Origin of the sequence: Fibrobacter sp. UWB5 (assembly GCF_002210295.1) — a bacterium.
GTDB lineage: Bacteria > Fibrobacterota > Fibrobacteria > Fibrobacterales > Fibrobacteraceae > Fibrobacter.
The window spans coordinates 1-57,671 of record NZ_MWQH01000003.1 but is presented as its reverse complement, the minus strand read 5'-3'; the positions used below and the strand labels follow the sequence as shown (position 1 = coordinate 57,671).

The following is a 57,671-nucleotide window of genomic DNA, read 5'->3' as shown; positions in this document are numbered from 1 at the left end:
TCCGTCTGCAGAAAGCAGTTCCAGTTGATTGTCTACCGATAACCTGCTTATTTCAGCCTCACTTGCCACATGGAAGTTTTCCGGACAAATCCCGGAAAGACTCCTTACTGCGGTACCACTGTAATAGCGACCGTAAATATCGCATTCGCCGTCATCCTCTTCCGTATAGCACCAACTACTTTCCGTGGGGACATAGCGCAGGTTTTCGGCAAACCAAATCTTACCTTCAATAATCAACGTCTTGTAGAATCTTCCGTCACGCTCATCCTTGATACACCCATATTCGACATCCGGATTCAGGTAATTCCAGTTTTCCCGGCGGGTCTCATCACACCCCGGCGCAATCGTCAGCGTATCCGGACCATCTACCGTTTCCGTACTGTCGTTCACGAGGCAACGCGCATAAGCCGTTCTGCCAACGTTCATCTTTATGAGAGTCATCCCCGTACTCTTGCCATAATGCAAGCTCCACACACCCAGCGTTTTCGAATTCGGATCCGCCTTCTCTGAAAGTTCACCCCCCATGAGCACAAAGCTGTCCTCTGCACCATGGTAACCCATAAGGGCGACGTCGTCGCCATCGTCATCGTAGTATTTCTCGTCGTCCGGAAAACCATCACCGTAAACACCGCCGAGTTGATTCGTGAGTTTCAGCACCTCATCGGGATGTTCTTCAAGGAAGGCCATAAGTTCCTCGAGTTCCGCCTTTGTGGGAAGGTGGGTGCCGTTCGGGCACGCGCCTTTAACCGGATTGCTTATGAGCAACGGTCCGTCGTAGCCATTGAACCAGCGCCAGGTATTCGTGAAAACCGTCCAAGACGCCAAGGTGCCATACTTGTCACACATTTCATCTTTGCTGTTATAGCACTTCAAATACGCCCTGTCGATACCAGAGGTAATCTTGATATTCTTTTCCATCCATGACTGGTCCCCTATCTTCACGAAATCAATACCATCTTTCGTAAAATAGTCATCACCGAAAAGGGCCCTGTTATCGCTACTGGCAGGAGCCGATTCGGAAGAACTGGATGATGCCACCCATTCTTCCATGGAACTAGATGAAAAAACAATCTCTTTCTCTTCCGAAGAACTAGAAATGTCCTCCTCAAAAAAATCTCCTGACGAAGAGCAGGAAACGAATTCAACAACCCCTCCTTCTGACGAAGAACTCTCAAGTTCTTTTTCGGCAACAGGCCCTCTCGTCAGTTCGTTATCGCTGTCTCCGCAACTAGACAAGCCCCCACAAAATACAATCAGCAATCCAAAGAAAGCTCTAAATGAATATTTATCAAAGAAATGCATAGTTTACCTGTAAGCCAAATATATCATTTATTTACAAACACCTACATATGGGGCACACCAAATAAAATGTACTCTAGCCAAAAAATCTTTTTTTATCTATATTTATGCATATATTAAAATATTTGCATAGACTTAGGGTGCCGGTTCGACCCGCCCACGGAGAGATTATGAAGATTGTTGACATTCTGAAGCAAGACAAGATGAGCCTTTCGTTCGAAGTGTTCCCTCCTAAAAAAGAGACGAGCTTCGAAAGCGTAAAGGCCGCCACCGAATCGATTGCAGCCCTTGGCCCCGCCTTCATGAGCGTGACTTACGGTGCTGGCGGCGGCGTAAGCCACTTTACTCTTGATATTGCCAAGAACCTCAAGCAAAAGTTCGGCATCCCGATGCTCGCCCACCTTACCTGCGTTTCCAGCAGCAAGGAAACGGTGCACCAGCGCATCGAAGACATGAAGGCCGCAGGCATCAAGAACGTGATGGCACTCCGCGGTGACTTGACCCCGGAACTTATTGAAAAGGGCCGCGACAATTGCGACTACCACTATGCCGTCGAGCTCATCCGTGAACTCAAGGCCTCTGATGCCGACTTCTGCATTGGTGCCGCCTGCTACCCTGAAAAGCACCCCGAAAGTGCAAACCAAGCCGAAGACATCAAGCACCTTAAGGAAAAGGTCGATGCCGGCGCAGACTTTTTGACCACGCAGATGGTGTTCGACAACAACCTGTTCTTCAGCTTCCTCTACAAGCTGCGCGACGCAGGCGTCAACTGCCCGGTGCTCCCCGGCATTATGCCCATCACGAACGCGAACCAGGTGGAACGCGCCATCAAGCTTTCCGGTTCGTTCATGCCGCAGCGCTTTAAGTCGCTGGTCGACAAGTTCGGCAGCGATCCCGAAGCCATGAAGCAGGCCGGCATCATTTACGCAAGCGACCAGATTATTGACCTGTACGCCAACGGCATCACGAACGTTCACGTGTATTCCATGAACAAGCCTGACGTTGCAGAAGGCATTCTCAAGAACGTCACTGCAATTCTCGGAAAGAATTTCGCTGGTTAAAAACTCCGTCAATTATAACGAATGATTCTTTTATAAGAAAAGCCCCTGGTAAAAACCAGGGGCTTTAATTTTCAGCAATTAATCATTCCAATCATAGTAGAACTTGAATTTCCAACCGGCACGCGGTTCATCGCCACAACCGGACCCACAATGATCATCATAAGAAACACCACCCTTTCCATAGGTATAAACCGATTCTACCCAGCCATTCTTAGGTGCGTTTCCATCCTTTCCTGTAAGAGCCAATTCTCCATTGAGAGCCTTGACCATGTTGGCATAAGACCACGAAATTTTCTGTCTTGGCCGTCCCTTGTCAGCACCCCAACAATCTGAATTATTCGCCAGATAAAGAGTCACTCCATCCTTGCTCACCTCTTTCGAATAGGTTTTGGTATTTATACTGACAGCATCGTTATCAGAATTATCATTATCCGCTTTGGTTTCCCAAATAATATCTCCACTAAGAGTTTTTCCTGCTGATTTAATGAAATAATTGTATCGGGCTTTATCTGGATCATTCGAATCAAAATCCGCAAATAATCTCATATCAGCTACGCAACCCGAAAGATAATACTCCGTTCCGAATTCAACGGCCTTGTACTGGAACAAGATGTGCCCAACGCGCTTCGTCTTCGCAACAGTCATCTTGTAAGAGTAAACATCTTTGCCGTTGATATTTTCCTTGACGTAAGCCACGACACGATATGTATAATAGGGAGAAGGAACAGAGACGTTATCTATGTAAGTCGCCAACGTCGTTCCATCACTTTCCCACGTATAATCCTTTAATGACACATCATTCAGTTCCTTTACAATCGTAACACCGTTCGGAAGCTGATCCTTGAGAGCCTTGTCGCTTGATAAGGAAAGATTTTCAAGAGCGCTGTTATTCGTACTTGAGGACGCTTCGGCCCTTAGAATCACATAGCCGGTAATACGACTGTCTTTCATCGACGGTGCAAAATTCACTTCTATCGACTGATGATCAGAAGTAGACAAACTTAAGGCATCATAAGCGATAAATCCGGAAGGAAGTTTATAGGTATAGTTAATTTTTTTCTTTGCTTCGGAAACAACCAACACCGAAACATCCTTTTCTTCTTCTGCAACCTTAAGAGGCGGTATCTTGAACGTGAAATGTTGCGCATCGACACCCTGAGTCACGACAACCGGAGTCCCATTGAAGGAGGCTTCGATGGCATAAACAGGTTCTTCCGTCACAACCTCAACTGTCAACGAATCCCTTGAATACGAACTCATTCCAGCAGCGGTTCCCACCTTTTCATTCTTTGCATTATAAAAAGAGACTTCCTTGATAGCGACGCTTTTGTGAGTGAACTTGTTCGGATCGGAGCCAATAACGAAAAGTTCGTCCACATCAGTATAACCATCGTTATCGGAATCCAATTCATCGTCCATATCAAAAAAATCAATGGACTTAACATCTTTCAGGGGAATGACATTGTCCCCCTCATTAACCGCATTCTTGATTACCGATACCGTCAGGGATTCGTTGTATTCAGGAACAGTCTCAAACGTAATGTTCTTGATCCACGACAAAACAAAGAGAGGATACGTTTCAAAAACGCCTTTGCCGTACATTGCCCAAAGCAGGGAATCCTTATAGTCGCCACTTGCACCGACCAAAAACTTGACCGAATCCAACTTCGTCAAGTGTTCCTTAGGCGATATCGAAGCAGAGCCATAGTCAACATCAATTGCAATCTGACCTGCAAAAGCGGAGCTAGCCAAAGCAAGGGATACAAATAATTTCTTGAACATTTTAACAATCCTCCTTACTTTGCGCTACCGATAGCGATGACATTTTGAGAACGTTTGCCACCCAAGTCAACATGCAACACATACTTTCCGTTTGCAAGATTCATGTTCGACAAAGAGAACCCGTTGAATCCGCTAACGACCGCAAAATTCAGACGTCCAAGACGAATTCCATGAATGTCGAAAATGGTCACGCGAGCATTCGCCTCTCTTTCAGAATACAGGAGAAGGGTCTGCTGACGGGCATCCCAAATCACGTTCGATTTGAAATCGGCAGTAACAATACCTGTTGAATGTTCCTCTTCGCTGGAACTGGATTCCACTGTTACACTGGAGCTAGATGCCACGCTAGAGCTGGATGTCTTGGTCGCGCTGGAGCTAGACGCCACGCTAGAACTGGATTTCTCGGTCGCGCTGGAGCTAGACGCCACGCTAGAACTGGATTTCTCGGTCGCGCTGGAACTGGACGCCACGCTAGAGCTGGATTCCTTGATCGTGCTGGAGCTAGACGCCACGCTAGAACTAGATTCCACAATCGCACTAGAGCTGCTAATATCCTGGTCCGTCGCCGTAAACGTAATCTTAGAGATGTAGTTTACCAAGAACTGCTTGGTCGAACCATCATTCATGGTCACCCGAAGTATTCGAGCCGAACCGGCATAGGCAGAAACCGCCATTATAACGGCAAAAAATAGGGCTGCCGCCCAAAGGGGACTTTTCATTTTTTCTCCTTTCCTTGAAAAGTAAAATTTTATACAAATTTATAAAATTTTACACAAACTTTCTATAAAAAAGTCAGACTTCGATAGTCTTTAGCCATTCACGCATTTCGTAAACATTGACTTTCGCCTGCAAGGACTTGTGGGCGATTCTTGCACCCGGCATCGTCGCCATTTTTTTTGGATTGAGCTCGAAGCCTACGCGGCCGAGGTCTAGGCGGTCAGCGTCGTAGCAGGTGTTGATGGTCGGATCATCAGTCTGATGTTCCTTGGTGTGGTAAAAGCAGGCGTGATAAAGTTGGTCGAACTGTTCCTGCGTGATTTCGAGAAGGCCCTTTTCGAAGCATTCCTTGGCAAAGGCCGCTCCGCGCTCGCCGTGTTCGCCATCGTAGCCGTCATCTTCGCGCTTGCAGTCGTGAAAGAGTGCGAACAGTCGCACGACTGTCACGTCGGCACCTGTAATAGGCGCAAGGAGCAAGCCATTGAATTCCACCTGCCGCCAATGAGAAAGTCCATGAATCGTTGAATCTACGATTCGATTGCTATAGACAAACTCTTGTAAGGCGGCAAAATCGATCATTTCCCGTAATGTTCCTTCAAGTCCATCAGGCATTGGAGCGCCTGCATCGGAGTCATTTCTTCGGGTTTTAAGCGGCGGATTTCTTCCTTAAGGAGCTGCGTAGATTCGTCGGGAGGGGCGAACAAATCGACCTGCGGCTTTTCCATGAGCTTCTTGTGGGTAGCACCATCACTCGGGTCAATCTTCTGCTTTTCGAGGCGCAAAAGAATCTTGCGGGCACGACGCAGCACATTGTTCGGAAGGCCCGCCATTTCGGCCACGTGAATACCGTAGCTGGAGTCGCAAGCACCTTCAAGAATCTTGTGCAAGAAGATGAGCTTGTCGCCCTTTTCCTGGACACCCACCTGGAAGTTTCCGGCGTGTTCAAGGCTTTCCACAAGGCCAGTAAGTTCGTGGTAGTGCGTTGCAAACAGCGTGATGGCGGCACGGGCCGGTTCATCATGCAGAGTTTCCACAATCGCCCACGCAATCGAGAGGCCGTCAAAGGTACTGGTTCCGCGACCGATTTCGTCGAGGAGCACCAAGCTGTGCGAAGTTGCATTGCGCAAGATGTTCGCGGTTTCAATCATTTCGACCATGAACGTCGAAAGACCACGGCTCAAGCGGTCGCTTGCACCCACGCGCGTAAAGATGCGGTCCACCACGCCGATGCGGGCACTTTCTGCCGGCACGAAGCAGCCGATTTGCGCCATGAGCACAATGAGTCCCGTCTGGCGCAGGTAAGTCGATTTACCGGCCATGTTAGGGCCCGTAATGAGCATGAGGCGCGTGGCTTCGGGCGAAAGGTTCACATCGTTCGGGATAAAGTCAAGGTCCGAATTGACCGCGACAATCACCGGATGGAAACCGCCCTTGATTTCGATACCCGAGCCTTCGAAGACTTCGGGGCAAACGTAATTGTACTTGCGAGCGGCGCGGGCAAAGCTATAAAGCGTATCTACATGGGCAATCGCATTCGCGATTTCCTGGAGTTCGGCACGCCAGCTGTTTACGCGTTCGCGGAGTTCGCAGAAAATCTTGTATTCCAGCGCATGAATGTTGACTTCGGCGTTGCTAATGATGGATTCGCATTCCTTCATCTCGGGCGTAATATAGCGTTCGCCGTTCACCGTCGTCTGCTTGCGAATGTATTCGTCAGGAATCGGGGCAGTCGCCTTCGCCATCTGCGCCTTGGTAATTTCGATATAGTAACCGAAGACACGGTTGTAGCCGACCTTAAGGCTCGGGATGCCGAGGCGTTCACGTTCACGGACTTCCAAGGAGGCAATCCATTCGCGGCGTTCCTTGATGTCTTCGTTCATGGCATCGAGTTCCGCGTTTGCACCCGCGCGAATCATGCCGCCCTCGCGAACGGTCAGCGGCAAGTCATCGTTAAACTGCGAGAGGAGTTCTTCGCCACGGCCTCGGGCGGCAATGAGGGCCGCTCGCATCGGTTCAAAAATCGGCGAGTTCAATCCTTCAAGCACATCGGCCACCTTGGAGGCCTGCGAAAGCGAACGGCCCATGCCCGCCAAGTCGCGGGCATTCGCGCGTCCGGACCCCACACGGCCCATCAGGCGTTCCATATCGAGAATCGAAGTCAGCGATTCCTTAAGCTCATCGAGAGCGACCGGATTATTGACGAGTTCCTCGACTGCGTCTTCACGTTCCTTAATGCGGTCCACCGAAATCAGCGGGTGGCTCACCCACTCCTTCAGATTGCGCCCGCCCATGGCAGTCACCGTAAAGTCGAGCACGTAGCAAAGCGTACTGCTAATGTCGTCAGCATTCAGCGGGCGCACCAGTTCCAAGTTACGCAGCGTACTCGGATCGAGCGTCATGTAGTCGTCGAGATTCAGAATCTCGAGCGTCGTAAAATGCGAAAGTTCGGACTTCTTCTGGTCCATCAGGTACTGGAGAAGCACTCCCGTCACCTGGGTTTCGACCACTCGCCCGTCCAGACCGAGACCGTCCAAAGCCTCGACCTTAAAGTGCGTAAACAGCACATCCTTCGCGGAATCTTCGCCGAACAGGAATGCCGGAAGTTCCGTCACCAGAATGTTTTCGGAACGAATCAAGTCCATCACACCGCTTGGAATCGAAGTTCCTTCGGGCACCACGACTTCCTTGGGCATACGGCGGCAGAATTCACATTCAAAAGCCTGCACCGAACTCTTGCAAGCGGCCAAGTAGCCCGTCGTCACGTCGGCAATCGCAAACGAAACCGAATCCTTTTCGGGAATAAACGCGCAAAGGTAATTCGCCTCTTTCGCATTCAGGTTCGATTCGTCCATCGCAGTGCCGGCACTGATGATTTCTACAATGTCGCGCTTGACGATTCCCTTTGCAAGCTTCGGGTCTTCTACCTGTTCGCAAATGGCAATGCGGTAGCCCGCCGCCACCATCTTGGGCACGTAACGGTCTGCTGCATGGTGCGGGAACCCGCACAAGGGCGTTGCTCCCGAGGCGCCGTTGTTGCGGCTCGTGAGCGTGAGTCCTAAAATCTTCGAGGCAACCACGGCATCGTCTTCGAAAAGTTCGAAGAAGTCGCCCATTCTAAAAAACAAGATGCAGCCGGGATTCTGTTTCTTGATCTCGTAATACTGCTGCATTAACGGGGTTACAGCCATTAGGCATCTCCCATCGACAATTCAACCTGGTCCGGATTTTCTTCGGGCTGCACCGGTTCTTCGGGGCTCACCGATTCGGGTTTCGCATACTGCGGCACCAAGGCGCCCGCTTCCAGAAGTTCACTGAATTCGCGGAGTCTCGGCAAGTCTTCCGGGATGCGGTTGATGCCAAAATACTTCATGAATTCCTGCGTGGTCACGTAGGTATAGGGGTTTCCCACCGTATCGGCACGACTACCCAATGCAATAAAGCCCTTGTCGAGCAAGTTACGAATCGGGCCATCCACCGACGACACGCCACGCACCTGTTCAATCGCCGCCTTGGTTATCGGCTGCTGGTAAGCAATCACCGCCAAAGTTTCAAGCGCCGCCTGACTGAGCCTACGGGCGTTTGCTTCGGGGAACAGCTTGCGCACCCACGGGTAGTACTTGGCTCGCGTTCTAAAGCGGTAACCGCCCGCCTGTTCCACGATTTCGAACGGGGAATTAATCTTGTTCAGCGAATCGTTCGCCGCAATCAGCGCATCGGACACCAAGCGCGCATCCAAAAAATCACCCAGAATTTCGCGCAGCTTTTTAAGCGTCACAATGTCAGGAGACGCAAACACGAGCGCCTGGATAATGCGGGCCAAATCCTCTTGGCTCTCGACTTTCGGGAGTTCCGCCGATTCTTCGGCCAAATCGTCCAAATTCTGATTTTCTTCCATACGCTTACCAAGATACAAATTTTCAGTTCAAGATCTACCAATAGATCCCGGCTCGGGGGCCGGGATGACATTCTAAGCTAGAACACGACCAAGTCGTTCTTATGAATCAGTTCGTCGGGAACATCCTTGCCCAGAATCTCATGAACCTGAGCAGTTTTCTTGCGCAACACGAGCTTGAGTGTTTCGCTGTCAAAGCCGGCCACGCCGCGCGCGACCGCATCACCCGACGGGCTCAAGACTTCAATCAAGTCGCCCTTGTCAAAGTGTTTCTTAACGGCGCACACGCCCACGGGGAGCAAGCTAGAATGTTTTTCGCGCAAAGCCTTCACGCCACCTTCGTCAACCACCACGGCACCGCGCGGAGTCGTCACGAAGCTGAGCCAGCGCTGACGGCTATTGAGCTTTTTCTTGGAGCCCACAAAGAGCGTGCCTTCGGCATTTTCAAAAATCACTTGGTGCGGCAACACCTTCATGCCACTGGCGAGGAACGCATTGCAACCGCTCTTGGTCACGTTACGGATGGCTTCCAGCTTGCTGCGCATACCGCCGGTACTCACGGCGGAGCCCGTTTCACCGGGCTTACCCGCAAGGGCCAATACAGCAGGCGTAATTTCCGGCACAAAACGGAGCAAACGGGCGTTCGGGTTCTTCTTCGGATTGTCATCGAAGAGTCCATCTTCGTCCGTGAAAATCAAAAGCAAGTCCGCATCAAGGAAGAGTGCCACGTCGCTCGAAAGCTTGTCGTTATCGCCCACCTTGATTTCAGCGACGGCGAGAGAGTCGTTTTCGTTGATAATCGGGACAATCTTACGGGCAAGCATCGCCTTGATGGTGTTCTGCAAATTCTTGTAGCGGTTGCGGTCGCGGAAGTCTTCGGCAGACAAAAGAATCTGACCCACAGAAAGTTGCATCCAGCGGAACATTTCGCGGTAGGCGTACATCAAGTCAATCTGGCCCACGGCAGCGCAGGCCTGCTTTTCGGCAAGCACCGTCGGCTTTTCCTTGTAACCGAGCTGGCTCATGCCTGTTCCCACGGCACCACTTGTGACAATCACAACTTCCTTGCCCGCTTCCATGAGGCGAGCGACGGAATCGGCGAGTTTCTGGATATAACGGGTGCGAACGCCGCCCCTTTCGGAGTCGACCAAAATACGGGACCCGATCTTTACGACAATGCGACGGGATTCATCGAGAATATTCTTTCTTAATTCACTCATAGATTACCTACACACCAAAAGCCTGATTGCATCGAGGCGGAGTTGCGGGTTCGAAATTACTTTTTTCCATTCCTGGGCATTCTTGCGGAGCTGTTGCAGCTGGGTGTTGTTACCCGCCTTGCCACGCATGCTAAGCAAATGGTTCATACGCTGGTATTCCTGCTCGGCGCGGGCTTCGACTGCGGCAGCGGCCACTTCAGCAATTTCCTTCGCCTTGGCAGACACAATGCGGCGAGCGATGGCGAGGCCTTCTTTACCGAAATACTTGAGCGTCATGTTCACAGCGGCATTGCCCTGCGGAACAGGCACATCCTTGAAGCTTGCGGCTTTCAGTTCCGGAACCTTTTCGGTCAAGTCTTCACCTGTCGGGTTCACAAGCACGCTAATGTAGCGCGGGCCCGCAAGGTCAGACACGCCCCATTCTTCGGAGACCGAGAAGTCCACCGCAAAGTTGTACTGCATCACAAGGCCGCGCATTCCGGAATTCTGCCAGATGTTGCAAGCCACAGCACCGTTGTCCAGTGAGGTTTCAAAGTCAATCACGCCCTGCGAAAGCGGGTGTTCCAAGCTCACAAAGTCCACTTCGTCGTGCACCATGGCCACGTTGCGGTCAAAGGTCACAGTCAAGCTAGACGTATCGCAGAAGCGAGCATCTTCGTCGCCACCGCCCGAGCTTTCTTCAAAATTACCCACGGCCTGCGTCACGCGGCCACCGCCACCGGCGCCAGCCATGCCAACGCTTTCGGGCATGCCAGGAATCGAACCCGATTCCACCTGCGTACCCATGCTAATGATGTAGCAGCCCTTAATCTTGCTCTTTTCGATTTCAAGACCGCGGTCCATCAGCGACGAGAACACCAGCGTTTCCAAATCCTTGTCAGCGTCAATCTTCAAGATGGCATCGGTAATTTCTTTAGCCTTCGCCGGATTGCGGGAGTTGAATTCCAGCAAGCGGTCGCGGCCCTTTTCAATATTCTTGCGCATGGTGTCGCAGTCTTTCTTGACCTGCGGAATCACCGTATCCACAAAGTTCTGGAGCAATGCCTGCGGTTCGGCCAAAGCGGCAATCAGTTCGTCGGTGTACTTGAGGAACAGTTCGCCACCGCTCATCATCGGAGTACCGAAGGCGTTCAAGCCGTTGTGGTACCAGCGGAACATGACTTCCTGACCGGAGCCCTTCACATACGGCACGTGAATAATGATGTTTTCGGTCTGACCGATACGGTCCAAGCGGCCAATACGCTGTTCCACCAAGGCGGCATCGAGGGGCAAGTCAAACAGAATCAAATGGTGGGCAAACTGGAAGTTGCGGCCTTCGGAACCGATTTCAGATGCAATCAACAAGTTCGCGCCGTTTTCTCTGCTGAAGTTTGCAGCTGCCTTATCGCGGGCCATAATCGTCATGTTCTCATGGAACATCGAGAAGGCGCCCTCGCCCATGTATTCGTTCAAAAGCGTTTCAAGAGCCTGAACCACCTGGATGGATTCACAAATCAGGAGCACCTTGTCGTTGGCATGTTCCTTCAAGAATCCCTTAAGCCACACGTAGCGTTCGTCGAGCGCCCAGGCATCGGAATAGCTCGTGCAAAGCAGGCCGTTTTCCTGAATGTCGGTGGACATGTCCAAATCGTTTTCGGCAGCCACGTTCACCATGTCGCGGTAATTCTTGTTCGGTTCCAGCGGGATTTCGTCGAGCACGCGCTTCGGGAATCCGCCCACGCCCTTACGGGTATTGCGGAACACCACCGAACCTGTACCCACGGCATCCACAATGCGGCGGATCCATTCGTCGGCAGGCATGCTCTTTGCGCTTTCCTGTTCAAGCCACGGACGGATAATCGATTTCTTCGGCACACATTCGTTCAAGTCGTCCCAGCTCATGGTCTGGCCAGGGTCCGTCGGCAACTTCGAAAGTTCGTTCACCAGTTTGCGGTAGGCATCCTGGTCCTTGATAAAGCTGTTGTAGTCCGCAAAGCGCACGGGGTCGAGCATCTTCAAACGGTTGAACTGCGATTCCGGGTGGAACTGCAGCGGCGTACCCGTCAAAAGGAGCACGCCCTTCGAGCGCTGAATCACGGCGTTAGCCAACAAATATTCGTGGCTCGTGAATCCGTCTTCGCAAACCAAGTGATGCGCTTCGTCGATAATCACCATGTCCCAAGTCGTCTTGAGCAAGTCTTCGATCAACGCGGGTTGCTTGATCAAGAAGTCGATGGAGCAAATAATATCGTTTGCAATCGTGAACGGATTCGGGCGGTCATCGTCGTCGTTCACGAACAGGCCCTTGATGTAGCCTTCATCCACCAGCGTGAACAAGTGGTTAAAGCGGCGTTTCATCTCCACAAGCCACTGGTGCTTCAGCGTTTCGGGCACAATAATCAAAGTACGGGTCAAGCGACCGCGGGCCTTGAGCGCATGCCAAATCATGCCGGCTTCAATCGTCTTACCGAGGCCCACTTCGTCAGAGAGCATCAGGCGCGGGAGCGTCGAACTGTCGCAGGCGCGCTGGCACAAATAATACTGGTGCGGAATCATCGAGGTACGCGGGCCAATCATGCCACGCACCGGCGAAGAAATCCACTTGCAAGAAAGTTCCATGGCCGATTCGCGGCGACCGAACTGCACACTGTTCGACACGCGATTTTCCATGAGGGCCTTGAACAAGTCCGCAGGACGCGCAATCGAAATCTTGCCGCTCAGTTCAGATTCCTTCATCTGTCTGCCGGCGCGGCCCGTATAAACCAACAAGCCGTCCACCTCTTTCACCGATTCCACGGTAAAAGACATTCCCTTTTCGCTCTTGGCGGTATCGCCCACCGAAAGTTCAAAGCGATCCACAGGGGCACCCATGGAACGGTAGCAACGGACATCACTTACAGCGGGGAAAGAAATCTTAACAATACGGTCTTGCACCTCGGTGACTATACCAAGCCCGAGAGTAGGTTCCGATTGACTTACATAGCGTTGGCCAATCTTGAAATTCATCATACCTCCAAAATGTAGCTTTTTTTCTAAATTATGGCTCATCATGATTTGGTACTACATAGATGAAACCGTAACAGACGGTGAACGACGCAAAGGTCCCTTTAATATCGACGAAATCAGGGACTTTGTAAAAGATGGCGTCATCAAAGACGAAACTTTAGTGTGGCATTCGGGCATGGAAGCCTGGGTCGCCTGGAAAGATACCGAAGAATCCAAGGAAGTCCCGCTTTCCGAAGAAGAACAGATCAAGGCTGCCCTCGAAGCTATCATCGCCGAACACAACAAGGGCAAGCATTACGCCGGATTCTTTGTCCGCGCTATCGCCTACTTTATCGACAACGTTATTTTGTCTGCAACAGGCGTCTTGATTCTGATGATCATGAGCGCCGTTCAGGCAATAGACTTGAACGTCCTTGGCGATGCCATGAACGCCTACATTAGCAATCCCACCTCCGAAGAGGCTTTGAACAAGGTGATTGACGTTCCCGGCACGCACCTGTTCCTGATTATCTGGGGCATCGTGCAAGCCATTTACTTTATCGCATTTACAGCCATCAAGTCGGCGACTCCCGGCAAAATGCTCGTGAAGATCCATGTCGAAGTCGCCCACGGTGAGCCCATGAGCTGGGTGAGCGCCGCACTTCGCTTTATTGCAAGCCTGATTACGCAATGCACGCTCATGTTCTACGGCCTTGGCTACCTGATTGTATTCATCGACCCCAAGCGCCGCGCCCTCCACGACCACATCGCCCGCACAAGAGTTGTGCACGATATGATTAAACGAGAGACGAAAGACGAGAGAAAAAAGAATAATTAAAAGGGAGAGGTCTCTCCCTCGTTCAAACCCCGGCTGCACACAGCCGGGTTTTTCTCTACCCTCTCTCCTAGGGGCACGCCCCTAAAACCCGGTACTTTTACTATCTTATAAATGCAAAAAATTTAAGTCTAATTTTACTATGTACCAGTTTATTGTACCTCAGGTTAAAAAGCCGCTCGACGGCGAAGTTGAAATTTCCGGCGCCAAGAACGCAGTCCTTGCCGTAATGGCAGCAGCCCTCTTGGCCGACGGCGTCTCCGAAATCACGAACGTTCCGCACCTCAAAGACATGAAGACTATGTCCGATGTGCTGCGCGTGATCGGTTGCCACATCGGTGGCGAAGCCCACACCTTAAGAATCGACACCCGTGGTGCCGACCATCTGGAAGCCCCTTACGAACTCGTGAAGACCATGCGCGCAAGCTTCTATGTGCTCGGTCCTCTGGTAGCTCGCTTTGGCCGCTGCCGCGTGTCTCTCCCGGGCGGTTGCGCTTGGGGCCCGCGCCCTGTGGACTTGCACCTGAAAGGCCTCGAAGCCTTGGGCGCCAAGATTACCGTGACTCACGGCTACGTAGAAGCCACTTGCGACGGACGCCTCCCCGGCGGTACATTCCATTTCCCGATTTCCAGCGTGGGCGCCACGGTGAACGTACTGATGGCCGCAACGCTTGCCAAGGGCACCAGCGTGTTGCAGAATGCTGCCCTCGAACCTGAAATCGATAACCTCGTCGATTACCTCATCGGCATGGGCGCCAAGATTCAAGGGCGCGGCACGCGCACCCTTACGGTGCAGGGCGTAGAAGCTCTACGCCCGGGTAATGGCGTCACCATTCCCGACCGTATCGAAGCAGGCACCTACCTTTGTGGTGCCGCCATTACGCGTGGCCGCGTCAAGGTCACCAAGATTATTCCCGAACACATCGCCTCGACACTCGATGCCTTCCGCGACATGAACTGCAAGGTATCCGTCGGCCCTGACTGGGCCGAAGTCGACGCCCGCAACGTGGAACTCAAGCCGATTACGATTCAGACGCTCCCGTTCCCGGGCTACCCCACCGACATGCAGGCACCGCTTATGGCAACGCTCCTCTCGGTTCCGGGCAACAGCGTGATTCAAGATACCGTCTATAACGACCGATTCAAGCACGTGGCCGAAATGGAACGCCTGGGCGCAAGCATTACGCTCAGCGGCAACACCGCCACCATCAAGGGCGGCCTCCCGCTGGAAGGTGCCGACGTGATGGGCTCCGACCTCCGCGCCTCCGCAGCACTTGTGCTCGCCGCGTTAATCGCCGAAGGCGAAACCAAGATTAGCCGCATTTACCACCTCGACCGCGGTTACGAAGATTTCGAAGCCAAGATGGCTAAGCTCGGCGCCGAAGTCAAGCGCGTCATCATCGACGCCGACGAACCGTAGACTAGACGAGAGAACGCCGCTACGCGGCTACAGACGAGAGACTAAAGAAAAAACTCCGGCGAAGCTATCGTCGGAGTTTTCGTTTTGAAAGATTTTTGAACTATTACAGGGCGGCTTCCGTAGATTCAGCCGTTGCGCTGGCAGTCGGTTCCGAGGCCTTGTCTTCTGCGGGCTTTACGCGAGAAGTCGGGGCAACCGGTTCACGCACCACAGGTACGCAACGTTCCACAGGTTCACCGGCAGATTTCTTGTCTTCTTTTTCCAAGATTTCCTGCAACATTTCGGCCGCCTGTTCAAATTCGGCAGACTTTTCGCAAGACTTGGTAGAAAGAATCTTCTGCAGGTACTGCTTCTGCATGTTGATGTCGCATTCTTCGCCATAAAGGCCCGAAAGCTTGAACAATGCGGGGCAGGTCTTCTGGCCGTCGGGGAAGGCTTCCGACATGCGGGCAAAGACCTTTTTCGCCTTGTCAATCTGGTTGACATCAATCAAGCAAAGAGCCATCCAGTAAAGCGAATTCTCGGCGAGTTCGCCTTCTTTCATTTGTTCGTAAACCTGCTTGAAACCGCTGTAGGCCAGCTTGAATTCACCGCGGTGGTAATCGGAGCGGGCCGTATTGAACATCGCTTCGGCTTCCACGAGCTTTTCGGCTTCGCGTTCCAGGCTATCCATAGACACGGGCGCAGCAGGCGCTCCGCTCACGACCACCTTCTTCGCCAAGATCTTGTCGGACTTGCCGAGCAACATGTCCAGGCGGTAGATGATTTCTTCTTGCCTAGAATCGTTACGTTCGGATTCGTCGGCCACGCGACGCGAAAGCATGGTGATTTCGGCCTGCATGCGCTTTTGCGCAAGCGCAGCCGCATCCAGCTCAGCACGCAGAGAGTCGTTTTGAGCCTGAAGCTGAGCCGACACAGAATCAAGGTTGGCCTGAACTTCAGCGCCGACAGCCTTCATTTCCTGTGTACGGAGAACCGTCATCTGGCTACAACCCGTCAGGGCTGCGACCATAAGCAAGGGAAATACGATGTTCAATTTTTTGTTTTTCATATAACAGGTTCTTTTTAATTATCCGCAAAATTCCTCGCCTGCAACAACAGGCAAGACGATGACGAAATTTAAAGAATCTTATTCCTTGATGTTCACGCGGAAGTTGGCGCGACGGTTCTGGGAGTAGGCTTCTTCGGTTGCACCTTCAACCTTCGGAGCTTCCTTACCGTAGCTGACCGATTCCATGCGCTTGGCGTCAATGCCGTAAGCAACGAGGAATTCCTTCACCTTCATGGCACGCTTTGCACCGAGAGTGAAGTTGTAGTCTTCAGTACCGCGAGCGTCGGTGTGGCCTTCGATCGTAATCGTGAAGCGTTCTTCCTTGATCAGGAGTTCGCCCACCTGAGCCAAGAGTTCCTTAGCCTTTTCGGTGAGTTCAGAACGGTCAAAGTCAAAGTACACGTCTTCGCTCATGATCTGGTTGATCAAGGCTTCGAGACGGGCGCGTTCAGCTTCCAAGCGGGCGCGTTCGGCAGCCAGGCGTTCAGCTTCGAGGCGAGCCTGTTCAGCAGCCAGGGAATCTGCATTAGGTTCTGCAGCCGGAGCGACAGCGGCAGGAGCCGGAGCGGCTTCCGGTTCGGTCTGGGGCTGCTGTTTCTTGGCGCAAGCGACAAGGCAGAGGGCTGCGGCAGATGCCACTACAGCGAGTTTAACGAAGTTCTTCATTTTTTACCTTCCTTTTTTGGTTGTTTAAAATCGTCATAGAAGAAAGACCAAGTGGGCGAAGTGTTTTCACCGGAATTGGTGATTCGCGTAACGTTGGAGCCGTCTTTTCTCATAATGTAAATCTGGTACGAACCGCTACGGTTGCTAGCGAAGGCAATCAGCTTGCCATCGGGCGACCAAGTCGGGTGTTCGTTGTTACCGGCATTGCTCGTGAGCTGCACAATGTCAGAACCGTCGAGCGCGCAGGTGTAAATATTCATGTGACCCGCATCCATCGAGGTGTAGGCGATGCGGTCCCCTTCGGGCGACCAGGCGGCGCGTTCGTTATAGCGACCCATAAAAGTCACGCGGCGCAAATCGGAACCATCCTTGCCCATCGCAAAAATCTGCGGGCCACCGCCACGGTCACTCGTAAAGAGCACTTCCGAGGCATACGGGCTCCAGGCCGGACTCGTCTGGTTGGACTTGAGGTAAGCAAACTTTTTAGCCCTACCCGTAGAAGGATCACCGATATACAAATCCGTCTTGCCGTCCACCGTGCTCGAGAACAAGAGCTCACCGGTCTTCGGGTTCACAGCCGGGCTGTAAGTCTGTTCCAACTGCGGGAACACCGACTTTTCCACGCCACCAAAAGTCTTGGAATAAAGCTTCGGACGGTGCGTCTTGAAATTCACATAATAAAGACCGGCATTGCCCTTCATCCAAACAGGCATCATGCTAATAGTCGTGTCGCGGGTAATCTGGCTGCGATGGAATCCGTCATAGTCGGACACCACCACCTGCTTGACGCCGTCCATCTTGGACACGTAGGCAAGCTTGGTCGAGGCCACACCGCGTTCGCCCCAGAGGCGGTAAATCACCTGATCAAAGAACTGGTGCAAGGCACGGCGCATGTCCTTCTGTTCCACCGTGTAAGATTCACCGAGCATCACATCCTTGGTCTGCGAAGCATACAAGAAGCATTCCACCTTCAGCATCTTGCCGACAGGCGTTACCTTACCCGTAATGTAATGCTTGGCATGGGCCTTACTGAATTTCGGCAAGTCAAACTTGTCCGAAGAAATCACGTCGAAGCGGCCAGAAAGGTTTGCATCGCGAGTCACGATCAAGTGTGGTTTTTCTTCGATCCAGTCAATGGACTTCTTTTCTGCAAAGGGAACAACGCCAATGGGCATCGTCTTGAAGACAGAAATACCCACATCCACGGCAATCGTATCGATGGTCGCATGCGATGTCACCGGCAGCATGGCCAGTGCAAAGGCTGCAACGCTTACAAGAAATCTCATTTTTTCCATTCTAATCCACTCGTTTGTTCAATATAATACAATTTTTCGCTACCCCAGACCACAATCACCTTAATTCGGTGTGAAATTAAAGTGAAGCACCAGCGAGGGGGCTCTAAAATTGGGCGGAAGTTCCGGAACCTTCGAAATCTGCACAGCACGCACCGACAAGTGGTCCCAAGTTTTGTTACCGGAACTGCGCTTGAGGGTAATCGCCGTAATGCCACCAAAGCGGTCCACCGTAAACTGCACCGTGGTCTTTACGTCGCGACGCACGTTCAGGTTCGAGGGCGGATTGAAATTGCTCATGATAATTTGTTTTAAACGTTCCAAATAAACTTGCATCAGCGGGTCCATGTCTACAGACCCGACCGGGTTCAGGCTCGGGGCCTCCACCGATGTCGGCAGATCCAGGTCGTCTACTTCAAAATCATCCTGCGGTTCCGGTTCAGGTTCCGGCTGCGGTTCTTCCACCGGCTCCGGTTCGGGCGGTTTTTCTTCGACCTTGGGTTCGGGCGGCAGCTGCGGGTCAACCTTCGGTTTAGGTTCCGGCTTGGGCTTAGGCTCGAGCGGCTTGGGTTCAGGCGGTTTCGGTTCTACCGGCTTGGGGCGCGGCGGCTGCGGACGCGGTTGTACCGCCTGCTGCACCTGCACCATTTCAAACACCGGAATCGGTTCCTGTTCATGCTTGAAATTCACAAAATGGAAGGCAACACAAATACCGATCACCAGCAAATGGAACACCACCGCACAAACGATGATCTTCGTCGTCATTCCATCGTCTTGCGACGAGAAGTATTGGATGTTTCTTTCTTCGCTCACCTACTTCCCCGGTTTTTCCTTGGGATTCATCGTCAGGAATCCGAGCTTGGTCACCCCGAGCTTTTGCACCTGGGTCACCACTTTCATCACAAGGCCATAGTTCACCGACTCGTCGGCATTGATGACCACCGCCATCTCGCCGTTCCAGAGCGACTTGAACACGTTGTTGAAACTCGCGAAGTCGACCATCATGTCGGCAATGTAGAGTTCCTCGTTTTTGGTGATTGAAACCTTCAAGAGTTTCTCTTGTTCCATGGTCGGGGCTTCTGCCTTAGGCAGGTCCACCTTGACACCCTGGCTCATGAGAGGCGCAGAAATAATGAACACAATCAGAATCGCGAACACGATATCGATCATGTTCGTGAGGTTCATTTCCTGCTTAAGTTCTTTACCGCGACTGCGCTTCACAAAGCCTCCTAGCCAGCCACTTCTTCAAGGGCGAGCAAGTCTCCGCGCTTAAAGAGACTGAGCACCTGGGAGCCGAAGTTGAAGTACGAGATTTCGTTCTGACCGTTGCGGGCGGTAAAATAGTTGTATCCGGCAGAGGCGGGAATTGCGACCACAAGGCCTGCAACCGTGGTAATCAAAGCCATAGCGATACCCGGAGCGACCACGGTAAGGTCAGCCGAGCCATGCTGACCGATCTGGAAGAAGGCGACCATGATTCCCCACACCGTACCCAAAAGTCCGAAGAACGGGGCGAGGTTGGAGCACGTGGCCAAGAAGCCGAGGTAGCGGTCTTCAGTCAGGCGCAAGCCTTCGATCGAGCGCTGGATGGTATCTTCCAGGAGCGAGGCGCGGTGCTGGATGGAGTCGTAACTCACGAAGTTACTGAACTTGGAGGCTTCCTTGAGCACCTCGGAGGTAAGACTGCGGAGCGCACTGTCATCGGCGGTTTCGCAGAGGCCCTGCAATTCCACGAACTGGCGCACGTTAATGAATTCGCGGAAGAACACGACGTTTGCGCGCTGGTTCTTGCGATTCACGATGTACTTTACAATGATAATGCCCCACGAACCGAGCGACATGACCGCCAAGATGCCCAAAATCACGATTGTCGCGATGTCGGACTGCGAAAGCATTTGGAGTAAAGGTACCGAATTGTTCAAAATCACCTCCCGTTAGCCGGAAAAAGACTCGTATCTTGTTGTTTGACAACAATATAGCAAAAGACCACGGAAAAAATTCCGGGGTCCTAGGTAAAATTTGCAACAATATCGTAAGAAACAAAAGTTTACAAAAACAGGCCTACAGATCAAGCTCCGTCTGTAAACTCTTGGGGTGAAAGCTTTTACGATGTTCCGCAGTCATGCCGAGACGGCGGATTGCGTCAAGGTGAGCCTTGGTTCCGTAACCGGCATGCTTGTCAAAACCGTAGCCGGGGAACTTCTTTTCGAGGTCGTCCATGTAGCGGTCACGGAATACTTTTGCCAAAATCGAGGCTGCCGAGATGCTTGCAATGCGGCCATCGCCCTTGACCACGGGAATCTGCATTTCTTCGGGAATCCCGTGAATTTTGAGATTGCCGTCGACGGCGATGAGCAACGAGCCCTGGGCCTTGAGCGGCGAGCCGAGAACCTCGGCAAAGGAGCCTTTCTGGAATACCGGGATTTGAGGGGCGGATTCATGCAAGCCGGGCATGCCCAGGGCCTGCAGGGCGCGGCGCATGGCCAGAAAGTCCGCTTCCAGAATGTTCATGCGGTCAATTTCTTCGACCGAGGCGCTTGCCACGGCAAAGCAGGCACAGGCATCTTGCACATCCTGGTACATGGCTTCGCGCTTGGGGCGAGTGAGCTTCTTGGAGTCGTTGAGCGTCAGGAGCGCATCGGGCGCCTTCAGGACGGCTGCACACGCCACCACCGGGCCTGCCAGCGGGCCACGACCGACTTCGTCGATACCGACCACGATCGCGTTCTCCCCCGCTTGCGCGGCGAACTTGCGCATGGCGATTTCGCCATCGACAGGGGCTTCAATGCCTTCGAGAAATGCCGGAACCTTGAATTTCATGGGTTACAAGCCTAATTGAGCGGCGTAATCCTTAATCGTCTTCCAGTAGAGGGCGTGTTCCTGCACCAGCACGCGGGCTGCCAAGACCTCGGGAGTGTCGTCTGCGAGCACCGGAACCTTCGTCTGCGCCAAGATTCGGCCCTGGTCGATTTCTTCGCTGACCAAGTGAACCGTCGGGCCCGATTCCTTTTCGTGGGCAGCAACCACGGCCTCATGCACGTGAATTCCCCAGAAGCCCTTGCCGCCATACTTGGGCAAAAGCGAGGGGTGAATGTTCAGAATGCGATCCGGAAGCCTTTTGATGAGGCTTGCCGGCAAGGCCTTCATATAGCCCGCCAAAATCAACAAATCAATATCGTAGCGATCGATGACTTCTAAAAGAGCGGCTTCGTAAGCAGCCCTATCGGAATGCGTTTTGCCCGAAATATGGAAAACGGGAATCCCGTAAGATTCCGCGTGAGAAACAGCCCCGCAACCACCATTGTTGGTGATCAGGAACTTGCATTGGGCCTCGAGGTCGCCCTCGCCAATGCGGTCAATGATTGCTTTAAAGTTGCTTCCACCACCGGAAGCCATCACGCCTATTTTAAACATGGCGCCAAAGATAGAAAAATAATCTAGGATTGTTTGATGCTAGCAGATATTCATCAGGATCAATCCAACCGCCCAGAAGGCAAGCAGATAGTTCACGATGAAGTGCCAAAAGATGTGCGTCCTTTCAGAACTCGTCATAGCATGTCTCTTAACCATGCCCCCAATTTAGATATAACATAACTAAAATTAAAGAGACGGGAATCACACTGCGATTCCCGTCACAAACTTAAGAAAACCTTACAAAGATTACTTTGTTTTTTCTTCGATTTTCACGACCGGTTCGTCGAGCATGCGTTCGGCAATGACTTCCGGCGTTTCTTCAGCCACAGCGGCGTTGGATTCTTCCGGCATCCAAGGCTTGTCGAGGCTCTTTTCCCAAGACACCGTAGGAGCAGGCTGAGCTTCGTGCGAGGTATCCACAATCGGGAGGCCCAAGAGTTCGCGGGCACGGTTGAGGGCGGCATCGATGTTACCGAGGGCGTTTTCTTCGCCGAGCTGTTTGAGCACGCCGGCGCGAGTCAAGGCCACCACCGGCTGGGCATGCACGCCCGAGAGCAACAGCTGAGTGCCTTCGCGGTTGCAACGGTTGAGCAAGTCTTCGATCATCTGGATACCGGCGGCATCGATGCTAGACACGCTACGCATGCGCAGGATAAGGATCTTCGGCTTGTCCGAAATGCGAGCCATGGTATCCTTGAACTTGTCCACCGCACCAAAGAACAGAGAACCGGCCAGTTCGTAAACCACCACACCCTTCGGCACCTGACGGCTGAGGTCGTTGTGGGCGGCTTCTTCGTCATCTTCCTTGAGAGCTTCGGTCACCGTTTCCATTTCAGAAACATCGCTCATGCGCTTGATGAAGAGCACTGCAGCAAGGAGCACGCCGACTTCGATAGCGACCGTCAGGTCGATAATCACGGTCAGGAAGAAGGCCACGAGCATCACAATCACGTCGCTCTTGGGAGCCTTGAACATCTTGATAAAGCTGCGGTAGCCGCACATGTTGAATGCCACCTGGAAAAGCACAGCGGCAAGGGCTGCCATCGGGATCATTTCGGCATACTTACCAAGCACCAGCATAATGAGGAGCAAGACAATCGCATGCACCAAGCCAGAAATCGGGCTCACGGCACCATTACGAATGTTCGTTGCCGTACGGGCAATAGCACCCGTAGCCGGAATACCGCCAAACATCGGAGACAGCACATTGGCAACGCCCTGACCGAAAAGTTCGGTATTGGAACGGTGCTTGGTCGAGGTCATACCGTCGGCCACCACGGCAGACAAAAGGGATTCAATAGCACCGAGAATGGCAATCGTCAAAGCCGGCTGGAACACCTTCTGCATCATTTCGAGGCTAATGTTCGGCAAATGCGGAACCGGGAAACCGCTCGGAATATGGTTTTTCATGCCAATGGTCACCACGCCGTGGCCCGTAATCGGATCATCCCAGCCCAAGACCTTCACCAGCACGGTAGCCACGATAATGGCAATCAGGGAACCCGGAACCTTCGTGGTAATCTTCGGCCACAGAATGCAAACGGCCAGAGCCACAAGGCCCACAATCACAGCATAAATATTAATAGTATCCAAAGAAGAAGCGTAAAGCTTGATTTTGCCCACGGCATCGGCCGGGTCCTTGGAAAGGAAACGCAGACCGAAGAAGTTCGGCACCTGACCAAGAGCAATAATAATAGCGATACCGGCGGTAAAGCCCACAGTAACCGGATACGGAATAAACTTGATGATAGCGCCAAATTTGGCTAAACCGAAGATAATCAGCAAGATACCGGCCAAAAGAGTGGCCGAGGCAAGGCCATCGTAACCGTACTGGCTCACGATGCCGTAAACAATCACAATGAAGGCGCCCGTCGGGCCGCCTATCTGGAAGCGGGAACCGCCCAACAGCGAAATGGTAAAGCCAGCGATAATGGCCGTGTAAAGACCTTGTTCAGGCCCCACGCCCGAAGCGATAGCAAACGCAATGGCAAGCGGAAGCGCCAGAATGCCCACAATCAGGCCCGACATGAGGTCGCTTACGAAGTTCTTCTTGTCGTAGCCCCTGCGAATCGTGCGGAACAATTCAGGAGTAACGGTCGTCTTGACTCCAGCAAGGAAATTCTTGACGGAATCTTTGGCGTGAATATTGGACATGGGGGTTCTCCAATCTTAGGAACGCGGCCAAATTTAGGAAAATTTACACCCTTTGTTAAGGGTAAAAAAAAGCAACCAAATAATTTTCTATCTTTACGCCCGAAAATTCAACCTATAACCCCAAGAGACTATGCTTTTCAATTTCGACATGATCCAGGGCGTGTATGCCCGCATTCCTGCCCGCGTTGAAGCTGCCCGCAAGCAGCTGGGCCGTCCGCTCACCCTCGCCGAAAAGATTATCTACAGCCACCTGATCGATGGCGCCGAGAACAGGACTTACGAACGCGGCAAGGATTTTGCCGAATTTCACCCTGACCGCGTGGCCATGCAGGACGCAACCGCCCAGATGGCCCTTTTGCAGTTCACCACCGCCGGTAAGGCCCGCGTGGCAGTGCCCAGCTCCGTGCACTGCGACCACCTGATTATCGCCCGCGAAGGTGTCGAAAAGGACTTGCCCCGCGCCAAAGAAGAAAGCAAGGAAGTTTACGATTTCCTCCAGTCCGTGTCTGCCAAGTACGGCATTGACTGCTGGCTCCCGGGTGCAGGCATCATCCACCAGGTGGTGCTCGAAAACTACGCCTTCCCGGGCGGAATGATGATCGGTACCGACTCCCACACGGTGAACGCCGGCGGTCTCGGCATGCTCGCGATCGGCGTGGGCGGTGCAGACGCCGTGGACGCCATGGTCGGCCTCCCCTGGGAACTCAAGTACCCGAAGATGATCGGCGTGAAGCTCACCGGCAAGCTCCAGGGCTTCGCTACCGCCAAGGACATCATCCTCAAGCTCGCAGGCATCCTCACCGTTAAGGGTGGCACCAACGCCATTATCGAATACTTCGGCGAAGGCGCACGCAGCCTCTCCGCCACCGGCAAGGCAACGATTGCCAACATGGGTGCCGAAGTGGGCGCTACCTGCTCCACCTTCAGCTACGACGATTCCATGAGCCGCTACCTCAAGGTGACCGGCCGCGCCGACGTTGCCGCCGCCGCCGACAAGATTGCAGAACACCTCAAGGCCGACCCCGAAGTCGAAGCCAACCCGGAAAAGTACTTTGACCGCGTCGTCGAAATCGACTTGAACACGCTCGTGCCGCACTTCAACGGCCCGTTCAGCCCGGACCGCGCCTACGCCGTGACCGACATGGCCGAAAGCCTCAAGGCCACCGAAACCAAGCCGGAATCTACGCCGATCGTAAGCGCCGCCCTCATCGGTAGCTGCACGAACTCCAGCTACGAAGACCTCTTCATGGCCGCGAACATGATCAAGCAGGCTCTCGCTAAGGGTCTTTCCCCGAAGTGCCCGCTTCTCATCAACCCGGGTTCCGAACAGGTGCGCTACACCGCCGAACGCGACGGTCTCATCGACCTGTTCAAGCAGTTCGGTGCAACCATCATGACGAACGCCTGCGGTCCTTGCATTGGCCGCTGGGACCGTGCCGGCGCCGACAAGAAGGAACTCAACACCATCGTTCACAGCTTTAACCGCAACTTCGCAAAGCGCGCCGACGGCAACCCGAACACGCATGCATTCGTCGCCTCCCCGCTCATGGCCGTGATTGCAGCCCTCAGCGGCGACATCCGCTTCAACCCGATGACCGACACCCTCGTGAACAACGAAGGTAAAGCAGTCAAGCTCGACCCGCCGGAACAGTGCGAACTCCCGCCGAAGGGCTTCGAAGTCAAGGATGCCGGCTACCAGGCTCCTGCGGTCGACGGTTCCAAGATTACCGTTTCCATCAACCCTGAAAGCAAGCGTTTGCAGGCTCTCGCCCCGTTCGCGGCTTGGGACGGCAAGGACATCGCCGGGGCCCCGCTCCTCATCAAGGCCAAGGGCAAGTGCACCACCGACCATATCTCCATGGCCGGTCCGTGGCTCAACTACCGCGGTCACCTCGAAAACATTTCGAACAACATGCTCATCGGCGCCGTGAACGCCTTCAACGGCGAAACGAACAAGGTCCTCTGCCAGTGCGGTGAATACAAGGAAGTCCCGGAACTCGCCAAGATTTACAAGGCCAAGGGCACGGGCTCCATCGTGATCGGTGACGAAAACTACGGCGAAGGCTCTAGCCGCGAACACGCCGCCATGGAACCGCGCTTCCTCGGCGTGAAGGCCGTGATCGTGAAGAGCTTCGCCCGCATTCACGAGACGAACCTCAAGAAGCAGGGCATGCTCGCCCTCACCTTCAAGAACGCCGCCGACTACGACAAGATCCAGGAACAGGACGTATTCGACATCGTCGGTCTCACCAAGTTCGCTCCGGGTTCCGAGTTCACGCTCGTCGCCCACCACAAGGATGGCTCGGTCGATAATATCGCCCTCAGCCACACCTACAACGAACAGCAGTGGGCATGGTTCAAGGCTGGCTCCGCCCTCAACTTGATCCGCGCGAACAACAAGTAAGGTCCAAACCTGGCGGAGCTACCCACAAAAGCGGAAAATCTGTTCATTTTTTGAAAATAAGACAAAAACGTGACACTTTTTTCGCTTTTGATTATATATATTGAGGGTATAGCACCGTCGGGTGCCAAAAGATTTTATTTATTAAAAGGATAATTATGCTTTCTTACGCTGAAGCCTACAAAATTGCAGCCGACGTCCACAAGAACCAGATGGACAAGGCCGGCGGCCCCTACATTGATTTTCTGCAGAACGTCGCAGACTACCTCAAGAACAAGGGTGAATCCGAAGAGGTTCAAACGCTCGCCATTTTGCAGGACTTGATTACCGATACCACCAAGAAAACCCCTGAAGAAGTGATCGCTATGGGCGTTCCGGCCGACATGGTCGAAAAGATCCAGAAGATGACTTACCACAAGAACCAGGGCTGGATCGACGAATACAGCTGCAAGCTGATGGCCGAAGGTGTCCCCGCCGAAGAAGCGAACTACGAAGCCCGCGAAAAGGAATTCGTGAAGTTCATGGGCACCCTCAAGGACGATCCGCTGATGGCCAAGGCCAAGAGCGCCATTCTGAACGTGCTTTTGGAAGACAAGTACATCAAGCGTCAGGAACGCCGCGAACTCAAGACCAAATTCCGCCTCAAGAAGTACCAGGCAGCAATCGAAGCGCTCGGCGTGTAGTTCTATTCAGAATTCTGAGACAATTTTTATGGCAGACGAAAGTCTGCCTTTTTCTTTTTGCGTTCTATCGCACTCCCTTTGCAGTTCGTCATAAGAGCTTTACCTCACATCAAAAAACACTAGCCGAAAAAGCCGTATTTTGCTATTTTTACGCGCGTAATTTAAGAGTTCCCGTAAACCATGCGGGGCAAAACCAAAAGGAACACAACCATGGCAAATAAAGTCTATAACTTTAGCGCAGGACCGTCTGTCCTGCCCGAACAGGCACTCAAGGAAGCATCTGCTGCATGCATCGACTTCGAAAACAGCGGCATCAGCATTCTCTCCATGAGTCACCGTTCGAAGCCGATTGAAAACATGTTCGCCCAGACGGAACAGTACCTCCGTGAATTGATGGGCATCCCTGAAGACTACGACATCGTTTTCCTCGGTGGTGGTTGCTCCCTTCTGTTCTGCATGCTCCCGATGAACTTCCTTGACCAGGACGCTACGGCAGACTACGCTCTGACTGGCGTTTGGGCAAACAAGGCCTACAAGGAAGCTAAGCAGTTCGGTAACGCTCTCGCCGCTTGCGACACCAAGTCCGAAACTTACAGCCGCATCGACAAGAACCTGAAGCTTTCCGACAACGCCACGTACCTCCACGTGACTGCCAACAACACCATCTACGGTACCGAATGGCACAACTTCCCGAAGCCGAAGTCTGGCTTCCTCATGGCTGACGTGAGCTCCGACTTCCTCGCCCGCAAGATCAACGTGTCCGACTTCGGCGTTGTGTACGGCGGCGCCCAGAAGAACATCAGCTGCGCAGGCGTGACTGTTACCATCATCAAGAAGGGCCTCCTCGGCAAGGTGAACCGCACCATCCCGACCATGCTCAACTTCCAGACCCACATTGACGCTGCCAACATGTTCAACACTCCTCCGGTATTCGCCGTGTACGTGATGAACCGCACCCTCAAGTGGCTCAAGGAATTCGGTGGCGTGGACGCAATCGAAAAGGTGAACCGCTCCAAGGCCGCTCTCCTTTACAGCGCCCTCGACAATTCCAAGGTGTTCGTCGGTACCGCTGCCAAGGAAGACCGCTCCATCATGAACGTTCCGTTCGTGTTCAACAAGGACGTGGTTGCCGCTGACAAGGCTGACGATCTCGCTAAGGAATTCCTCGAATTCGCAAAGGCTCGCGGTCTGCAGCAGCTCAAGGGTCACCGCTCTGTGGGTGGCTTCCGTGCTTCCATTTACAACGCTATGCCGGTCGAAGGCGTGCAGGCTCTCGTTGACTGCCTCGGCGACTTCGAAAAGAAGGTGTTGGGTTAAAAGACAAGGGAGGGCACAGCCCTCCCTAATACCCTCCCGACACAAAATAACCCGCTTTGCTTTTCAGCTAGCGGGTTATTTTTGTGGGCATACGCCGTTGGCGTATGCAAAATAATTTCATTTAGTCTTCGCTCTTCTTGAACTTGTTCACCACGTCGGGCACGATGTCCATGACCTTGGAAACAAGCGAACTGTCCTTGCTAATGGGCATCACGCGCACGTCGTCGCCCTTGATCACGAGGAAGGCGACCGGTTCCACCGAGGCGCCACCGCCAGAGGCAGAAGTATCACCCTTGGACTGGTGACCGCCAAAACCGAAGCCCACCGACACGCGGCTCACGGGAACAACGGTAGATTCACCGGCCTGAATGGGGTTACCGATAACCGTTTCTGCCTTAGTGATGAAACGGAGCTTTTCCAAAAGAGTTTCTGCAAGTTTTTCAATAGCCATGGCTTTAATATAACAAATAAAAGTTAAAAGCGCGCCTCAAAAATGCGGTCGCTGGCGGTAAAGAACGTGCGTTCCAAGTCCGGCCAAGACATATAGCCCCAGACAACGGCGACTCGCCCACCGGACAAGCGGCTCGCAATTCCGTTAGAGCCCTCGCCCGCTTCAAAGTAAACGCAGTCATTAGCCGGAACAATTTCACTCGGAGTCACATGCTTAAGGCCCAAAGTCCAAGTCTTAAACGCATCGGATTCCACCTGGTCCCAGCTGCGGGCCACATTCCAGCGCAAGTTGCCGTCGCGGTAGCTTTGCACCAGCACCGGGAAGGTCGACTTGACGCCCAAGAAGAATCGCGTCTCAATCGAGGCTCGGCCTTGTTCGCGGTGTTCAAAAGGCAAGCTCAAGAAGGCCTGCGGGAATCCGCCATGGTAGCCCGGGAACTTGCGCACGTAATTTTCAAGGTCGGCACGCTCGTAACGGCGGTAGCAGTCGTGCCTAAAGATAAAGATGCGCTTGTCGGCGCGAAAGCTCTGTTCCAAGAAGTTACCCCTCAAAATCGGGATGCTCCCCTGGAAGTGTCCGCTGTTCATGTAATAATCGAGGGCGTACACGTCGCTTTCGAATTCAAGCACAGTCACGCCGAGCGTGTCACCGAGCATGATAGCATAGCGGTAATCGTAACGGCGTTCCAGCGAAGGAATTTCGGCATTCTTCGAAGAATCAGCCTTGAACGACGCAGGCCTCAAATATTTATACTGGATTGAGGAATAATCGATCGGTTTTTCCACTTTCTTTTGACAGCCCGCCACAAGCGCGACAACGCTTGCAACCAGAGCCATCTTAAAGAATCGAGAAGAAAAACGCATAGCCTAAATTTAGTTAATAGTTGGTAGAACTTAGTTGGTAGAGCTTAGAAATTTCTACTCTGCAAAACTGCAATATTCCCGCAGGGGGCATTTGCGGCAATGGTCCGTAGAAAGCCGGCAAATAAAGCCGTCGGTTCCGTCTTCCAAGTAGAACTGCAGGCTGTGCGCGGCCACGTAGGCGGTCAAGGCGTCGACCTTCGACTTTTTCACCTCGGCATTTTCGGACTGTTCCATCAAATGCTGCACAAGCGCCACATACATGTCGGTCGCAAGCTTTTGCTTTTGAGCGGGCTCCAAGTCCGCAAAGCCGTCGCTTGCAGGCCCTAGAATCGAGAGGTAGCGGCGAGCGCCCATGGTCAGCGGCAGGGGCGGCCACTTAGGCGAAGGCGCACAGTCCAGCGAAAGCCCTACCGGAGCGGGCGCGAGCAAGCGGTAAATCGCGGCGCAAACTTTCGGGCGCGGGTTTCCCTTGCCCATAAAATAAATCTCGCCTAAATCGCGCCAGATTTCTTCGGGCGTGCGGGACTTAAGCCATTCCTGCAAATTCCCGTGCCGGCGAATAAACAGCCCGACACTCCAGAAAATCCCCGCCACATTTTCAAACAAACTCCAGGTGCGACAACCGAATGCTGATTCTACGCATGATTCAATATCCTGTGCCTTCGGCACCGGCAACGTCCAGAGCTTTTCTCCAGGGAATTTTTCGTTGAGCGCCCGCAAAAGCCCCACAAATTCCGGGTAACTGACATCTTGAAAAAGCGCCGTTCCTAAAAGCGTCCACGCGATGCGTTCGTTTGCGCCCTTTTCTTGCTTTGCAACCGTAAGAACCGGGTCGTCGATTCGAGCAAACAATCGCACGAATTCCGCCGTCGCCTTGAACAACGCGGGCTCATCGTGAATAAATCGCTCGACCGAAACCATCGGCAAAACCTAAAATATTAGAGGGCCTCGCCCACCTTCACGGCAGTTCCTACGCGGCTCTGGAAGAGTCCCGGATTTCTTTCGCGAATCTTCTTGTCGACCACGAGAATTACGGTGCTGCCCATTTCGAAGCGACCCAGTTCGCCGCCCTTTTCCACGGTGATTTTCTGGGCGGGTTTCCAGTCGTAACGCTTGCAGTTGCGCGGAAGCTTGCCCGCATTCACCAAGAGTTCGTCCGTGTAGGCAACCCCGATACGCCCCACGTTCGTGGCTCCGACCTTGACCACCAGCATTTCGGAACCGTCGTCCAAGCGCAAGTGGCTCGTAAGGCGTTCGTTAATGCAGAACAGGCCTTCTACGCGTTCCACGCTACCCACATTCACCGGCCAGAGCGTACCCGGGCAGTAGCTGGCCTCAATCACTTCGGCCTTTGCCGGGCTATGAATGCGATGGTAGTTGAACGGAGCAAGGTAAATCGTTGCGAAGGCGCCACCTTCAAAGCGGGCAGCCATTTCTTCGTCGCGGAGCAGGTCCTTGAGCGTATAGGTCTTGCCCTTGGCCTGAATCAGTTCTTGCTTTTCGTCAAAAGTTGCCGTCTGCGAAAGCACGCCATCCACCGGCGACACGATTTCGGAATCAGCAATCGGGCGCATTCCCGGCTTGAGTCTACGGATAAAAAGTTCGCCGATGTTAGCGTAATGATCAATCGGGAATTCCGATTCTTCCATATTCAGTTTGTAGTAACTCGCAAAAGCATTGCGCATCGCCTTCGAAATCACGGGCAACTTGAGGCGAGTCAAAGCACCGAAGGCACGGCTAGCGGCATTCTTCGGCAACAACTTCATAAAGACGTAAAAAGCGGTATTCATATGGCCAAAGATAGAAATTTAACCTGATATTCCCGAATCCACCACCTAGACCCATGCTCGCATCGCTACAATTGAGCATATGTAAAAAAGACTTTTTACTGCACGCTTGCGCACTACCATTATTTTTTGCTATATTGTGTCTGGAGCGATTTTGACACTCAGCTGTCAAAAAAAATGTTTATCTTTGTACCGACAAAAATTTTAACGAGAGTTTCTAATTACTATGGCAGCAGCAAAGTATACCGAAGACAGCATTAGAACACTAGAATGGAACGAACATATCCGCGAACGTCCGGGTATGTACATCGGCAAGCTCGGCGACGGCAACAGCCCCGACGACGGCATTTACGTGCTGGTGAAAGAAATTATCGACAATTCCATCGACGAATTCGTGATGGGTGCCGGCAAGCAGATTATCATCGACATTGAAGACCATAGCGCCCGCGTGCGCGACTACGGCCGCGGCATTCCGCTGGGCAAGGTCATCGACTGCGTATCGAAGATTAACACCGGTGGTAAGTACGACTCCGAAGCCTTCCAGAAGTCCGTGGGCTTGAACGGTGTGGGTACCAAGGCGGTGAACGCCCTTTCGACCAAGTTTATCGTCAGGAGTTTCCGCGACGGCCGCGTGAAGGAAGCCGAATTCAGCAAGGGCAAGCTTGTCCGCGAAGAACGCGAAAAGAATACGACCGAAAAGAACGGTACCGAAATCTACTTCGAACCGGATGCCAGCATTTTCAAGAACTTCCGTTTCTTGCCGGGCTACATGGAAGAAAAGGTATGGAACTACGCCTACCTGAACAACGGTCTTTCGCTCGTGATGAACGGCAAGACCTACAACAGCCCGAACGGCCTTTTGGACCTGTTGCAGAACCACGTGGACGATTCTATCCGCTACCCGGTGGCCCATTTTAAGGCAAACGATATCGAAGTGGCCTTTACGCACGGCAACCAGTACGGCGAACACTACTACAGCTTTGTGAACGGTCAGCACACCACGCAGGGCGGTACGCACCAGCAGGCCTTCCGCGAAGGTATTGTGAAGGGCGCCCGCGACCACTTCAAGAAGGACTTGGATCCGGCCGACGTGCGCAACTGCATTATCGGCGCCATTTCCGTACGCATTCAGGAACCGGTTTTCGAATCGCAGACCAAGACCAAGCTCGGCTCGACGACGGTCGCTCCGGGTGGCGCCCAGCTGCGTACCTGGATTGTGGATTACGTTGCCTCGCAGCTCGACAACTACCTGCACAAGAATCCGGAAACTGAAAAGGCTCTTTTAAACCGCATTACGCAGAACGAACGCGAACGCAAGGAAATCGCCGGCATCAAGAAGCTTGCGAACGACCGCGCCAAAAAGGCGAACCTGCACAACCGCAAACTCCGCGACTGCAAGATTCACCTGACCGACGTCAAGAACCAGCTGAACCGCGAAACTATGATCTTCATTACCGAAGGTGACTCTGCATCGGGTTCTATTACCAAGGCTCGTAACGTGCAGACGCAGGCCGTATTCAGCTTGCGCGGTAAACCGCTCAACAGCTTCGGCATGACCAAGAAGGTCGTGTACGAAAACGAAGAATTCAACCTGCTGCAGCACGCTCTCGATATCGAAAACGGTCTCGAGAACCTCCGCTACGACAAGGTGATTATCGCGACCGATGCTGATGTGGACGGCATGCACATTCGTCTGCTTTTGATGACCTTCTTCTTGCAATTCTTCCCCGAACTCGTGGAACAAAAGCACCTGTTCATTCTGCAGACGCCGCTTTTCCGCGTGCGTAACAAGCAGGTGACCAAGTACTGCTACGACGAAACGGAACGCGACAGAGCCGCCAAGGAAATCGGCAAGACCGGTCTCGAAATCACTCGATTCAAAGGTCTCGGCGAAATTTCCCCGGAAGAATTCGGCCAGTTCATCGGCGAAGACATGCGCCTTGAAACGGTGGTGCTTCCGCCCGATGCCTCCTTCGGCAAGATGCTCGCCTACTACATGGGCAACAACACGCCGCAGCGTCAAGACCACATCGTGCAGAACCTCCGCGCCGAAGCAGTTGAGGAGCTGTAAAGCAGCCTTCCCCGACAACGGGACAATCATACTTGACTACCACACGGATTGGATTTTTATCAGAAATGCCGTTAGGCATTTCGAATCAGTGTGACAACATGACAACAGAAAAGGCGGATCTTTTACAGATTCGCCTTTTTAATCTCTAACGGGTTTGCCCCGAACCCATGACTCAGTACTAAACCACCTTGAACGCCTGTGTACGGGGCACGGCCTTGACGTTCTTGGTCTTGCCCTTGCCAGGCTGGATCATGAGCACCTTTTCCATACGGGTACCGTCCATCTTGAGCACGCGGAAGGTGTAGCCCTTGATGGTGACTTCTGCACCCGGTGACGGAATAATGCCAAGCGTCGCCTGAATCAGGCCCGAAAGCGTTTCCACGTGGGAATTTTCGGGAGCTTCGAGTTCTACGCCAAGCTTGTATTCCAAATCGGAAAGCGTAATAACCGGATCGAGGATGAATCGCCCGTCCTTGAGGCGCTGCACATCTTCATCTTCGTCCACGTCGTCTTCGTCCTTGATTTCGCCCACGATTTCTTCGAGAATATCTTCAAGCGTGACAAGGCCAGCGGTTCCGCCATATTCATCGACTACGATAGCGAGCTGGTTACCCGTCTTGCGAAGTTCGGTGAGCATGTCGTCAATCTTCTTGTGATACGGCACGAATACCGGTGGCATCACGAGCTTCATGATATCAAAGGGTTCGTCGCGGTGTTCAGTATACCATTCCAAGAAGTCGCGATTCGAAAGGATACCCACGATGTTATCGACAGTTTCCTTGTACACCGGCAAACGGGAATGGCGTTCGGTATTCAAGACCTTCACCAGTTCTTCGAGGGGAGTGCCGACTTCGACCGCGCACATATCCACACGCGGCGTCATGATTTCACGCACCGGGGTTTCCACGAAGTCGAAGATGTTCAGAATCATCTGGCGTTCTTCTTGTTCCAGGCCTTCACCATCGGAATCTTCTTCGTCGTTCAAGTCGGCCTGCGCCTGCACGGCGTCGCGGCGTTCTTCGGGCAAGAAGCTCAGCTTGGAATCGTAGCCCAAGCCCTTCAGAATCTTGACGAACAGCAAGTGGCAAATCTTTGCCGGCAGTGCAAACGGGAGTCGAATGAACTTGAACAGCGGAATCAGCACGACAGCGAAAGTGTCCGGCTTCAAGTTCCCGAGCAGGTTTGCCAAGAACACCGTAATCGTGTAAATGCCGATGCATGCGACCACCAGGTAAGCGGCAAAAGCCAGGAACCAGTAATCTTGCACCCAGTTCCAAGGAATCATCTGGAACAGGTAAAAGCCCAAAACGCCCGCACCCACGTTACAGAAGATGCGACCGATCGAAATCGTTTCGTTAAAGCCCGGCAGTTCCACCAACGAGGCAACTACCTCTTCGCGGCCTTCACGGTCACGGGCATCGCGCTTGGCATAAATGGCGCTAAAAGCGGCCTTGATCAGCGAAAACGAGAACGATGTCAGAACAAAAACGACCAGGAACGCGACAGCGTAACTTTCAGAAGATTCCATTAGGCACCTTCCTTGTACGGGTCAAGTCCCAGGAATTCGCATTCGCGCTTGCGCATGACCTTGCGGTCGGCGGCCTTGATGTGGTCGTAGCCCGAAAGGTGCAACAGCCCGTGTACAATCACGCGTTTCATTTCGGCGTAGAACGTGTTGCCGTATTCGGGAGCCTGGCGGCGCACCTGCTCGCGGGCGATATAGATTTCGCCGAGCATGGCCTCGTCTTCAGGAATTTCGACACCGAGCTCGTTCTTCCATTCAAAGGAAAGAACGTCCGTCACCTTGTCGAGACCGCGGTAGTCGCGGTTCATGGTGCGCACGAACTCGTCGGTGCAGAGCACGATATTCACGTCTTTTTCCTTGCCTTCTTCGGCAAGGAGCTTGCGAGCCATCTTTTCGAACTTGTCCTTATACGGAAAAGCCTCGATGTCCCCCTCGCAAAGGAACTCGATATTATACTTCTTCTTTCGACTAGCAGGGTCAGGCATTAAATGTTATACCACTTCTTGAGGACGTCAATGATAGCTTCAGCCTGGGCCTTGCCCGTAATCTTGAACTTGCCCTGGGGCTTGAAATTGCCCGCCATCTTGCGGTAGCGGCGCAACGACACCTTGGGTTCGGTAAATTCACCGGACTTCGGGTCACGTTCCTGGTAAAAGAACATCACGGTCGGCCATGCCCCCTTCGAGAGGATTTCCTTGCCGATTTCCTTGATGACTTCTTCACCGGTATCTTCATCGCTATAGGCAACGGTCAGTTCTTCAACTTCCATATTTAGTCCTGTAGTTATAGGTTTTGACCTTCTTCCAAAAAACTTTGAAAAAAGTCACAGTTTTGTTACCCCGAGTATACATTTCTGATCGGGACTGTAAAAAAATACATATATTTACGAACGAATGTAACTATAAAGCGAGGCTTTATGTCTTTTTATCGCTCTTTTAGGCTTTTAGCTACCCTTCTAGTACTCCTTGTCGGGGTTTCTTTCGCCGCAAAGGCTCAATCCGGCAAGGTCCACTACGCCGTAGGTGAAGTATTCCTGCACCGCAGTGGCAACGTACAGGTCATCAAAAGTTCCGATCCAGAAAAGAATAAGCTCAAAAAAGCTAAAACCGTCAAAAAAGGCGACGATATCGAGACCCTTCTGGAATCCGAAGTGATTATCGCGCTCCCCGACGGAAGTTCGTTCAACGTTCAAGAAAACACCGTTGTCGCGATTACGGAACTCTCGTTTGAAGACGGCGAAAACAACTTCATTACCGAAGTCAAGCGCGGCAGCATGAAGTTCGATGTGCAGAAGCAGGCAAACGGCAAGAGCAAATTCAAGTTCAAGACCGGTATCGCCACCGCTGCTATCCGCGGTACAGACGGATTTGTCGGCAAAGTCAGTAAATGCGAAATCGCCTCTCTTTCAACAGGTAACCTGAGCTTTGAAATCAGTACGACAAAAACGACCCAAGCCATCACCGGCGGCCAGACAATTATTCTCTGCAAAGACAATCCTATCATCATCGACCTGGAATCTTCCGGAAACAACGAACTCTTCAAGGCTCTTGACTCCGTTTTAACCGACACCACCCTTTCTGCAGACGCTATCCGCAAGGCCGCGGAAAAGGCTAACAAGGAAATTTCCGAAAAGCAGAAGGAATTAAGGTCTAAAATCGATTGCCATATCGACCCCCTCCCCGATATCGTTTATTCTGCCAAGCAGACCATCACGGCCACCTGCTCCGAAGGCACCCACATCCGTATTTTCGGCGAACCGGAGCGCTCCGATGGTAGCGCCATCCAGTTGGCCGTCGAATGGGCGCCCAGCACTATCGGTCAAAAGAAAATTCCTTTCACCTGCTTCTATGATGGCGACTCCACCAACACAATTCAGTGCGGTCTCGTAACCACCTATTTCGCAGGCACAAGCGACACTACCGTTGCAGACGACCAGGCCCTATTAACCGTTACAACCAGCATGCCGATCGAAGTATGTGACCCTGCCATGGTTACCATTGAAGGCGTATTCGACACCACCGACCAGAACGCAGTCCTTACCGTTTCGCTCGGCAAACACACCTCGAAAAACCTCGTCCCCCTCAGCGCAAACGGCCGCTTTACGCACTCCATCGCCGTATCCGACAAGAACGGCAACTGGAACGAAAATACGCTCCACCTGAATTTCGAATCTCAAAAAGGCTACAAGGACATAAATGTTCCCATCAGGGTAGTTAAGTCATGCAAGACCGTGAACCTGATTCCGCCAACGCTCGCACTTTACCCCAACCAGTGCAAGGCCGCTCTCGCGTTAGGCCAGACCAACGGAGACAAGGCGATTTACACGCTGTACATCGATAACGTCGCCCAAAAAGAAATCTACTTTGACAGCGACCGCAAGTTCTACGAAAACCTGACTAGCGGCACCCACGTGTACAAGTTCCATGTCGAAGATCTCGCAGGCAACAAAGTTGATTTGACCCAGAAACTGGATTGTTACCCGCCCATCAGAAAAGCAAAGATTGTCATTGACGGTGGCAAAGAAGAGGAACGTTTGTTCGTGCCACCCCCACCCAAAAGTGTCAACAGCAAGATCCATAAACAGCTTTCGTTCTCGGTCAAGAACCTTCCCCAAAACGATCCGACATACATCAAGCAGATTGACATTACCCTGCCCGACCAAAACATCCAGCTCCGTGGCACAGACTTACAGTCGAACCGGATTGACCAGCAGATTGCACTACCGTACGGAACTACAACCACAGTCAAAATTACCGTCACCCTGAAGAGCGGTGAAATTCTTACTGAATCTAAGCCATACAAGGTCAAATAATGAAAAACATTTCTCTTTTTTCGATTATCGCCCTGACCACCGCTCTGGCTTACGCCCAAGAACCGGCAACCCCAGTTCAAGGCACCCCGCTCAGCGGCAACGTTCACGGATTTATCAGGGTAGAACAGTCCCCGTATCTGGTAACAGAAAACCTGACTGTCGAAGAAAACCAAGTGCTCGTGATTGAACCGGGAGTCAAGTTGCAGTTTGCTCCAGGCACCGGCCTTTATGTCAAGGGACAGTTTGTCGTCGCCGGTACAAGCGAAAGCGAGGTCGAATTCGTCTCGGCAGCAAGCGATTCCAAGAACGGCAGCTGGAAAGGCATCTTTATTACCGGTAAAGAACAGTCCGAAATCAGAAACGCCAATATTAGCGGCGCAGAAAATGGTATCGCAGTCGAAAATAGTTCCGCGACCATTCAATCCAGCAAGATTGCGAACACTTCGAGCCGTGGCGTCTACGCCAAAAACTCGAAAGTTTCTATCAGCGGATGCCTTTTCGAAAAGAATGACGGTGCTGCAGTCCATACCGACAGCTACAGCGACATGAATATCAGCGACGTGAAGTTCGACGGCAACAAGGTCGCCCTTTACAACGCTCAGCTCGCCATTACGAACGTTCAATCTTCCAACTTCGAAAACAACTCCTACGCCGTTTTGGACATGGGCAACAGCCAATTGACCTTTGACAACACCCAAGTCAGCAAGAACGCCGTGGGCGCAAGCGCCGGTGACGTTCTTGAAAAGGACGTTATCGAAAGCATTAACGGAAACGAGACCGACTTTAACAAGGATTACGACGGCGTTGCACAGGCCCTGCCCGCAAGCCCTGAAATTCCGGGCGTCGAAAGCCGCGCCGTCAACGCAAACGATAAAATTGGCGACCTGCTCGCCCAAAAAGAAGAAGAGGAAGACGCCAAAGCCCCGAAGGCCTGGAGCGTCATGGGTAGCGTGATGGTAAACAACTACTACCACAAAGTCCTTATGCGCAAAGACCATAACGGAGATCGCTACCAGAACATTTTCCAGGTTCCCGGATTCGGTACCGAAGCAAGCGTTTACTTGTTGATGCAGTCTCCGGACGGCAAGTCCATTGAATTCAATGGCGACTATACCGGCGACCAGTGGAACCAATTCTCTCCGACCCCGGTTACCTTGACTTACACCGACAGCTACAACAAGCTTATCTTGGGCGACTTTACCAAGACCGCCGGCGAAACCTACATGGCAAGCCTCCCCCTCTTCGGTGCGGGCTACACGCTTTCGCTCCTCAGGAACAACGTGAACCAGCCTTTGCTGGAATTGAGCGGATTCTTCGGCGAAAACCGCAAGCCCTACTTGATTGGCGAACGCCACCCCTACATCTACAAGAATTACATTGACGAGGGCGAAGCACAGGCACAGCGCCTTGCTTACGGCGGATCTATCAAGTGGTCTCCGCTGCGCCGTTTTGATGCAACTATTGGCGCCATTTATGCCGACGACGAAATTCACGACCCGCTGTTACGCGATGGCGGAAGCAGCAGTTCCATTACAAGCGAACCCTTGCAAAAGTCCTTTACCGTATTCGCCGATGGAAACTGGTTGTTCTACCCCGGCGACATCGAACTGAACGGTCAGATTGCCGTCGGCCGCGCCGACACCGCAGACGTTTACAGGGAACGCGCCATCAACAAGGTGTTTACCGAAGCCGGAATCAACACAGCATCGATGACAATGCTCCGCCAGCTCATGGCCAACGAAAACAAGATCAATTCGCTTTCGTCTGCCCAACTCGAAGAAATCTTCGGAGGCAACACGACGCTTAACCGCAGCGAAATGCGCGATTCCTTGCGCACCCTCATTCGCGAAGCCAAGAGCCTGAAAAAGGAATACGACAGCGACCGCGATGATGACCGCGTTCTCGGCCTCAACTGGGGCAGCCAGAATTTCGCCATCGGAGCCTCGCTCTTCTGGAACATTTACAAGACCACGATTTCGGGCCACTTGAAATACGTGGGCGAAGACTACTACAGCGCCGGATCTCCGGACCAGCTCTCCGACACGCGTGAATTCGGCGGCAACATCGAACAAATCATCACCAAGTTCTGGACTCTCAACTTTGGCTACTTGCTCAATATCGAAAACGCCGCCAATGGAGACAAGACAAACCTGCTTGGCCTTGGCGAAGGAACCCGCTGGGGTCTCTTCAACGACAGCGATTCCAAGTGGTTCGAAGAACACGAACTGGATTACGGCAGAACCAAGTACATTCAGAACTGGTCTTTGGGCAACGACTTCAAGATTGGCAAGAACGTAGACGTGAGTGTCGGTTACAATCTGGAATACCGCACGCAATACCGCCCCAACCAAATCCACGTCGACCCCATTCTGAAAGACGGAATTTATAAAGACGGATGGTTTGCACCTCGCCAGGGCAGAACTACGACCGAAATCGTTGACGGCGAAATAACCGCCGTGTTGGATTCCGCTCGCTGGGCCGAATACATGAATCTGTCCGACGAAGACTATCTCGCCTCTAAATTCCAGGAAAGAATCTACAAGAACACTTGGGCTTTGGACTTGACGGTTCGCGGCTTCAGCACCATCTTCAAGGCTGGCGGCCGTTGGATTCTCCGTAGCGACGATTCCAAGTTCTACAAGGACGCCTTGATTAGCGGCATGGATCTTTCCAACACCACTTGGGCCAAGCTGGGTTACTACTTTGGCGGTGCAGACTACTTTGAACACGCCTATCCGCTCTCCGCAACGACGACTCTGAAGCGCGTGCAGAACCGCTTCGGATTTACGCCGCGTTTCAAGAACTACGAACGCAACGACATGACCGAACGCGAATTTACGGTCAACGACGAACTTGAAATTTCGTTCCTGAAGCGTTTCTTGGTTCTGGGCCTTTCTGGAGAACTTCGTTATATGACCATTGACTGGGAAGAAGACGGCATTAGCGAAGACGAAACCGAAACGGATGTGTTGGGCAACGTGAATCTGCGCGTGAACCACACCAAGCGTCTGAGCACCGATTGGTACACGGGCACGGCCCTTTACTATCGTCCGGACAATTTGAGCGACGAATACAAGGATATTTACGCCGGCATCCGCGTGAACTACGTATTCTAAAAACATCTAACATTGTTTAAAGAGAGCCGCTTTTACAAAAAGCGGCTCTTTATTTTTTAAATTTGGAATAATGTTCACCTACCGTTACAGAGAACTAAGCGTTGCGCTTGCCAAGAAAGGCAAGTACCGCGAGGCTTTGGCCAAGGAACTCCGCCTGCACCCCGAAGAAATCTTCAATTTGCAGGTGGAGCGATTTTCGTTGGATAGCCGTCGCAAAGGAGACCCCAAGTGGTCTTACAACGTGATTTTTGACTTAAAACGTGAAGTCCGTGCCACCGGAAATCACGCCAAGGGGCTTGTAGCGGCGACACGTGACAAAGAAAGTTTAGAGACCGACCCGCAGAAAAGCAGCGTCGCGATGCCCGGCCATGTGGATGTCATTGGCGCAGGCCCGAGTGGACTTTGGGCAACCTTGCATTTGTTGCGGAAAGGTTTTGCCGTCGATTTGTACGAACAGGGCAAATGCGTGGAAGAGCGTTTCCGCGATATTCGCCGATTCTTTGTTGACCGGAATTTTAACGCCTACAGCAACGTGCTTTATGGCGAAGGCGGTGCGGGGGCATTCAGTGACGGAAAGCTTAACACCCGCACCCGGAACCTGTTCGTGGAACAGGTTCTACACGACATGGTCGACTTTGGAGTCGACGAATCGGTCGTGACCTTCGCCAAGCCGCATATCGGCACGGACCGTCTGGTTTTATTGCTGCGTGAGCTGCGCGCCGAAATTGCAAAGCTTGGCGGCAAGATTCATTTTAGCACCGCCCTTGAAGACATCGAGATTAAGGATGGTCGCATTGCGGCGATCCAGCTGCGAGACGTTTCAACGCCCAATTCTCAGGCAAATTGGAAACCCTGCGAAGCCTTGGTGCTCGCCGTCGGGCATTCCGCCCGGAGCATTTACGAAATGCTCCACGCCCGTGGCGTCACGCTCGAAAGCAAGGCTTTTGCCATGGGCGTGCGCGTCGAACACCCACAAGCGCTCATCAACATGCGCCAGCTGGGCCTGAATGTAGACACCAAGCTCACGGGTTCCGCCGAATATTTCCTCGCCACCCCGACACTGAACAAATCGAGCAGCGCCTACAGTTTCTGCATGTGCCCGGGTGGCGTTCTGGTACCTTGCGCCTCGGAGCCCGGGACCCTTGCCACCAACGGCATGAGTTACAGCCGCCGCAACGGTCCCTTTGCCAACGGCGCCATCGCCGTGCCCATTGCCGCAAGCGACAAGCTCTTTGGCGGTCTTGAATTCCAGCGCAAAATCGAAAGCGACGCCTACGCGGTCGGCGGCAAGAGTTACGCCGCTCCGGCCCAAACCATCAAGGCGTTCCTCGCCCACCGCGAAGACAAATCGCTCCCGAAATCCACCTACCCCTGCGGGCTTGTACAAAGCAATCTCTGGGACTGGATGGACAAAACCATTTGCAAGAGCCTCGCCGAAGGATTCCAGAATTTTGACAAGAAGATTCCCGGATTCATCGAAGAAGGCCTGATTGTCGCCCCCGAAACCCGCACCAGCAGCCCACTGCGCATGAGTCGCAACAACGAGACGCTTGAAAGCGTGAATACCAAAGGCCTGTTTGTGCTCGGCGAAGGCGCCGGATATTCCGGCGGAATCGTCACTAGCGCCGCCGACGGCGTGCGACTCGCCCACTACGCGAAAAAGGAAAGCTTATGATTACCCGAGTCATTGACCGCAATTTTGCCAACATGCGCCTCGACCGTTTTTTGCGCAAGGCATTTCCCGACGAATCGCTGTCGGTCTTTTTCGCCGTCATCCGCAAAAAGAAAGTCCGTGTGAATGGCGTCGTAGGCAAGGCAAATCAAATGTTGCAGGAAGGCGACACCGTCTGCATCTACGAAAACTTCAAAAGCGTCGATGCGGATTCCCAGGGCGCAACCAATGTCATCCAGTTTCCCGCCAGCCAAAACGAAGGCGATAAGCCCAGCACCGGTTTTGCAAAAGCAAAATCCACCTGGGGCAAGGCCACCTCCCCCGCCGAGAAGCAGTCTGGCTGGGGCGCCAAGGAACTCGACCTCATTATACAAACCGAAGACTACGTTATCGTCAACAAGCCCTCGGGACTCGCAAGCCAACCGGGCTCCGGCACTCGCCCCGGCGAGAGCCTCGTAGAATACCTGTGGGAATGGGGCCGCCGCGAAGGGCTCGACTTCAAGCCCACTATCGCCCACCGCCTCGACCAAGAAACCTCGGGCATGATCATTGCCGCCCTCCACGGCGACACGCTCCGTGAACTCACGCGCATGATTCGCGAACACGAAGTTGACAAATTCTATTTTGCCCTCGTCAAGGGGAATCTCAAAAAAGACAAGGGGACCATCAACGAGACGCTCACCCGCACCGACGCCGCCAAGGGCTCTAAAATGAAGGTCGGCGAAACCGGCAAGGACGCACAAAAGGCAATCACCCACTACCGCGTCAAGCAGCATTACGAAGGCTACGACCTAGTAAAAATCAAGCTCGAAACAGGCCGCATGCACCAAATCCGCGCGCATTTTGCAAGCATCGGGCATCCGCTCCTCGGCGACACACGCTACGGTGACTTTGCCCTCAACCGCGAAGTCAAAAAAATGCTCGGGCTCAACCGATTGTTCCTGCACAGTTGCCGACTGGAATTCACATGGCAAGGCGACAAGAAAGTTTTTGATTGCCCGCTGCCCAAGGAACTGCAATCGGTCATCAACCAGCTAAAGCCAATCCGCCACGAACACCGATAAGAACTTCTAGACTTTTCTCCACCTCCAAAATTTTTTTGTACTTTTACAAAGGGATCGGGAGGTCTAAGGAGAAAATATGAAGTTTCTTTTGGCACTCATAGTGTCCCTCTATTTTGTTGCTTGTAGCAACAGCGAATCGTTTACGCCTCCCGTAGACGAGACGGCCGTTTTGCCCATCGTTGACACAACCGAGGATTCTACTCAAGAAATCGAAGGAATGCTTCGTCTCTCCGGCGACAAAGTCATGCTGGGAACCAATGACAAATCTTTTAAAGCCAACGAACGCCCCGCCATGAAAGTCTCTCTTGATTACGACTTTTACATGGACATTCATGAAGTCACTTGTGGCGAATACGCAAGCATTGCCAAAAAAGCAGAACTCAAGACCTTCGGCAAATGTGAAAACGACAGTCTCCCCCTCACCGACATCACCTACTACGACGCCATCCTTTTTGCAAACGCCAAAAGTAAACTCGAAGAGCGCGACACCGTATACACCTATCGTAGCGCCATCTTCGACGACGAAAAGCACTGCACCAATCTAGAAGGATTCGCATTTCATGCCGATGTCGAAGGCTACCGACTCCCGACCGAAGCGGAATGGGTCTACGCAACGACTCTCGCATGGGACACCAAGAACAGCTGGAACAGCAGCAACTCTGAATACAAACTTCACCCAGTCTGCAGTAAAGATTTCAACTCCGCTGGCTTTTGCGACATGGCCGGCAACGCGATGGAATGGGTAAACGACTGGCTCGGACTATTCCGCGACACAACCGTTTCAAACTACGTCGGCGCTCCCGATGGTGGCGACATGGGCGAAAGAATCGTCAAAGGTGGCGGTTACAATTCTAGCGTTGCAGAACTCAACCCTTACAGCCGCGGAGATGTCTACACAGTCACCTCATCGACACGAGCAGAATATGTCGGGTTCCGCCTTGCTCTCGGAGCAATTCCCAACGCCTTGTGGATGAGCAACGACGGACGTTCTACGGCAAGCATCGTCACGCCCATCGCGAATTCCGAAACCGTCAAGAATTTCACGAAATCATACAATACAAAACTCGCATTCCGTAACGATGTCAGCGGGAAAATCAACTACATCGATTACTGCGATGGCACGCTTTCCGTCACGGAACTTTCTAACGACATCAACGCCTACCACCCCGAAATTTCTCCTGACGGAGAATGGGTCGTCTTCAGCACCGGCTACGAGGGAATCAGTGGGACTTCTTCCGTTTACGTACAGAGCCTCGACTCAGAAATTCCGTCAGAACCGATAAAGTTAAATGTTAAAAGTGCCGCAATCCCCCGCTGGCGAGTCCTTGGAAACGGCGACACAGTCATCGTCTACGTAAACGACGCCGGGAACAACAAGGACGAAGCAACGTTCAAGAGCAATTCGACTTGGCAGGTAAAATTTGCGAACGGCAAATTTGGTACTCCACAAAAAATCTTTGACGGAGCATACCACGGTGGCATCAGCGAAGACCAGTCCCTTGCCGTATCTGGAGCAAGAATCCTGCGCGCCCGCGTCGCCAAGAAAGATATCGTCTGGTACGATTCAGCCCAAGCCTGCAACGTATCGCTTTCCCAGGACGGGACCAAGCGCACCGCATTCCTCGACTTTGCCGGAAAACCGGGCAAGGAATTTGTGGGCGAAAGCTACACCACCCACGAACGGATCTTTATCGCTGACAGCAATGGAAAGCTGATTCAGTCCATCAAGGCGCCATCTGGCTACACCTTTGACCATACAGAATGGGCCTCCGACGGCGATAAATCCGTTATCATAGCAACGCTCACCAATTCTAACGGAGCCCACACAAAGATTGCCATCGTCAATCCAGAAGACAGCTCCACTACCGAAATTGTCGGGAGCGAAGAACTTTGGCATCCGAATTTGTGGATAAAGAAAGTACAAAAGATTATTCCGTCAACAGAAGATTCTGCCGAAGTCGACACGACATTCCATCTCGACCCCGACAGCGCAGGTGTTTACTACACTTCTGGCGGAGACACGTATGCTAATCAATGGCGGTACAAGATGGAAATGCTGTGGAACTATAGAGATAGTGCAACTTTAGCCGTTCTTGGTTCCTCTCACACCTATTTCGGGATAAATCCTCTATTTTTTGACAAATCAATTTTTGCAGTCAACCTTGCGGTATCCGCAAACACTCTAGCAGGAACCTATTTCTTTTTCAACAACTATGTACACATTCATATGAACAAATTGAAAGTTATTGTAATCTCTGTTGATATAGATATATGGTACACGAGTGGCTATCCATTCTTTGAAACAACATTCAAATCGTTTCCTGGCTATGTTTACGACATCAACCATAATTTCTGGAAAGACGGATATCCAAATGGACTCGCAGAGCTTACTTACAACTCACCAGGCACTCTTAAGGGACAAAAGCTTAGAACCACACGGGGATTTTCAGGAAAAAATGCGAGTTCTTGGGGTGAGCCCAAAGTCAAACTAGATAGCAACTGGAAAGAAGAAAAATCCTCACATTACTACAAAAATTTTGAAATGCTAAAAGATATAGCCAAGAAATGTTATGAGAAAAACATCATTCTCATCGGAGTTATCACTCCTCAAAATCCACGATACAAAGAAACTGGAGCCTTTGGTTTTCATGGATTATTGCGCAGTGAAACACCAGCACTAATCCAGGAAATAGACAACATCAGTAAAACATATCCCAACTTTATCCTGATGGACGAAAACAAAATGGGAAATCACGACTACACCGATGATATGGCCTTCGATACGGACCACTTATCAGCACTTGGCGCTGAGAAACTGACCCATCGTCTTGATTCTTTGATAAAAACGCTAGATATCAATTTTACAGAATAACCATATTTTCTAAATTTACCACCGAAATTTAAGCAGGCACGTGTTTTGCACGCGGGTCGTTTTGAAGCACCCGGCAAAATCCGCGCAAAAAAGGAATAAAGATGAAAGTTTCTTTGAATTGGCTCAGACGTCACGTTGATCTTCCGGAATCTGCGGAAGAAGTTGCAAAGGCACTCACCGCTGTAGGCCTCGAAGTCGAAGGCATGGAAGAACCGGGCAAGGTTTATGAAAAGCTCGTTGTGGCAAAGGTACTCACCTGCGAAGCCCACCCGGACAGCGACCACCTGCACATCACGACGGTGAACGACGGCAAGGAAGTCATTCAAGTGGTTTGCGGCGCCCCGAACGTGGCCGCCGGCCAGACCGTGGTACTCGCCCCGATCGGTGCAGAACTTCCGCTCCCCGATGGCGGCACCCTCAAGATGAAGAAATCCAAGATCCGCGGCGTCGAAAGCTTCGGCATGATTTGCGCCGAAGACGAAATCGGCCTCAGCGACGACCACGCCGGCATCATGGTTCTCGACGACTCTATTCCCGCTGGCACCCCGTTCGTAAGCCTCGGCCTCTACGACGTCTGCTTTGAACTGAACGTGACCCCGAACCGCCCGGACGCCCTCAGCCACCGTGGCGTGGCCCGCGAACTCGCCGCCAAGTTCAACCGCCCGCTCAAGCCGCTCGCCTACGAACTCAAGGAAGATTCCGAAGCTGCCAGCTCTGCCATCAGCCTCGAAGTGGTTCCCGGTTGCGGCTGCTCCCGCTATGTGGGCCGCGTCATCAAGGACGTGAAGGTTGAAAAGTCTCCGGCTTGGCTCGCCAAGCTCTTGCATGCCGTGGGCATGAACAGCATCAACAACGTCGTCGACATCACGAACTTCATTCTGATGGACGTGGGCCAGCCGCTCCACAGCTTCGACATGGACCAGCTGCACGGCAACAAAATTAAGGTCCGCCGCGCCGTGAAGGGCGAAAAGATCGAGACCATCGACCACACCGCCCATGAACTCGTTGAAAACGACCTCGTCATCTGCGATGGCGACCGTCCAGCTTGCGTAGCCGGCGTGATGGGCGGCGTTGAATCCGAAATTGTTGACACCACCAAGAACGTGTTCCTCGAAAGCGCCTGGTTCAACCCGACCATCGTCCGCAAGCAGGCCAAGCGCCTCTGCATCTCGACGGATTCCAGCTACCGCTTCGAACGCGAAATTGACTTTACTACCCAGGACGAATACAGCCGCTACGCCTGCGCCATGATTCAGGAAGTCGCGGGTGGCCGCATTCTCAAGGGCACCGTCGAATACACCGGCGACGACCACAAGAAAAATTTGAACGAAGTCACGCTCCGCACTGCCCGCGCCGAAAAGGTCATCGGCATGAAGATTGCCGCAGCTGACATCGAAAAGTACCTCACGGGTATCGCCCTCGAAGTCGTGAAGAAGGATGCCGAATCCATCACCTTCAAGATTCCGGGCTACCGCCCCGACCTCGAACGCGAAGTGGACCTCATCGAAGAAGTCGCCCGACTCATCGGTTTCGACAACATCCCGTACACGCTGCCGAGCTTCAAGATGCAGCCGAACGAACTGCCGCCAATCGAAGTCCTGAACCGCAAGATCCGCAAGACCTTGTCTGCAATGGGCCTGCATGAATGCTTGAGCCTTCGCTTTACCAGCAAGGCCCGCACCGAAGCTCTGTTCGGCGCCGAAAATGACGACCGCCGCAGCAAGCCCGCAGCTCTGCTGAACCCGCTTTCCGACGAACTCGGCGTGGTTCCGACCAGTCTCCTTCCGAACCTTCTCAAGAGCGTTGCCGAAAACGAAAAGAACCGCCCCGGTTCCGTTCGTCTGTTCGAAGTCGCCAAGGGCCAGTTCAAGCGCGACCGCAAGGACGTGCGCGATCCGGGCTTCGACGAATCGAACCTCGTTGCCCTCGCCGTTGCAGGTGCCTTCGACGTGAACCCGCTCAACGACAAGCCCGCCCAGATTGACTTTGCCGCCTTCAAGGGCCTGGTGCAGAGCTTCCTCAAGCGCGTGGGCCTCGTGGTGGAATTCCGCGTTCCGGCTAAGGCAGAACTCTTCCTGCACCCGGGCAAGCAGGTCGAAGTCCTCGCCGACGGCGTGGTGCTTGGCACCATGGGCGAACTCCACCCGACCGCCATGGCCGCCTTCGATATCGGCTACACCACCTACGTGATGGAACTAGACATGGACAAGATGGAACACGCCACCCACAAGAAGATCGTGTTCGAACCGTTCAGCCGCCAGGTACCGTCTAGCCGTGACATTTCTATCGAAGTCGACAAGACCATGACTCACGAGCAGATTCTCGCACGCATCAAGGGCCTGAACCCGAAGAACCTCGCGAAGATTACGCTCAAGAGTATCTACGAAGGCGACAAAATCGAAGCCGGCAAGAAGAACCTGGTCTACAGCCTCACCTATCAGGCCATGGACCGCACCCTTACCGACGACGAAGTCAACAAGGCCCACAACAAGCTGCGTGACAAGCTCGTCGCAAACGGTGATATTATACTGAGATAGGTCGGCAATCTTTGATTGCCTCCGGCATACGCGAAGCGTATGCGTTAACCGTAAACAAAAAAGGCCCCCGCAAAGGGGCTTTTTTATATCGTCCAAAGTGCCGTAAGGCACGAACTCATCGCTATTCCAGTGCTTCGCGAATCTGCTGGATAAAGTCCATTTCTTCGGGGCTAACGTTGCTTTCGTTGTCGTCTTCCTTAGAGGCGTTCGCTACACGGAGCATCGATTCCAGCACCTTGCACTTGAATTCACCCGGTTCATTCTTCAGGGCTTCAATACAGGCAGCGGCGCGGTCCTTGGCGGACTTGAACTTGGCGTAGGTATTGTTGAAATCGTCCCACGAAACATCCGGGGTCAGTTCGTCATGAATCGCATCGAGCGTATCGCTTTCGGCTTCTGTTGCCGAAGTGGAGCCTTCCAAGAGTTTGTCGGTTTCGTTTTCATGGAAAAGGCAAGCCACCTGCCAAGAAAGAATCAAAAGAGCCAAATTAGGATTCATCGTAAACCTCGCTAGTTATCTCGGACAAATAATACAAAAAATGTTGAATGTGAAATGTGAAATGAGGAATGTGGAATTGGCCAATTCACATCAGTCATTACACATCTCACACTTTTTTACTATATGGCGTTCTTTCAGAACGCATATAGTACGGCTCGGCAATGTCAAAATAACAAGTTATTTTGCCGCTGCTCTCGCCTTTTACTATATTCCCGCACATGGCATACGTAGCAATGGCCCGAAAGTGGCGTCCGCAATCTTTTTCCGACATGGTCGGTCAGGAACATATCGCAAAGACTCTTCAAAACGCAATTGAAGGAGGTCGCTTGCACCATGCATTCCTGTTTACCGGAACCCGCGGTGTCGGTAAGACCACCAGTGCCCGTATCCTCGCCCGCACGCTGAACTGCAAAGGCGGAGATCCGTTGCACCCCTGTGGAGAATGCGAAAGTTGTAAGGACATTGCCGGCGGGAACCCGATGGACGTGTTCGAAATAGATGCCGCTTCCAATACCGGCGTCGACAACATCCGCGACGTGATTGAACGCGTGCAGTACCCGCCAGTCATCGGCAAATACAAGATTTTCATTATCGACGAAGTCCACATGCTTTCGACGGGCGCCTTCAATGCGCTCCTCAAGACGCTCGAAGAACCGCCTGAACACGTGATTTTCATCTTCGCGACGACCGAAGTCAACAAGGTTCCGCAGACCATTCTCAGCCGCGTGCAGCGTTTCGATTTCAAGCGCTTGTCGATTGAACAGATCCGCAGCCGCCTGCGTTACATTTGCGAACAGGAAGGCATCAACGCGACCGACGAAGCCCTCGACATTTTCGCCGAAAAAGCCGACGGTTCCATGCGCGATGGCCTCACCTACTTCGATCAGGCTTACGCCTTTACCGGCAACGAAATGAACGCCGACGCCGTCCGTGGCGTCCTCGGCATTCCGCCTGTAGAACTCTTTTTCTCGCTGATTTCGTCTATCGAAAGCCACGACCTCAAGGGTTGCTTTAAAATGGTGGACGATGCCTGTAAGCGCGGCATCGAATTCACGCCCTTGCTTGACGGATTCGGCAAGTTCCTGCGCAACCTGCTTTACGCCCGCCTCGACGCCTTTACGCCCGACGCATTGAACATTTCCGAAGAAATGTTCACCAAGTACAAGAGCGTGGTGCCCGAACTCAAGAACGGCGATATTCTGCGCATCAGCAAGCTTTTGATTGACTTGCAGGGAACGCTCCGTTACAGCACAAACCCGCGCCTGCTGGTAGAAACCACATTTGCCCGCATGGCATGGCTTGACAGGCTTACGGACTTGAGGCGTGCGCTTGCCGCCATCAACGACCCGAAAAGCGCCTCCGACGAGGCGTTAAAAAAAAAAGTAACTGATGTCCAAAACATGCTGGAAGCCGAGGAAGAAGCCAAGGCGTTACAGCAACAGGACGAAAATCCCTTCGCAGCCCTCCAAAACGGTATTGCCAGCGGATACAATGGCGACGTTTACAGCCGTTACGAGATTTCTGCCGCCTGGGGTTCTATCAAGACACGCATTGCCGATTCCGGCGATTTCGCGTTCTCGGTGGCCCTGAACGACACCGTGCTCGAAACAGGCGACTTGAAGGCAACCCCCTTCCCCATCGCGCTCACCTACTTGGGCGACAACGCAAGCGACGCCTGGGGCGTAAAACAAATGGAAGACCATCCCGAATACATGGAGCGCATCAAGCAAATGCTCGAAGAAATGCTCCAGACGCAGGTGGATTTGACCCTCAAGACCAGAGCCTTCAACGAATCGGAGCTCCAGATTCGCAAGCAGGCTCAAATGACGCCATTCGAGCTGGACATGGAAAAAGAACCCGGGCTTCGAAAGCTCAAGGAACTTTTCGCCGCCGAACTGATTTACAGCATCAAGAGCACTCGCCCCGTGGCAGCCCCCCAGCAAGCCGAAGGTTGCGACACCACGGAAAGTGACGAATAGTTTTCTATATTACCCTAAAAACATTTAACGAGGAAAACACTATGGACATGAGCAAAATGCTTCGCGATCTCCAGAAGATGCAGAGCAAGATGATGAAAGCACAAAGCGACCTTAAGGCACAGAGTTTTGAAGCCGAAGCCGGTGGCGGAATGGTAAAAGTCGCCATGAACGGTAAGGGAGTCCTGACCATGATCAAGATCAACCCCGATGCAGTCGACAAAGACGACGTGGAAGCCCTCGAAGACCTGCTCATGGCAGCCATTAACGCAGCCGTCAAGAAAAAAGACGACGCTACCCAGGAAAGCATCAGCGGCATTACCGGCGGCATGAAAATCCCCGGCCTGATGTAATCAAAACTACACAAAAGTTCACTATTACAGCCCGCCCCTCCGGCGGGCTGTTTTTCATCCCTAAAATTGGTCATTTCATCCCTAAATTCGCGTTTGAGCCCTTATATATGGAACAACAATTTTTTACATTTGCACCGCAAAATGTATATAGGAGATGGAATGTCAAGGCAATTAGCAGCATTATCGGCTATGGCGCTGTGCATTGCGGTCCCCCAGATGGTTTGGGCCACGACTTACACGCGCGAGGAAGCCGTCAAAATCGCCCTTGAAAAGTCCTCGGACGTCAAAACTGCCGAAGAAGAAGTCATTTCGGCAAATTCCCAGGTTGATGCCGGTTACGGCAACGCATTACCTTCAATCGATCTTGATGCCACCGTCACCCGTATTTTCGGTTTGGACGATGTAAACAACAAAAAGCCCATATTCAACACGCTGAACCAGACCCAGTCTCAGTTGAATGACGGCTCTGAGCCTTCTGCCTACGACTACGTGAACGCAGGCGCCATTGACGGCCTGATTTACGGCATGTCCCAGCAAGGTTATCGCTGGCAGTCCAGCGTGGGCCTTACCGCCACCCAGATCCTTTACGCCCAGGGTAAGGTGGGTACCGGTATCGAAATTGCCAAGGCCTACAAGCACGTCAAGGAAGTCAACCTTGAAAACACCAAGGCAAACGTCCGCTACGACGTGGAAAACGCCTTTGACCAGCTCATTTTCCTGGATTCATCGATCGCTATCCTGTACCAGTCCAAGGACATGCTTCAGGAAAACCTGAATTTCGTGGAACAGGGCCTCAAGAGCGGCATGCTGACCGAACTCGACTTGATCCGCATACAGCTCAAAATGGACCAACTGACCTCCCAAATCAACAGCACCGAAAAGAAGCGCGTGCTTGCCCGCAATGCCCTGCTTAACACCATGGGCCTTGAATGGGATTCCGAAGTCAAGTTCCAGGGGGACCTCCGTGATCCATTGCAGGGCTACACCTACCCCGATACCACCATGGCCAACGTAAAAAAACGCCGCAAGGAACTGGTGATGCTCGAAGCAAGCGAAGAAATGCTCCAGAAGAACGTTTCTATCGAAGAAGGTGGCTACAAGCCGACGGTCGTACTCGTGGGAGGCCTCAAGTACAGCAACAACAAGAACCACTTTTACCAGTGGGACGCCCCGGATTGGGACGAAAACATCAGCAAGTACATCGCCTTGAACCTCAAGCTGAACCTCTTCAATGGCATGAAAACCAAGGAAGCGGTCGTTCAAGCAAAATCCGACTTGCGTAGCACCCAAATCAAGAAAGAAACCGCCGAACGCGGCTTCCGCATGCAGATTGAATCTTGCGCCAACACGCTCGAAGATGCAAATTCCCAACTTGAAATTGCCAAGCGCCAAATCGATCTGGCTCAAAAGAATTATGACCTGACAAACGACAGCTACAAGCTCGGAAGAGAAACCCAGCTGAACCTTCTCACTGCAGAAAACGACCTTCGTACAGCGAAGATCGGCTACATGCAAGCTATCGTGAATTGGAACCAGGCTTACAACGCCCTCCTTCAGGCCACCGGTGAATATTAATAAGAGAGACGAGGAAAGAAATGAACAAGACAGTTAAAACCCTCCTGACAATCGCTGTCGCATCGCTGATGCTTGTCGCCTGCGACAAGAAAGAAGAAAATGCCGAAAAGAAGGCATCGACTATCGAAGAAATCCAGAAAGAAAAAGGCAAGCCCGCCCGCGTAGTCAAGGCTGCCACCTCGAAACTTACCGACGTGCGTAAGTTCAGCGGTACAATCGAAGGTATCAACCAGAACAGCGCCATCTGCAAGATGGGCGACCCGATTGCAAAGATCAACGTGCAGGTGGGATCCACGGTGCAAAAAGATCAGGTGATTGCCGAATACCTCTTTACAGGCGACAACACCCAGTACCAGGAAGCACAAGAAAAGATTGCCGTTCTTGAAAAAGCAACAGAACGCATGCGTGAACTCCATGCCAAGGGCGGCATTAGCCAGCAGGACATGGATAGTCAGGAAATGCAACTCAAGGTCGCAAAGATGGGACTTGAAACCGCCCGCCGCGCTACCTTGATTCTTGCTCCTGAAGCAGGCGTGGTGACCGAAATCAAGTTCAAGGTTGGCCAGACTCCGGGACAGGGCGCTCAGTTTGCAACCATTGCCAAGCTCAACAAGGTTATCTTGAAGTTGAACATCACCAGCAAGGACATCGGATTCTTCAAGAAGGGAGCATCTGCCAAAGTCACTGTCGCCGACGAAACGTTCACGGGTAAGGTGACTCTGATTCCGCTCGCAGCAAACCCGACAACCCACTTCTTCCCGGTTGAAATTACGTTCGACAACAAGGCCAAGAAGCTCCTGCCCGGCATGTACGTGACCGCAGAACTCGACGCCCGCCAGGTAGAAGGCATCGTGGTTCCTGCCGAAGCAATCGTTTACCGCAACGGCATTAACGTCATCTGGACTGTCGATGCCGAAGGCAAGGCCCTCCGCAAGATCGTGAAGCTTGGCGTGCAGACCAAGAACGAAGTACAGATTACAGAAGGCCTTGAAGGTGGCGAAACCGTGATTGTCGAAGGCCAGTCCAAGATGAACGACGGCGACAAAGTGCTGATCGTTGAATAGGAGATGATTCTGAATGATTAAGGCCAGTATCTATAAACCGATAACCATGCTCATGGTCATTTTGACCGTGGTGGTTTTCGGTCTCTACACCTACAGCATGATGGTGGTGGACCTGATGCCGAAATTCGACGTCCCCGTGGTCACCGGTACCATCATCTATCCGGGTGCAAACCCCGAAGAAATCGAAACGACCATCATCAAGCCTATCGAAGAACAGGTGGAACTGGTGGACGGTATCGACTACGTGCAGTCGATATGCCTTGAAAACTACGGTATCGTGGTTGCCATGTTCAACATGGGTATCAACGTGGACGTGGCTGCAAACGACGTGCGTTCCAAGATTGAACTTGCCGCAGCCGACTTCCCGGATGCCGTGCAGGCCCCGATTATTTCGAAGGTGGACATTAACGGTGCCGCCATCATGTCCATTTCGTTTACCGGTCCGCTGAACTCCACGGAACTCCGCCAGAAGGTGGAAGACGAAATCGAACCGCTGTTCACCTCTGTTCCGGGCGTGGCAAGCGTTGACCTTTTCGGTGGTACCACTCGCCAGATTTCCATTGAACTTGACAAGGACAAAATGATTGACCGCAATGTAGACATTGCGACCATCATGGGAGTTTTCGGACAAGCTAACGTCAACAACCCGGTCGGTGAAGTCATCGGCAAGCACAAGAACACGACCGTGCGTACCGCAGGTAAGTTCACCAGCCTCGACGAAATGCGCGACCTGGATATTCCGACCCAAACAGGCGTGATCAAACTTTCTGAAATCGCCGACGTCAAGGACACGATTGAATCGATTACTTCTGCTTCTCGCTTCAACGGAACGAACTCTGTTTCACTCGATATCAAGAAGCGTTCCGACGCTAACGTGGTTGAAGTTTCGAGAGGTGTGCTCAAGCGCATGGCCCAGATTCAGCAAACACTCCCCGAAGGATTCGAACTTCACCTGGTTTACGACAAGTCCGAAGCAGTGAACGAAGCTATCGATAACGTGATTCAGAATATCATTATCGCAATCGGCCTTACGGCTGGACTTTTGCTCTTGTTCCTCGGCAAGTTCTCGACCATGTTCATTGCGGCCCTTACGATGCCGATTTCCGTGATTGGTGCATTTACCCTTATGTATTTTGCGGGCTTTGGCATCAACATGATGTCGCTCATGGCTCTGTCGAGTTCCGTAGGCCTGTTGGTGACAAACTCTATCGTGGTGCTTGAAAACATTAACGAAAAATTAAAACTTGGACTTGACCCGAAAGAAGCCGCCTACCGAGGCACCAGTGAAATCATGGTCGCCATCATGGCTTCGACACTCACCAACGTTTGCGTGTTCGTGCCGATTGCCTTCATGAAGTCCATTGCCGGTATCTTCTTTAGAACGTTCGGTCTGACCATGGTGTTTGCAACCTTCGTGTCGCTCTTGGTGACTTTCACCTTGACACCGCTCATGGCAGCCTACTTGTTCAAGGGCAAGAAGAAAGACGAAAACGGAAACATTATCGAAGAAAAACCCTCGATTCTCGACCGAATTTTGTCCCTCTTCCCCAAGGCCTTGAATGGAATTCGCTTTGTGTACCTCAAGACCCTTTCGTTCTGCCTTTCTGTTCCGGGCGTCTTGTTCCAGATCGTTGCACTTGGCGCTGGAATTTTCTTTGTGGGTGTTCTCGCGAAGAACTTCTTGACCGTCGAAGTGATGCCGAAACAGGACCAGGGCATGATCTCGGTGAAGCTCGAAATGCCTGTGGGTACTAACATCGAAACCACCGACAGCGTTGCACGTATTATCGAAGAGCGAGTCAAGGGTGTTCCCGAAATTGTGCACTACAGCATGAACGTGGGTGGTTCTAACGGTTTTACGACCGTAAACCAGGCTACCATGCGCGTAAAGCTCCTGAAGGACTGGGAAGGCCGTACTCGCAGTACCGACCAAATCGTCGACTCCTTGCGTCCTTACCTTGCAAACATTCCTGACGCCTTCATTTCCATCAAGTCCACCTCCGCCTCCGAAATGCAGAACAACTCTGCCGGCGACGTGGTGCTCGAAGTGAGCGGTCTGCATGCAGACTCCGTGGTGAAGGCTTCCGAAATCGTGATGGATAAAATCAAGGAAACCATCGAAGGTGTCGTCGACGTGAAGATGAGCTACGAAGCGGGTAAGCCCGAAATTCGACTTCTCCCGAACCGTCAGGCTCTCGCCGATTACGGCGTGACCTTAAAGACCGTCGCCACCTACAACTACATTGCTGTTAGCGGTTACGAAGCAGGCCAGTATACCGATGACGGTGAAGAATATGACGTGTACGTGCGTATGATGGAAAAAGACCGTCAAAGCCACGCAGATATCGAAAACCTTCCCATCTTGACGCCCAAGGGTTATGTGAACGCTAACGAGCTCTTCTTTATCGAAGACGGTGCAGGCCCGACCCGTATTGACCGCAAGCGCAAGATGAGACGCGTTGACGTTTCGATGAACCTGCTCCCCGGCCACACCACCGGTGAAATCATGGGCAAGGTCGGAGCGCTCGCCGCAGAAATGAAGGATCAAGTTCCCGAAGGAATTTCGTTTGGCTTTGGCGGTAACGCAGACATGCAGAATGACATGGTGGACGAATTCAAGACGGCTATCTTGATGGCTATCATCCTCACCTACATTCTGTTGATTGCACTCCTTGAAAGCTTTGCCCAGCCGTTCATCATTATGACGACAATCCCGATGGGTGCTATCGGCGTGATTCTTTCCCTTATCGTTACCGGCAAGGCACTTTCGATGATTGCCCTCATGGCTATCGTGATGCTTATCGGTGTGGTGGTGAACAACGCTATTCTATTGCTTGACGAAGCAAACCGACTGCTACGAAGTGGCGCGATGGGCAGACGTTCTGCCATTATGACTGCAGGCGAAAACAAGTTCCAGCCGATTGTGCTTGCTACGTTTGCCTCTGTGGTGGCTCAGCTTCCGCTGGCATTCGCCCTCGGTGGTAACGTGGCTGCCATGACACAGCCGATGGGTATTGCTTCTGTGGGCGGCTTGATTGTGTCTGCAATCCTTACCATGTACTTGGTGCCAACCTTCTTCTGGCTCCCGAACGCCATCTTCCACAAGGCGAAAAAGAAAGCCGGAAATATCAAGAAGAATTTCCAACGCCATAAGGCATAAGATTTAGACAATAGAGAGAGAAAAAAGTGACCCGCCGGCATAGCCGGCGGTTCTTCATATACGGGCATAGCCCTAGGATACTAGCAACGCGTTGCACGCGTTGACG

Annotated in this window: 44 protein-coding genes (1 of these 44 running past the window's edge); 19 read left to right on the top strand and 25 right to left on the bottom strand. The window is 52.5% G+C overall.

Annotation, left to right across the window (positions count from 1 at the left end):
• Positions 1-1,050, bottom strand: the 5' portion of a protein-coding gene (locus B7989_RS06405; protein WP_158212874.1) for an FISUMP domain-containing protein. 270 nt of this gene lie to the left of the window's left edge; 1,050 of the gene's 1,320 nt are visible here — the first part of the coding sequence; it begins with the start codon at positions 1,048-1,050; its stop codon lies off the left edge, out of view.
• Between B7989_RS06405 and B7989_RS13975 the strand changes: the two genes are divergently transcribed.
• Together B7989_RS13975 and metF are read left to right on the top strand one after the other, a co-directional pair.
• Entirely contained in the window at positions 1,049-1,315 is a 267-nt protein-coding gene (locus tag B7989_RS13975) for a hypothetical protein (protein ID WP_158212873.1), read from the top strand. The two genes, B7989_RS06405 and B7989_RS13975, sit on opposite strands and share 2 nt — an antisense overlap.
• 154 nt (positions 1,316-1,469) lie before the next feature.
• Entirely contained in the window at positions 1,470-2,360 is an 891-nt protein-coding gene (gene metF, locus B7989_RS06400; RefSeq protein ID WP_088627729.1) for a methylenetetrahydrofolate reductase [NAD(P)H], read from the top strand.
• A gap of 78 nt (positions 2,361-2,438) precedes the next feature.
• On the opposite strand, the gene B7989_RS06395 is transcribed toward metF, so the two are convergent.
• The 7 genes from B7989_RS06395 to rapA form a co-directional block, all read right to left on the bottom strand.
• Entirely contained in the window at positions 2,439-4,142 is a 1,704-nt protein-coding gene (locus B7989_RS06395; protein WP_088627728.1) for a thrombospondin type 3 repeat-containing protein, read from the bottom strand.
• A gap of 14 nt (positions 4,143-4,156) precedes the next feature.
• Complete coding sequence (locus B7989_RS13855; protein ID WP_144264984.1) at positions 4,157-4,861, bottom strand: hypothetical protein; 705 nt, start codon at positions 4,859-4,861, stop codon at positions 4,157-4,159.
• Between the two features lie 73 nt (positions 4,862-4,934).
• A complete protein-coding gene (locus B7989_RS06380; protein WP_088627725.1) occupies positions 4,935-5,438 on the bottom strand; it encodes an HD domain-containing protein in 504 nt (167 codons plus the stop codon).
• Positions 5,435-8,047, bottom strand: a complete 2,613-nt coding sequence (mutS, locus tag B7989_RS06375; RefSeq protein WP_088627724.1) for a DNA mismatch repair protein MutS — start codon at positions 8,045-8,047, stop codon at positions 5,435-5,437. Before mutS ends, B7989_RS06380 begins: the two co-directional genes overlap by 4 nt.
• Entirely contained in the window at positions 8,047-8,754 is a 708-nt protein-coding gene (gene scpB, locus B7989_RS06370) for an SMC-Scp complex subunit ScpB (RefSeq protein ID WP_072797100.1), read from the bottom strand. The genes mutS and scpB overlap by 1 nt, the downstream gene beginning before the upstream one ends.
• Positions 8,755-8,831: 77 nt before the next feature.
• Complete coding sequence (proB, locus tag B7989_RS06365) at positions 8,832-9,971, bottom strand: glutamate 5-kinase (protein WP_088627723.1); 1,140 nt, start codon at positions 9,969-9,971, stop codon at positions 8,832-8,834.
• Between the two features lie 3 nt (positions 9,972-9,974).
• A complete protein-coding gene (rapA, locus tag B7989_RS06360) occupies positions 9,975-12,959 on the bottom strand; it encodes an RNA polymerase-associated protein RapA (protein WP_233144280.1) in 2,985 nt (994 codons plus the stop codon).
• 40 nt (positions 12,960-12,999) lie between these two features.
• Here rapA and B7989_RS06355 point away from each other — a divergent pair, with 40 nt between their 5' ends.
• Both B7989_RS06355 and murA read left to right on the top strand, forming a co-directional pair.
• Positions 13,000-13,773, top strand: coding sequence for an RDD family protein (locus B7989_RS06355; protein WP_088627721.1), 774 nt, complete (start codon positions 13,000-13,002; stop codon positions 13,771-13,773).
• Between the two features lie 139 nt (positions 13,774-13,912).
• Positions 13,913-15,190: a UDP-N-acetylglucosamine 1-carboxyvinyltransferase gene (gene murA / locus B7989_RS06350; protein WP_088627720.1), complete on the top strand. Its 1,278-nt coding sequence runs from the start codon at positions 13,913-13,915 to the stop codon at positions 15,188-15,190.
• Between the two features lie 103 nt (positions 15,191-15,293).
• On the opposite strand, the gene B7989_RS06345 is transcribed toward murA, so the two are convergent.
• The 9 genes from B7989_RS06345 to B7989_RS06305 form a co-directional block, all read right to left on the bottom strand.
• Positions 15,294-16,241 (bottom strand): tol-pal system YbgF family protein, encoded by a 948-nt coding sequence (locus B7989_RS06345; protein ID WP_144264983.1) that lies wholly within the window; start codon positions 16,239-16,241, stop codon positions 15,294-15,296.
• A gap of 78 nt (positions 16,242-16,319) precedes the next feature.
• Positions 16,320-16,907, bottom strand: coding sequence for an OmpA family protein (locus tag B7989_RS06340; RefSeq protein ID WP_088627719.1), 588 nt, complete (start codon positions 16,905-16,907; stop codon positions 16,320-16,322).
• Positions 16,904-18,193: a translocation protein TolB gene (locus tag B7989_RS06335; RefSeq protein WP_233144279.1), complete on the bottom strand. Its 1,290-nt coding sequence runs from the start codon at positions 18,191-18,193 to the stop codon at positions 16,904-16,906. The genes B7989_RS06340 and B7989_RS06335 overlap by 4 nt, the downstream gene beginning before the upstream one ends.
• Before the next feature lie 69 nt (positions 18,194-18,262).
• Positions 18,263-19,012, bottom strand: coding sequence for an energy transducer TonB (locus B7989_RS06330; RefSeq protein WP_233144278.1), 750 nt, complete (start codon positions 19,010-19,012; stop codon positions 18,263-18,265).
• A complete protein-coding gene (locus tag B7989_RS06325) occupies positions 19,013-19,420 on the bottom strand; it encodes a biopolymer transporter ExbD (protein ID WP_088627717.1) in 408 nt (135 codons plus the stop codon).
• Between the two features lie 8 nt (positions 19,421-19,428).
• Positions 19,429-20,094, bottom strand: coding sequence for a MotA/TolQ/ExbB proton channel family protein (locus tag B7989_RS06320; protein ID WP_088627716.1), 666 nt, complete (start codon positions 20,092-20,094; stop codon positions 19,429-19,431).
• A gap of 166 nt (positions 20,095-20,260) precedes the next feature.
• Positions 20,261-21,019, bottom strand: coding sequence for a ribonuclease HII (locus B7989_RS06315; protein ID WP_088627715.1), 759 nt, complete (start codon positions 21,017-21,019; stop codon positions 20,261-20,263).
• 3 nt (positions 21,020-21,022) lie between these two features.
• The gene (gene purN / locus B7989_RS06310; RefSeq protein WP_088627714.1) at positions 21,023-21,613 is read right to left on the bottom strand and encodes a phosphoribosylglycinamide formyltransferase; all 591 of its coding nucleotides are present in this window, start codon (positions 21,611-21,613) and stop codon (positions 21,023-21,025) included.
• A gap of 246 nt (positions 21,614-21,859) precedes the next feature.
• Positions 21,860-23,767: a SulP family inorganic anion transporter gene (locus B7989_RS06305; RefSeq protein WP_088627713.1), complete on the bottom strand. Its 1,908-nt coding sequence runs from the start codon at positions 23,765-23,767 to the stop codon at positions 21,860-21,862.
• A 130-nt stretch (positions 23,768-23,897) separates the two neighbouring features.
• Between B7989_RS06305 and B7989_RS06300 the strand changes: the two genes are divergently transcribed.
• From B7989_RS06300 to serC, 3 genes are all read left to right on the top strand, one after another.
• A complete protein-coding gene (locus B7989_RS06300; RefSeq protein ID WP_088627712.1) occupies positions 23,898-26,171 on the top strand; it encodes an aconitate hydratase in 2,274 nt (757 codons plus the stop codon).
• 155 nt (positions 26,172-26,326) lie between these two features.
• Complete coding sequence (locus B7989_RS06295) at positions 26,327-26,851, top strand: hypothetical protein (RefSeq protein WP_088627711.1); 525 nt, start codon at positions 26,327-26,329, stop codon at positions 26,849-26,851.
• A gap of 210 nt (positions 26,852-27,061) precedes the next feature.
• Positions 27,062-28,168 (top strand): 3-phosphoserine/phosphohydroxythreonine transaminase, encoded by a 1,107-nt coding sequence (gene serC / locus B7989_RS06290; RefSeq protein ID WP_072978302.1) that lies wholly within the window; start codon positions 27,062-27,064, stop codon positions 28,166-28,168.
• Positions 28,169-28,289: 121 nt separating this feature from the next.
• On the opposite strand, the gene B7989_RS06285 is transcribed toward serC, so the two are convergent.
• Genes B7989_RS06285 through asd form a run of 4 tightly spaced genes read right to left on the bottom strand, consistent with a single transcriptional unit; the run spans position 28,290 to position 31,272 of the window.
• A complete protein-coding gene (locus B7989_RS06285; protein ID WP_073055726.1) occupies positions 28,290-28,619 on the bottom strand; it encodes a GerW family sporulation protein in 330 nt (109 codons plus the stop codon).
• A gap of 23 nt (positions 28,620-28,642) precedes the next feature.
• The gene (locus B7989_RS06280; protein WP_088627710.1) at positions 28,643-29,482 is read right to left on the bottom strand and encodes a hypothetical protein; all 840 of its coding nucleotides are present in this window, start codon (positions 29,480-29,482) and stop codon (positions 28,643-28,645) included.
• Between the two features lie 54 nt (positions 29,483-29,536).
• Complete coding sequence (locus tag B7989_RS06275; protein WP_088627709.1) at positions 29,537-30,403, bottom strand: hypothetical protein; 867 nt, start codon at positions 30,401-30,403, stop codon at positions 29,537-29,539.
• A 17-nt stretch (positions 30,404-30,420) separates the two neighbouring features.
• Complete coding sequence (asd, locus tag B7989_RS06270; RefSeq protein ID WP_088627708.1) at positions 30,421-31,272, bottom strand: archaetidylserine decarboxylase; 852 nt, start codon at positions 31,270-31,272, stop codon at positions 30,421-30,423.
• A gap of 223 nt (positions 31,273-31,495) precedes the next feature.
• On the opposite strand from asd, the gene B7989_RS06265 reads away from it, so the two are divergent.
• Positions 31,496-33,340 carry a DNA topoisomerase IV subunit B gene (locus B7989_RS06265; protein WP_088627707.1) on the top strand — a complete coding sequence of 615 codons (1,845 nt, stop codon included), beginning with the start codon at positions 31,496-31,498 and terminating at the stop codon, positions 33,338-33,340.
• A gap of 178 nt (positions 33,341-33,518) precedes the next feature.
• Here the strand turns inward: B7989_RS06265 and B7989_RS06260 are convergent, their stop codons facing one another.
• Genes B7989_RS06260 through B7989_RS06250 form a run of 3 tightly spaced genes read right to left on the bottom strand, consistent with a single transcriptional unit; the run spans position 33,519 to position 35,634 of the window.
• Positions 33,519-34,868, bottom strand: a complete 1,350-nt coding sequence (locus B7989_RS06260) for a hemolysin family protein (protein ID WP_088627706.1) — start codon at positions 34,866-34,868, stop codon at positions 33,519-33,521.
• Entirely contained in the window at positions 34,868-35,350 is a 483-nt protein-coding gene (ybeY, locus tag B7989_RS06255) for an rRNA maturation RNase YbeY (protein ID WP_083564456.1), read from the bottom strand. The genes B7989_RS06260 and ybeY overlap by 1 nt, the downstream gene beginning before the upstream one ends.
• Positions 35,350-35,634, bottom strand: coding sequence for a hypothetical protein (locus tag B7989_RS06250; RefSeq protein ID WP_072797039.1), 285 nt, complete (start codon positions 35,632-35,634; stop codon positions 35,350-35,352). The genes ybeY and B7989_RS06250 overlap by 1 nt, the downstream gene beginning before the upstream one ends.
• 147 nt (positions 35,635-35,781) lie before the next feature.
• Between B7989_RS06250 and B7989_RS06245 the strand changes: the two genes are divergently transcribed.
• The 6 genes from B7989_RS06245 to pheT all read left to right on the top strand — a co-directional run bounded on the left by B7989_RS06245 (position 35,782) and on the right by pheT (position 48,938).
• On the top strand, positions 35,782-37,677 hold the full coding sequence (locus tag B7989_RS06245; RefSeq protein ID WP_088627705.1) for a FecR domain-containing protein: 1,896 nt from the start codon (positions 35,782-35,784) through the stop codon (positions 37,675-37,677).
• Complete coding sequence (locus B7989_RS06240; RefSeq protein ID WP_088627704.1) at positions 37,677-40,793, top strand: right-handed parallel beta-helix repeat-containing protein; 3,117 nt, start codon at positions 37,677-37,679, stop codon at positions 40,791-40,793. Before B7989_RS06245 ends, B7989_RS06240 begins: the two co-directional genes overlap by 1 nt.
• A gap of 70 nt (positions 40,794-40,863) precedes the next feature.
• Positions 40,864-42,468: an NAD(P)/FAD-dependent oxidoreductase gene (locus B7989_RS06235; RefSeq protein WP_088627703.1), complete on the top strand. Its 1,605-nt coding sequence runs from the start codon at positions 40,864-40,866 to the stop codon at positions 42,466-42,468.
• Entirely contained in the window at positions 42,465-43,529 is a 1,065-nt protein-coding gene (locus B7989_RS06230; RefSeq protein ID WP_088627702.1) for an RluA family pseudouridine synthase, read from the top strand. The genes B7989_RS06235 and B7989_RS06230 overlap by 4 nt, the downstream gene beginning before the upstream one ends.
• Positions 43,530-43,605: 76 nt before the next feature.
• Positions 43,606-46,401: a TIGR02171 family protein gene (locus B7989_RS06225; RefSeq protein ID WP_088627701.1), complete on the top strand. Its 2,796-nt coding sequence runs from the start codon at positions 43,606-43,608 to the stop codon at positions 46,399-46,401.
• A 101-nt stretch (positions 46,402-46,502) separates the two neighbouring features.
• Positions 46,503-48,938, top strand: coding sequence for a phenylalanine--tRNA ligase subunit beta (gene pheT / locus B7989_RS06220; RefSeq protein ID WP_088627700.1), 2,436 nt, complete (start codon positions 46,503-46,505; stop codon positions 48,936-48,938).
• A gap of 121 nt (positions 48,939-49,059) precedes the next feature.
• Here the strand turns inward: pheT and B7989_RS06215 are convergent, their stop codons facing one another.
• Positions 49,060-49,437 carry a hypothetical protein gene (locus B7989_RS06215; protein ID WP_088627699.1) on the bottom strand — a complete coding sequence of 126 codons (378 nt, stop codon included), beginning with the start codon at positions 49,435-49,437 and terminating at the stop codon, positions 49,060-49,062.
• 218 nt (positions 49,438-49,655) lie between these two features.
• Here B7989_RS06215 and dnaX point away from each other — a divergent pair, with 218 nt between their 5' ends.
• The 5 genes from dnaX (at position 49,656) to B7989_RS06190 (ending at position 57,565) form a co-directional block, all read left to right on the top strand.
• Positions 49,656-51,416 (top strand): DNA polymerase III subunit gamma/tau, encoded by a 1,761-nt coding sequence (gene dnaX / locus B7989_RS06210; protein ID WP_088627698.1) that lies wholly within the window; start codon positions 49,656-49,658, stop codon positions 51,414-51,416.
• 41 nt (positions 51,417-51,457) lie between these two features.
• Positions 51,458-51,766: a YbaB/EbfC family nucleoid-associated protein gene (locus B7989_RS06205; protein ID WP_073055755.1), complete on the top strand. Its 309-nt coding sequence runs from the start codon at positions 51,458-51,460 to the stop codon at positions 51,764-51,766.
• Positions 51,767-51,925: 159 nt separating this feature from the next.
• Positions 51,926-53,341: a TolC family protein gene (locus tag B7989_RS06200; protein ID WP_088627697.1), complete on the top strand. Its 1,416-nt coding sequence runs from the start codon at positions 51,926-51,928 to the stop codon at positions 53,339-53,341.
• 20 nt (positions 53,342-53,361) lie between these two features.
• Positions 53,362-54,405: an efflux RND transporter periplasmic adaptor subunit gene (locus B7989_RS06195; RefSeq protein ID WP_088627696.1), complete on the top strand. Its 1,044-nt coding sequence runs from the start codon at positions 53,362-53,364 to the stop codon at positions 54,403-54,405.
• 13 nt (positions 54,406-54,418) lie between these two features.
• Positions 54,419-57,565 (top strand): efflux RND transporter permease subunit, encoded by a 3,147-nt coding sequence (locus tag B7989_RS06190; protein ID WP_088627695.1) that lies wholly within the window; start codon positions 54,419-54,421, stop codon positions 57,563-57,565.
• Positions 57,566-57,671 lie beyond the last annotated feature (106 nt).

What these genes read in the sequence shown, in the direction of transcription:
- B7989_RS13975 (WP_158212873.1), top strand. Translation starts at nt 1,049, where the DNA reads ATGGAACTAGATGAAAAAACAATCTCTTTCTCTTCCGAAGAACTAGAA.
- metF (WP_088627729.1), top strand. Translation starts at nt 1,470, where the DNA reads ATGAAGATTGTTGACATTCTGAAGCAAGACAAGATGAGCCTTTCGTTC.
- B7989_RS06395 (WP_088627728.1), bottom strand. Translation starts at nt 4,142, where the DNA reads ATGTTCAAGAAATTATTTGTATCCCTTGCTTTGGCTAGCTCCGCTTTT.
- B7989_RS13855 (WP_144264984.1), bottom strand. Translation starts at nt 4,861, where the DNA reads ATGAAAAGTCCCCTTTGGGCGGCAGCCCTATTTTTTGCCGTTATAATG.
- B7989_RS06380 (WP_088627725.1), bottom strand. Translation starts at nt 5,438, where the DNA reads ATGATCGATTTTGCCGCCTTACAAGAGTTTGTCTATAGCAATCGAATC.
- mutS (WP_088627724.1), bottom strand. Translation starts at nt 8,047, where the DNA reads ATGGCTGTAACCCCGTTAATGCAGCAGTATTACGAGATCAAGAAACAG.
- scpB (WP_072797100.1), bottom strand. Translation starts at nt 8,754, where the DNA reads ATGGAAGAAAATCAGAATTTGGACGATTTGGCCGAAGAATCGGCGGAA.
- proB (WP_088627723.1), bottom strand. Translation starts at nt 9,971, where the DNA reads ATGAGTGAATTAAGAAAGAATATTCTCGATGAATCCCGTCGCATTGTC.
- rapA (WP_233144280.1), bottom strand. Translation starts at nt 12,959, where the DNA reads ATGATGAATTTCAAGATTGGCCAACGCTATGTAAGTCAATCGGAACCT.
- B7989_RS06355 (WP_088627721.1), top strand. Translation starts at nt 13,000, where the DNA reads ATGATTTGGTACTACATAGATGAAACCGTAACAGACGGTGAACGACGC.
- murA (WP_088627720.1), top strand. Translation starts at nt 13,913, where the DNA reads ATGTACCAGTTTATTGTACCTCAGGTTAAAAAGCCGCTCGACGGCGAA.
- B7989_RS06345 (WP_144264983.1), bottom strand. Translation starts at nt 16,241, where the DNA reads ATGAAAAACAAAAAATTGAACATCGTATTTCCCTTGCTTATGGTCGCA.
- B7989_RS06340 (WP_088627719.1), bottom strand. Translation starts at nt 16,907, where the DNA reads ATGAAGAACTTCGTTAAACTCGCTGTAGTGGCATCTGCCGCAGCCCTC.
- B7989_RS06335 (WP_233144279.1), bottom strand. Translation starts at nt 18,193, where the DNA reads ATGAGATTTCTTGTAAGCGTTGCAGCCTTTGCACTGGCCATGCTGCCG.
- B7989_RS06320 (WP_088627716.1), bottom strand. Translation starts at nt 20,094, where the DNA reads ATGCTTTCGCAGTCCGACATCGCGACAATCGTGATTTTGGGCATCTTG.
- B7989_RS06315 (WP_088627715.1), bottom strand. Translation starts at nt 21,019, where the DNA reads ATGAAATTCAAGGTTCCGGCATTTCTCGAAGGCATTGAAGCCCCTGTC.
- purN (WP_088627714.1), bottom strand. Translation starts at nt 21,613, where the DNA reads ATGTTTAAAATAGGCGTGATGGCTTCCGGTGGTGGAAGCAACTTTAAA.
- B7989_RS06305 (WP_088627713.1), bottom strand. Translation starts at nt 23,767, where the DNA reads ATGTCCAATATTCACGCCAAAGATTCCGTCAAGAATTTCCTTGCTGGA.
- B7989_RS06300 (WP_088627712.1), top strand. Translation starts at nt 23,898, where the DNA reads ATGCTTTTCAATTTCGACATGATCCAGGGCGTGTATGCCCGCATTCCT.
- B7989_RS06295 (WP_088627711.1), top strand. Translation starts at nt 26,327, where the DNA reads ATGCTTTCTTACGCTGAAGCCTACAAAATTGCAGCCGACGTCCACAAG.
- serC (WP_072978302.1), top strand. Translation starts at nt 27,062, where the DNA reads ATGGCAAATAAAGTCTATAACTTTAGCGCAGGACCGTCTGTCCTGCCC.
- B7989_RS06285 (WP_073055726.1), bottom strand. Translation starts at nt 28,619, where the DNA reads ATGGCTATTGAAAAACTTGCAGAAACTCTTTTGGAAAAGCTCCGTTTC.
- B7989_RS06280 (WP_088627710.1), bottom strand. Translation starts at nt 29,482, where the DNA reads ATGCGTTTTTCTTCTCGATTCTTTAAGATGGCTCTGGTTGCAAGCGTT.
- B7989_RS06275 (WP_088627709.1), bottom strand. Translation starts at nt 30,403, where the DNA reads ATGGTTTCGGTCGAGCGATTTATTCACGATGAGCCCGCGTTGTTCAAG.
- asd (WP_088627708.1), bottom strand. Translation starts at nt 31,272, where the DNA reads ATGAATACCGCTTTTTACGTCTTTATGAAGTTGTTGCCGAAGAATGCC.
- B7989_RS06265 (WP_088627707.1), top strand. Translation starts at nt 31,496, where the DNA reads ATGGCAGCAGCAAAGTATACCGAAGACAGCATTAGAACACTAGAATGG.
- B7989_RS06260 (WP_088627706.1), bottom strand. Translation starts at nt 34,868, where the DNA reads ATGGAATCTTCTGAAAGTTACGCTGTCGCGTTCCTGGTCGTTTTTGTT.
- ybeY (WP_083564456.1), bottom strand. Translation starts at nt 35,350, where the DNA reads ATGCCTGACCCTGCTAGTCGAAAGAAGAAGTATAATATCGAGTTCCTT.
- B7989_RS06250 (WP_072797039.1), bottom strand. Translation starts at nt 35,634, where the DNA reads ATGGAAGTTGAAGAACTGACCGTTGCCTATAGCGATGAAGATACCGGT.
- B7989_RS06245 (WP_088627705.1), top strand. Translation starts at nt 35,782, where the DNA reads ATGTCTTTTTATCGCTCTTTTAGGCTTTTAGCTACCCTTCTAGTACTC.
- B7989_RS06240 (WP_088627704.1), top strand. Translation starts at nt 37,677, where the DNA reads ATGAAAAACATTTCTCTTTTTTCGATTATCGCCCTGACCACCGCTCTG.
- B7989_RS06235 (WP_088627703.1), top strand. Translation starts at nt 40,864, where the DNA reads ATGTTCACCTACCGTTACAGAGAACTAAGCGTTGCGCTTGCCAAGAAA.
- B7989_RS06230 (WP_088627702.1), top strand. Translation starts at nt 42,465, where the DNA reads ATGATTACCCGAGTCATTGACCGCAATTTTGCCAACATGCGCCTCGAC.
- B7989_RS06225 (WP_088627701.1), top strand. Translation starts at nt 43,606, where the DNA reads ATGAAGTTTCTTTTGGCACTCATAGTGTCCCTCTATTTTGTTGCTTGT.
- pheT (WP_088627700.1), top strand. Translation starts at nt 46,503, where the DNA reads ATGAAAGTTTCTTTGAATTGGCTCAGACGTCACGTTGATCTTCCGGAA.
- B7989_RS06215 (WP_088627699.1), bottom strand. Translation starts at nt 49,437, where the DNA reads ATGAATCCTAATTTGGCTCTTTTGATTCTTTCTTGGCAGGTGGCTTGC.
- dnaX (WP_088627698.1), top strand. Translation starts at nt 49,656, where the DNA reads ATGGCATACGTAGCAATGGCCCGAAAGTGGCGTCCGCAATCTTTTTCC.
- B7989_RS06205 (WP_073055755.1), top strand. Translation starts at nt 51,458, where the DNA reads ATGGACATGAGCAAAATGCTTCGCGATCTCCAGAAGATGCAGAGCAAG.
- B7989_RS06200 (WP_088627697.1), top strand. Translation starts at nt 51,926, where the DNA reads ATGTCAAGGCAATTAGCAGCATTATCGGCTATGGCGCTGTGCATTGCG.
- B7989_RS06195 (WP_088627696.1), top strand. Translation starts at nt 53,362, where the DNA reads ATGAACAAGACAGTTAAAACCCTCCTGACAATCGCTGTCGCATCGCTG.
- B7989_RS06190 (WP_088627695.1), top strand. Translation starts at nt 54,419, where the DNA reads ATGATTAAGGCCAGTATCTATAAACCGATAACCATGCTCATGGTCATT.